36 protein-coding genes are annotated in these 46,007 nt (G+C 62.2%); 21 read left to right on the top strand and 15 right to left on the bottom strand.

Annotated elements, in window-relative coordinates:
* Positions 1 to 226 precede the first annotated feature (226 nt).
* Positions 227 to 1,471 (bottom strand): putative porin, encoded by a 1,245-nt coding sequence (locus HU720_RS11855; protein ID WP_186520118.1) that lies wholly within the window; start codon positions 1,469 to 1,471, stop codon positions 227 to 229.
* Positions 1,472 to 1,711: 240 nt separating this feature from the next.
* Between HU720_RS11855 and HU720_RS11850 the strand changes: the two genes are divergently transcribed.
* Positions 1,712 to 2,839 (top strand): GNAT family N-acetyltransferase, encoded by a 1,128-nt coding sequence (locus HU720_RS11850; RefSeq protein ID WP_186520117.1) that lies wholly within the window; start codon positions 1,712 to 1,714, stop codon positions 2,837 to 2,839.
* A 201-nt stretch (positions 2,840 to 3,040) separates the two neighbouring features.
* On the opposite strand, the gene HU720_RS11845 is transcribed toward HU720_RS11850, so the two are convergent.
* The 5 genes from HU720_RS11845 to HU720_RS11825 form a co-directional block, all read right to left on the bottom strand.
* On the bottom strand, positions 3,041 to 4,666 hold the full coding sequence (locus HU720_RS11845; protein ID WP_186520116.1) for a methyl-accepting chemotaxis protein: 1,626 nt from the start codon (positions 4,664 to 4,666) through the stop codon (positions 3,041 to 3,043).
* Between the two features lie 90 nt (positions 4,667 to 4,756).
* Positions 4,757 to 6,589, bottom strand: coding sequence for an ABC transporter ATP-binding protein (locus HU720_RS11840; protein WP_186520115.1), 1,833 nt, complete (start codon positions 6,587 to 6,589; stop codon positions 4,757 to 4,759).
* A 63-nt stretch (positions 6,590 to 6,652) separates the two neighbouring features.
* Positions 6,653 to 7,210, bottom strand: a complete 558-nt coding sequence (locus HU720_RS11835) for a peptidylprolyl isomerase (RefSeq protein ID WP_186520114.1) — start codon at positions 7,208 to 7,210, stop codon at positions 6,653 to 6,655.
* On the bottom strand, positions 7,204 to 8,016 hold the full coding sequence (locus HU720_RS11830; protein WP_186520113.1) for an alpha/beta hydrolase: 813 nt from the start codon (positions 8,014 to 8,016) through the stop codon (positions 7,204 to 7,206). The genes HU720_RS11835 and HU720_RS11830 overlap by 7 nt, the downstream gene beginning before the upstream one ends.
* A gap of 13 nt (positions 8,017 to 8,029) precedes the next feature.
* Complete coding sequence (locus tag HU720_RS11825) at positions 8,030 to 8,953, bottom strand: LysR family transcriptional regulator (protein WP_186520112.1); 924 nt, start codon at positions 8,951 to 8,953, stop codon at positions 8,030 to 8,032.
* A 49-nt stretch (positions 8,954 to 9,002) separates the two neighbouring features.
* On the opposite strand from HU720_RS11825, the gene HU720_RS11820 reads away from it, so the two are divergent.
* From HU720_RS11820 to HU720_RS11810, 3 genes are all read left to right on the top strand, one after another.
* On the top strand, positions 9,003 to 9,317 hold the full coding sequence (locus tag HU720_RS11820) for a 3-phosphoglycerate kinase (protein ID WP_186520111.1): 315 nt from the start codon (positions 9,003 to 9,005) through the stop codon (positions 9,315 to 9,317).
* A gap of 109 nt (positions 9,318 to 9,426) precedes the next feature.
* On the top strand, positions 9,427 to 10,026 hold the full coding sequence (locus HU720_RS11815; protein WP_186520110.1) for an FMN-dependent NADH-azoreductase: 600 nt from the start codon (positions 9,427 to 9,429) through the stop codon (positions 10,024 to 10,026).
* 342 nt (positions 10,027 to 10,368) lie between these two features.
* The gene (locus HU720_RS11810; RefSeq protein ID WP_186520109.1) at positions 10,369 to 11,241 is read left to right on the top strand and encodes a carboxylate/amino acid/amine transporter; all 873 of its coding nucleotides are present in this window, start codon (positions 10,369 to 10,371) and stop codon (positions 11,239 to 11,241) included.
* 198 nt (positions 11,242 to 11,439) lie between these two features.
* Here the strand turns inward: HU720_RS11810 and HU720_RS11805 are convergent, their stop codons facing one another.
* Positions 11,440 to 12,714: a mechanosensitive ion channel family protein gene (locus HU720_RS11805; protein ID WP_186520108.1), complete on the bottom strand. Its 1,275-nt coding sequence runs from the start codon at positions 12,712 to 12,714 to the stop codon at positions 11,440 to 11,442.
* A gap of 105 nt (positions 12,715 to 12,819) precedes the next feature.
* On the opposite strand from HU720_RS11805, the gene HU720_RS11800 reads away from it, so the two are divergent.
* Positions 12,820 to 14,181 (top strand): DEAD/DEAH box helicase, encoded by a 1,362-nt coding sequence (locus HU720_RS11800; RefSeq protein ID WP_186520107.1) that lies wholly within the window; start codon positions 12,820 to 12,822, stop codon positions 14,179 to 14,181.
* Between the two features lie 93 nt (positions 14,182 to 14,274).
* Here HU720_RS11800 and HU720_RS11795 read toward each other — a convergent pair whose 3' ends face one another.
* Together HU720_RS11795 and HU720_RS11790 are read right to left on the bottom strand one after the other, a co-directional pair.
* The gene (locus HU720_RS11795; RefSeq protein WP_186520106.1) at positions 14,275 to 14,544 is read right to left on the bottom strand and encodes a hypothetical protein; all 270 of its coding nucleotides are present in this window, start codon (positions 14,542 to 14,544) and stop codon (positions 14,275 to 14,277) included.
* Between the two features lie 61 nt (positions 14,545 to 14,605).
* Entirely contained in the window at positions 14,606 to 14,794 is a 189-nt protein-coding gene (locus HU720_RS11790) for a hypothetical protein (RefSeq protein ID WP_186520105.1), read from the bottom strand.
* 210 nt (positions 14,795 to 15,004) lie between these two features.
* Here HU720_RS11790 and HU720_RS11785 point away from each other — a divergent pair, with 210 nt between their 5' ends.
* Positions 15,005 to 15,409 (top strand): transcriptional regulator, encoded by a 405-nt coding sequence (locus tag HU720_RS11785; RefSeq protein ID WP_186520104.1) that lies wholly within the window; start codon positions 15,005 to 15,007, stop codon positions 15,407 to 15,409.
* A 98-nt stretch (positions 15,410 to 15,507) separates the two neighbouring features.
* The gene (locus HU720_RS11780; protein ID WP_186520103.1) at positions 15,508 to 16,434 is read left to right on the top strand and encodes a DMT family transporter; all 927 of its coding nucleotides are present in this window, start codon (positions 15,508 to 15,510) and stop codon (positions 16,432 to 16,434) included.
* On the opposite strand, the gene HU720_RS11775 is transcribed toward HU720_RS11780, so the two are convergent.
* Positions 16,407 to 17,573, bottom strand: coding sequence for a YbfB/YjiJ family MFS transporter (locus HU720_RS11775; RefSeq protein WP_186520102.1), 1,167 nt, complete (start codon positions 17,571 to 17,573; stop codon positions 16,407 to 16,409). The two genes, HU720_RS11780 and HU720_RS11775, sit on opposite strands and share 28 nt — an antisense overlap.
* Positions 17,574 to 17,679: 106 nt before the next feature.
* Between HU720_RS11775 and HU720_RS11770 the strand changes: the two genes are divergently transcribed.
* Both HU720_RS11770 and HU720_RS24510 read left to right on the top strand, forming a co-directional pair.
* Positions 17,680 to 18,573: a LysR substrate-binding domain-containing protein gene (locus tag HU720_RS11770; protein ID WP_186520101.1), complete on the top strand. Its 894-nt coding sequence runs from the start codon at positions 17,680 to 17,682 to the stop codon at positions 18,571 to 18,573.
* A gap of 124 nt (positions 18,574 to 18,697) precedes the next feature.
* Positions 18,698 to 18,826, top strand: coding sequence for a PA1414 family protein (locus tag HU720_RS24510; protein ID WP_264081754.1), 129 nt, complete (start codon positions 18,698 to 18,700; stop codon positions 18,824 to 18,826).
* A 248-nt stretch (positions 18,827 to 19,074) separates the two neighbouring features.
* Here HU720_RS24510 and HU720_RS11765 read toward each other — a convergent pair whose 3' ends face one another.
* Together HU720_RS11765 and speB are read right to left on the bottom strand one after the other, a co-directional pair.
* Entirely contained in the window at positions 19,075 to 20,454 is a 1,380-nt protein-coding gene (locus HU720_RS11765) for a sodium:solute symporter (RefSeq protein WP_186520100.1), read from the bottom strand.
* A 162-nt stretch (positions 20,455 to 20,616) separates the two neighbouring features.
* Positions 20,617 to 21,567 carry an agmatinase gene (gene speB / locus HU720_RS11760; RefSeq protein WP_186520099.1) on the bottom strand — a complete coding sequence of 317 codons (951 nt, stop codon included), beginning with the start codon at positions 21,565 to 21,567 and terminating at the stop codon, positions 20,617 to 20,619.
* Positions 21,568 to 21,793: 226 nt separating this feature from the next.
* On the opposite strand from speB, the gene HU720_RS11755 reads away from it, so the two are divergent.
* The 11 genes from HU720_RS11755 (at position 21,794) to HU720_RS11705 (ending at position 34,996) form a co-directional block, all read left to right on the top strand.
* Positions 21,794 to 22,687: a LysR family transcriptional regulator gene (locus tag HU720_RS11755; RefSeq protein ID WP_186520098.1), complete on the top strand. Its 894-nt coding sequence runs from the start codon at positions 21,794 to 21,796 to the stop codon at positions 22,685 to 22,687.
* A 129-nt stretch (positions 22,688 to 22,816) separates the two neighbouring features.
* Positions 22,817 to 24,382, top strand: coding sequence for a PAS domain-containing methyl-accepting chemotaxis protein (locus tag HU720_RS11750; RefSeq protein WP_186520097.1), 1,566 nt, complete (start codon positions 22,817 to 22,819; stop codon positions 24,380 to 24,382).
* Positions 24,383 to 24,638: 256 nt separating this feature from the next.
* Positions 24,639 to 25,244, top strand: a complete 606-nt coding sequence (locus HU720_RS11745; protein WP_186520096.1) for a DTW domain-containing protein — start codon at positions 24,639 to 24,641, stop codon at positions 25,242 to 25,244.
* 352 nt (positions 25,245 to 25,596) lie between these two features.
* The gene (locus tag HU720_RS11740; RefSeq protein WP_186520095.1) at positions 25,597 to 26,496 is read left to right on the top strand and encodes a glycosyltransferase; all 900 of its coding nucleotides are present in this window, start codon (positions 25,597 to 25,599) and stop codon (positions 26,494 to 26,496) included.
* 4 nt (positions 26,497 to 26,500) lie between these two features.
* Positions 26,501 to 27,538 carry a dTDP-glucose 4,6-dehydratase gene (gene rfbB / locus HU720_RS11735; RefSeq protein ID WP_186520094.1) on the top strand — a complete coding sequence of 346 codons (1,038 nt, stop codon included), beginning with the start codon at positions 26,501 to 26,503 and terminating at the stop codon, positions 27,536 to 27,538.
* Positions 27,535 to 28,437 (top strand): dTDP-4-dehydrorhamnose reductase, encoded by a 903-nt coding sequence (rfbD, locus tag HU720_RS11730; protein ID WP_186520093.1) that lies wholly within the window; start codon positions 27,535 to 27,537, stop codon positions 28,435 to 28,437. The genes rfbB and rfbD overlap by 4 nt, the downstream gene beginning before the upstream one ends.
* Positions 28,434 to 29,318 carry a glucose-1-phosphate thymidylyltransferase RfbA gene (rfbA, locus tag HU720_RS11725; protein WP_186520092.1) on the top strand — a complete coding sequence of 295 codons (885 nt, stop codon included), beginning with the start codon at positions 28,434 to 28,436 and terminating at the stop codon, positions 29,316 to 29,318. The genes rfbD and rfbA overlap by 4 nt, the downstream gene beginning before the upstream one ends.
* A complete protein-coding gene (rfbC, locus tag HU720_RS11720) occupies positions 29,318 to 29,863 on the top strand; it encodes a dTDP-4-dehydrorhamnose 3,5-epimerase (protein WP_186520091.1) in 546 nt (181 codons plus the stop codon). Before rfbA ends, rfbC begins: the two co-directional genes overlap by 1 nt.
* A gap of 60 nt (positions 29,864 to 29,923) precedes the next feature.
* Positions 29,924 to 30,751 (top strand): ABC transporter permease, encoded by an 828-nt coding sequence (locus tag HU720_RS11715; RefSeq protein WP_225917310.1) that lies wholly within the window; start codon positions 29,924 to 29,926, stop codon positions 30,749 to 30,751.
* A complete protein-coding gene (locus HU720_RS11710) occupies positions 30,741 to 32,078 on the top strand; it encodes an ABC transporter ATP-binding protein (RefSeq protein WP_186520089.1) in 1,338 nt (445 codons plus the stop codon). The genes HU720_RS11715 and HU720_RS11710 overlap by 11 nt, the downstream gene beginning before the upstream one ends.
* Before the next feature lie 29 nt (positions 32,079 to 32,107).
* Complete coding sequence (locus HU720_RS11705; RefSeq protein WP_186520088.1) at positions 32,108 to 34,996, top strand: glycoside hydrolase family 99-like domain-containing protein; 2,889 nt, start codon at positions 32,108 to 32,110, stop codon at positions 34,994 to 34,996.
* A gap of 8 nt (positions 34,997 to 35,004) precedes the next feature.
* Here the strand turns inward: HU720_RS11705 and HU720_RS11700 are convergent, their stop codons facing one another.
* From HU720_RS11700 to HU720_RS11690, 3 genes are read right to left on the bottom strand one after another with little or no spacing between them, the layout of a single operon-like run.
* Positions 35,005 to 36,360 carry an HlyD family type I secretion periplasmic adaptor subunit gene (locus tag HU720_RS11700; RefSeq protein WP_186520087.1) on the bottom strand — a complete coding sequence of 452 codons (1,356 nt, stop codon included), beginning with the start codon at positions 36,358 to 36,360 and terminating at the stop codon, positions 35,005 to 35,007.
* A 31-nt stretch (positions 36,361 to 36,391) separates the two neighbouring features.
* Entirely contained in the window at positions 36,392 to 38,527 is a 2,136-nt protein-coding gene (locus HU720_RS11695) for a type I secretion system permease/ATPase (RefSeq protein WP_186520119.1), read from the bottom strand.
* Between the two features lie 31 nt (positions 38,528 to 38,558).
* The gene (locus tag HU720_RS11690) at positions 38,559 to 39,932 is read right to left on the bottom strand and encodes a TolC family outer membrane protein (protein WP_186520086.1); all 1,374 of its coding nucleotides are present in this window, start codon (positions 39,930 to 39,932) and stop codon (positions 38,559 to 38,561) included.
* A 491-nt stretch (positions 39,933 to 40,423) separates the two neighbouring features.
* Here HU720_RS11690 and HU720_RS11685 point away from each other — a divergent pair, with 491 nt between their 5' ends.
* Positions 40,424 to 45,751 (top strand): retention module-containing protein, encoded by a 5,328-nt coding sequence (locus tag HU720_RS11685; RefSeq protein ID WP_186520085.1) that lies wholly within the window; start codon positions 40,424 to 40,426, stop codon positions 45,749 to 45,751.
* The last annotated feature ends 256 nt before the right edge of the window (positions 45,752 to 46,007 follow it).

Genomic DNA, 46,007 nt, shown 5'->3' with positions numbered 1-46,007 from the left:
TCGCTGGGGCTGCTTCGCAGCCCTTTCGCGACACAAGGCCGCTCCTACACAATCAAAAGCGACTTGCCCGAAACCATAGAATCTCCCACGCTGCCCAGTTCTCTGCGCGACAGCGCAGCCCGGAACGGCTGGGTGATCCCCCACGCTGCTTCAGGCAAAAAAAGGCGGAAAACGCTGGATGGGGTCAGCATTTTCCGCCTGAGCGTAAAGCAGAGGGTATTGCCGCTTAGAACTTCGCTTCCAGGTCCAGCTGCATGGTGTCGACGCTGGCATCGCTGTTAGGCAGGTTGGAATAGTCGGTCTTGGCCATCAGGTAGGCCGCGCCCAACGAGAAGTTCTTGTCGATCTCGTAACCCACCTTGAACTTGTGCCCGCGCGAACCGGTGAAGCCGTTGCCGAAGTCCGAGTCGGTAAACAGGCTCACCACTGCGTTGCGCTGCACGTCGCGGTAGTTGTAGTCCAGGCTCCAGGCGCCGAGCTTGGTCTTCAAACCGGCCAGCCAGGCCTTGTCCTTGCCGTCGGTGCTTTCGGTGTTCTTGACCATCTGGCCATAGGCCGACAGCGGGATGGCGAAGCCGGTGAAGTCGACCTGGCCGAAGCCTTCAACCAGGTTGAACTCGTTGGTGGTGTTGCCCAGCGAGCGCAGCAGGGTCGATTCCTTGTCGTTGTCGTAGCCATACAGACTGCCGCCCACGGTGACCTTGACGGTATCGGCAGCGTTGAACTTGGCACCCAACTGGCCGTGGTACAGCTGTGCGTCATGCTTGTACTGCACGCCGTCGCCGTCGACGTTGTCCTGCAGGGTGTACTGGCCGGCGCTGGCGAATACTTCGGCCGGGCCCAGGTTGGTCTTGTAGGTAACCGCCACGCCCTCGGGGTTGATGTCGCTGTCCCAGATGATGTCGCCCATGCTCACCCAGGGCTGCGCGATCTTGCCGCCGATGATGTGCAGGTTCGGCACCGCAGTCGGGTGCCAGTCGAGGTAGGCCATGTCGACCCACAGCGCCTTTTTGTCGAAGTAGTTGTCCAGGCTCTGGTTGGTCGAGCGACGGTCGGCGCCGCTGCCGGTGGCAATACGAATACCTGCATCGACCTGCGGGTTGACCTCGCTGTAGAAGCCAACGCGGGCACGCACACGCTGGCGGTCCTGGTTGTTGCTGCGGGCAATCGGGTCGTCAACGTTGACGTCTTCGTAACGCAGGCGCACATCACCCTTGATCTGGGTCTTGGCGGCCCATGCCACTTTCTGTTCGAAGGAGCTCATGCGGTCGGCCTGAGCTTTTTGCGCTACCTTTTCCTTGGTTTCTGCAGCCAGGTCACCTTGCAGTTCGGTGTACTGCGCCTGGTTGATCGAACCATTGGCGCGGAGCATTTCGAGCAGTTTGGCGTCGACCGCGGCACTGGCCGGAGTACTTAGAGCCAGCATCATGCCGGTGAGGCTCACTCCGGTAAGTGTAGAAACAAGACGCATAAGGTTCTCCCTGTTGGAAAGGTTGCGGGCGGCTAAAACGCGCACCTGCGAGTTGGCATATCTTCGGAAAGGGCCTGAATAGACAGGTTCTGTGGCTTTCGAAAACAGGCGCAAGTATTGCGGGGAGGGATTACAGAATAATGTCTAAACAGTGGCACTGGTGTTAATCGAACACGTCGTCATTTGAGTGTCGGGGGCACTTTGGCAATACTGGCGCTCTTCTTTCAGTGAGTCGGAACCGTGATCAGCCTTCACAGCCTTGCCCACCTGCGTGACCTGCCGGCGACCACCTGGGATGCACTGGTGCCCGACGGCCAGCCGTTTCTGCGCCATGCCTTTCTCAGCGCCATGGAGGACAGCGCAAGCGTCACCCCCAATACCGGCTGGGCTGCCGAGCACCTGGTGCTTGAAGCTGACGGTGTGGTGCGCGCGCTGCTGCCGGCCTATCGCAAATGGCATTCGTTCGGGGAGTACGTGTTCGATCACGGCTGGGCCGACGCCTGTGAGCGGGCGGGTATCGCTTACTACCCCAAGCTGCTCGGCGCGGTGCCGTTCAGCCCGGTGAGCGGGCCGCGCCTGCTGTGCCGGCAACCGGCCGATGGCGTGTTGCTGTTGCAGGCTCTGCCCGAGTACCTGGCCAAGGGCGGGCTGTCGGGGGCGCACATCAACTTTACCGACCCGGCGCTGGACACCGCCCTGGCCGGGCAGCCCGGCTGGATGGAGCGGCTGGGCTGCCAGTTTCACTGGCGCAACCGCGGCTACCGGGATTTTCAGGACTTTCTCGACACCTTGAGCTCACGCAAGCGCAAGCAGATGCGCAAGGAGCGCGAGCAGGTGGCGGGGCAGGGCATCGCCTTCGCCTGGTATCGCGGCGACGAACTGAGCCAGGCGCAATGGGACTTCGTCTACCGCTGCTACACCAACACCTACGCGGTACGCCGCCGCGCGCCGTACCTGACCCGCGAGTTCTTCAGCCTGATCGCCGAGCGTATGCCCGAGGCGCTGCGGGTGGTGATTGCCAGCCAGCACGGGCGCGAGGTGGCCATGGCCTTGAGCCTGGTGGGCGGCGGCAGCCTGTATGGCCGTTACTGGGGCTGCCTGGACGAGTTCGACCGGCTGCACTTCGAGACCTGCTTCTATCAGGGCATGGACTTCGCCATCGCCGAGGGCTTGCAGCGTTTCGATGCCGGGGCACAGGGTGAGCACAAGCTGATTCGCGGCTTTGAGCCGGTGATTACGCGGTCGTGGCATTACCTGCTGCACCCGGGGTTGCGCCGGGCAGTGGATGAGTTTTTGCAGCAGGAGCGGGTGGGGGTGTTGGCGTATGCCGAAGAGGCCAGCGCGGCGTTGCCCTATCGCAAGGATTGAAAAACGCGGGGGGCGGGCTGGGCCGCTACATCGATGCCGTTTTACGCCCGTAGGAGCGGCCTTGTGTCGCGAATGGGCTGCGCAGTAGCCCCAGAATCTCGGCCTCAGGCAAAATCGTCGGGGCCGCTACGCGGCCCTTTCGCGACACAAGGCCGCTCCTACACAGGGCCACGTTGCCCCGGTCTCAAGCCCCCGCGGGCATTACAGGGTAAAGCGCTTCACCAACCCATTGAGCCCATTGGCCAGGCGCGACAGCTCCTGGCTCGACGCATTGGTCTGCTGCGCGCCGGTCGCGCTTTGCACCGACAAATCCCTGATATTGGTCAGGTTACGATCCACCTCACGCGCCACCTGTGCCTGTTCTTCTGCGGCACTGGCGATCACCAGGTTGCGCTCGTACATCTCGCCAATGCCCGAGGTGATCTCCTGTAACGCATGCCCAGCGCTCTGCGCCAACTCTTGGGTATCGCGCGCACGCGCGCTGCTGCTTTGCATGGCCGTCAGCGCCTGGCTTGAGCCATTGCGCATCAAACTCACCATCTGCTCGATTTCCTGGGTGGAATTCTGCGTACGATGCGCCAGCGCCCGCACTTCATCGGCGACCACGGCAAACCCGCGCCCCGACTCGCCTGCGCGGGCGGCCTCGATGGCTGCGTTGAGCGCCAGCAGGTTGGTCTGCTCGGCAATGGCGCGGATCACATCCAGTACCTTGCCGACTTCCTGCGACTGCTCGGCGAGGGTTGCCACCAGCGCAGCCGACGCCGTCACTTCTTCGGTCAGGTCGCTGATCGCCTCGATGGTCTGCGATACCCGCGCCTGGCCCTGTTGCGCCGACTGGGTCGAAACCCGCGAGGCCTCGGAGGTGGACACCGCATTGCGCGCCACTTCCTCGACCGCTGCGCTCATCTGGTTGACGGCGGTGGCGGCCTGCTCGATTTCATCGTGCTGGCGGGTGATGCCACGCCCGGATTCTTCGGTCACTGCATGCAGCTCTTCGGAGGCCGCCGCCAGTTGCGTGGAAGACCCCGAAATTTCGCCCAAGGTGGTGCGCAAGCGCTCACGCATCTGCGCCAACGAATGCTGCAATTGGCTGACTTCATCGTTGCCGCTGGCAACGATCGGGTTGCTCAAGTCACCTTCGGCAACTTGCCTTGCGGCCAACACCGCCTCGCGCAATGGCTGGACAATGCTGCGGGTCAGCAGCCAGGCCAGGGCGATGGTGAACAATGCGGCCAGCGCGATCACGCCAATGACGATGGTGCGCGACTGCTCGAAGCGCTCGGCGGCCTGGCTGCCCTCGCGCTCGATGCTTTTGCCATACAACTCGCCCAGCTCGGCCAACTGCGCGCCGGTGCCATCGACCACAGGCTTCATGTCCACCAGCACCAGTTTGTGCAGGGCCGCGGTGTCGCCGCGACGGGCCAGGGCAAAGGAGTCGGCCATGCCTTTCTGGTACACCGCAAAATCGCGCTGGAACTGTTGGTAGATGCGGGTTTCTTCAGGGGTGTCGACGAATGCCTCGTAGTCCTTGATGTTCTGCAGCAGGACCTTGTTGCGCGCATCGTATTGGCCGACATAGGTGTCGACGTTGGCAGGGTTCGGGTCGAGCGCGACGCGCAGCGAGATGGTGCGTACCCGCAGCATGTTCTCGCGGATGGTGTCGACGGTGCGAATGCTCGGCACCCAGTTGGTTTCCATGGCCGTGGCCGAGTCGCGGATCTCGTCCATCTTGGCCAGGGAAAACATGCCCAGCAGGGCCACCATCAATGCAATGCAGGCAAAACCCGATGTAGCCCGGGGCGCGATATTCCATTGGCGTAACAGCATGACCACCTCGCCGGCCCCACCAGGAGCCTTATAGTTGTTGTACGACAACCTGTATCGGCTTGGTGGGGCTTTGCTTGAGGAGCGCAGCGGTCAATCGACGCCGACGAAGCCGCCAGTCTGGTGCTGCCACAACCGCGCATACAGCCCGCCTTGTGCCAGCAGTTCGCTGTGGCTGCCGATTTCGACGATGCGGCCCTTGTCCAGCACCACCAGGCGGTCCATGCGCGCGATGGTCGAAAGGCGGTGGGCGATGGCAATCACGGTCTTGCCCTGCATGAGGGTTTCGAGGCTTTCCTGGATGGCCGCCTCGACTTCGGAGTCCAGCGCCGAGGTGGCCTCGTCCATGATCAGGATCGGTGCGTTCTTCAACAGCACCCGGGCAATGGCGATGCGCTGGCGTTGGCCACCGGACAGCTTCACCCCGCGCTCACCGACATGGGCATCGAAGCCGCTGCGGCCCTGGGCGTCTGACAGTTCGCCGATAAAATCATCGGCCCGTGCCCGGCGTACCGCTTCCCACACCTGGGCCTCGGTGGCGTCAGGGCGCCCGTACAGCAGGTTGTCCCGGATCGAGCGGTGCAGCAGCGAGGTGTCCTGGGTAATCATGCCGATCTGTGCCCGCAGGCTGGCTTGGTTGACCCCGGCAATGTCCTGCCCATCGATCAGAATGCGCCCGGCCTGCACGTCGTACAGGCGCAGCAGCAGGTTGACCAGGGTCGATTTGCCGGCCCCCGACGGGCCGATCAGGCCGATTTTCTCGCCGGGGCGGATATCCAGGTCCAACCGGTCGATCACCTGGCTGCCTTTGCCGTAGTGAAAGCCCACTTGCTCGAAGCGCACCGCGCCACGGCTGACGGTGAGCGGCGGGGCGTCTGGCTGGTCGCTGACGGTGACCGGCTGGGCGATGGTCTGCAGGCCGTCCTGGACCATGCCGATGTTCTCGAAAATACCGTTGACCACCCACATGATCCAGCCCGACATGTTGACGATGCGGATCACCAGGCCGGTGGCCAAGGCAATGGCGCCTACGCTGATCAGCGACTGGCTCCACAGCCACAGGGCAAGGCCGGTGGTGGTGACCACCAGCAGGCCGTTGAGGCTGGTGATGACCACATCCATGCTGGTGACCACGCGCGAGGCGTGCTGGGTTTTTTCGGTCTGTTCACGGATCGCTTCGCGGGCGTACTGCTGTTCGTAATCGGTATGGGCGAACAGCTTGAGCGTGGCGATGTTGGTGTAGCCATCTACGATGCGCCCCATCAGCTTGGAACGGGCATCGGACGAAATCACCGAGCGCTCCTTCACCTTGGGCACGAAGTAACACAGCGAGGCGATGTAGCAGACAATCCACACCAACAGCGGCAGCATCAGCCGCCAATCGGCCTCGGCGAACAGCACCAGTGAGCTGATGGCGTAGATCAGCACATGCCACAGGGCATCGACTGCCTGCACCGCCGAATCACGCAGCGAGTTGCCGGTTTGCATGATGCGCTGGGCAATACGCCCGGCGAAGTCACTCTGGAAGAAATTCAGGCTCTGTTTGAGCACGTAGCTATGGTTTTGCCAGCGGATCATGCTGGTCATGCCGGGGCTGATGGTCTGGTGCACCAGCAGGTCGTGCAGGGCAAAGAACAGCGGGCGCAGCAACAGCACCACCACCAGCATCCAGATCAGCTCGCCGCTGTGCTCGCTGAAAAAGTTGGCATTCGGCGTGCCTTGGGCCAGGTCGATGATGCGGCTCAGGTAGCTGAACATCGCCACCTCGATCAACGAGGCGAACAGCCCGACCACCAGCAGGGCGAGAAAACTCGGCCACACCTGGCGCAGGTAATAGAGGTAGAAGGGCCAGACTTTGCCGGGAGGCGCCTCGCTGGGCGCCTCGCGGAAGATGTCGATCAACTGCTCGAAACGACGGTACAGCATGGGTAAACACACTCCTGTTGCAGCCGACCCGCAGGCGGATTCACATCCCTGTGCAGCCTGCGGTCAATCGATGCGTTTGGCGGACTTGATGTAGACCGGATCTGCCGGCACATCGCGCATGCCTTTTTTCACGGTGGTGGGCGAATTGACGATCTGGTCAACCACTTCCATGCCTTTGGTGACCTTGCCGAACACGGCATAGCCACGGTCGCGGCCGGGGTTGAGGAAATCGTTGTCGGCCACGTTGATGAAGAACTGGCTGGTGGCCGAGTTCGGGTCGGAGGTACGCGCCATCGACAGGGTGCCGCGGGTGTTCTGCAGCCCGTTGCTGGCCTCGTTTCTGATTGGGTCCTGGGTGCTCTTCTGCACCATCTGGTCGGTAAAGCCGCCGCCCTGGACCATGAAGCCTGGGATCACGCGGTGGAAGATGGTGTTGTTGTAGAAGCCGCTATCCACGTACTGCAGGAAATTCTTGGTGCTGACCGGCGCTTTTTCAGCGTTCAGCTCGATTTCAACCTGGCCGAAGCTGGTGTCCAGCAGTACGTGCGGGGTCTTGTCGGAGGCCATCACAGAGGTGGCGAAGGCGACCGAGCAGGCGGTGAGCAGCAGTTTTTTCAGCATGGGCGCAAAGATCCTTGAGAGGTTGAAGCGGCTGCCAGAAACTGCAGCACGGTGAGGTTGAAGACCTCGGGTTGGTCCAGGGGCGTAGCGTGCCGCGAATCCTCGATGACCGCCAGCTTTGCGTTGGGCATCAGGGCCACGTAAAGCTCCTTGATTTGTACCGGGGTGTAATCCCGGTCGGCGCTGATCACAAGCGTCGGACAGTTGATCTGCCCGATGCGTTCCTGCACGCCCCAGTCGACGATGGCATCGAAGCTTTTCAGGTAGGCGCGTTTGTCGTTGCGTGCCCAGCGTTCGGCCATCGTGCGCCTTAGCTCGGCTTGCTCGGGCTTGGGGAACAGCCGCGCCGCCAGGCCCTTGCCGACGGCCTCGACACTGAGCAGGCGCGCCAGGCTCCAGCGTTTGAACCACCACACCCAGTCGCTGCGGCTGCGCCGCTTGACCTCAGGGGCGCTGTTGACGATGCACAGGCTGCGCAACCAGGCCGGGTGGTCGACAGCGAACTGGAACCCGACCATGCCGCCCATCGACAGCCCGACAAAATGCACGGGGCCGGTGCCCAGGTGTTCGAGCAGGGCCAACAGGTCCTCGCTGAAGGCCTTGATCTGGTAGCCATGGCGCGGTTTCGATGACTGCCCGTGGCCGCGGATATCCATGAGGATGACCCGGTAATCGCGGCTGAATACCTCCAACTGCAGTTCCCAATCCTGGCTGCTCGATCCCAGCCCGTGCAGCAGCACCAAGGGCTCGCCCTGGCCGAGTTGTTGGTAGTGCAGCAGGCATCCGTCGTGTTCGAAACAGGCCATCGGCGCGGTCCTATCAGGCTTGCGGGGGGGCTGCGAAGGGCACGTCCAGCGGGGCAGTGTCGAAGTTGCGCAACAGCTCGATGAGAATCTGCGTGGCCGGGCCCAGGGTCTTTTCCTTGCTCGAATAAAGGTAGAACAGTGGGTGACGGCTGCCACCCTGATCCAGCGGCAGCGGCTTGAGCACGCCTTCGCGCAGCTCGCGCTCGATCATGTGCCGGGGCAGCCAGGCAAAGCCCAGGCCGCTGCTGACAAAGGTGGCCGCGGTGCCCAGGCTGCCGACCGTCCAGCGCTGTTCGGCGCCAAGCCAACCGACATCGCGCGGTTGCGCGCGGCCCGAGTCGCGGATCACCACTTGAAGCTGGCTTTCGAGGTCCTGGAAGGTGATTTCACGGCCGCTGCGGTGCAGGCTGTGCTCCGGGTGGGCGACGGCGACGAATTCCACCGGGCTGAGCTCGGTGCCCAGATAGCCGCCAATGTTGAAACTGCTGATGGCAAGGTCGGCAATGCCTTCGTGGAGCACTTCCTCGACCCCGGACAGCACTTCTTCACGCAGGCGCACCCGGCAGCCGCGGCTTTGCGGCATGAATGCGCTCAACGCGCGCACCAGGCGGGCGCTAGGGTAGGCGGCATCGACCACCAGGCGTACTTCGGCCTCCCAGCCCTGTTCCATGTGGTGGGCCAGGTCTTCAAGCTGGCTGGCTTGCTTGACCAGTTGCCGCGAGCGGCGCAGCAGCACGCTGCCGGCCTCGGTCAGCACCGCCTTGCGCCCGTCGATGCGCAGCAGCGGCACCCCCAGTTGCTCCTGCATGCGTGCCACCGTGTAGCTCACCGACGACTGCGAGCGGTGCAGCACTTCGGCGGCCTGGGCGAACCCGCCATGGTCGACCACTGCCTGCAGGGTTCGCCATTGATCAAGGGTTACGCGCGGCGCTTTCATGGAGGGCTCCTGTTGTCCTAAGCTGCGCTCACCTCAAGGAGAGCGCCCTATGAAGAAAATTTGTCTGGCCTTGTTGCTGTGCATGCCCGCCATGGCCATGGCGTACCCGATCGATGTGGAAAAACAGCTGAGCGGCGTGAAGCTGGACTACGCCACCTACGCCACGGCCTACGACATCGGCGCCATTACCTTGAACAATTACGGTAGCCAGGCGGCAGCGTGCCGGGTGATGTTCCGCAACGGCCCGGAAGCGCCCAGGGTGCGCCGGGTAAACGTACCGGCCGGCAAAAGCGTAGACGTGACCGCCAAGTTCAACCGGCAGATTATCAAGCTGCGTATCAGCCTGGACTGCAACGCCGATTAAACAGATTAGTCGATAGATTGAACCCACTTTTTACGCTTTTTTATCGATAGGTCAACATTTAATCTCACCTCCATCGAATCGCAACCCTTTACCGCCGATGGAGGCATCCATGTCCCGCGTACTGATTATCGAAAGCAGCGCCCGCCAGCAAGATTCCGTTTCCCGTCAGCTGACCCGCGACTTCATCGAACAGTGGCAGGCAGCCCACCCGGCCGACAGCATCAGCGTGCGCGACCTGGCCGTGTCCCCAGTGCCGCACCTGGACGCCAACTTGCTCGGTGGCTGGATGAAGCCTGAAGAGCAGCGCAGCGCCGCCGAGCTTGAAGCGCTGGCCCGTTCCAACCAGCTTACCGATGAGTTGCTGGCTGCCGATGTGCTGGTGATGGCCGCGCCGATGTACAACTTCACCATCCCCAGCACGCTCAAGGCTTGGCTCGACCACGTGTTGCGTGCCGGCATCACCTTCAAGTACACCCCCACCGGCCCGCAAGGCCTGTTGACCGGCAAGCGCGCCATCGTGCTGACCGCACGCGGCGGCATCCACGCCGGTGCCAGCAGTGACCATCAGGAACCCTACCTGCGCCAAGTCATGGCCTTTATCGGTATCCACGATGTCGACTTCATCCACGCCGAAGGCCTGAACATGAGCGGAGAGTTCCACGAGAAAGGCCTGAACCAGGCCAAGGCTCGACTGGCTGCGGTTGCCTGAGGCATAGCGAATCCCTCCTGACACCTTTTGCTCCTTGGGTGTACCTGCCCGGCCTTGATGGCCGGGTTTTTTTTGCCCAGAGACATTGGTGGGAGGTCTCAAGGTTTGTGCAAGCCAGCGCAGGCCTCATCGCAGGCTGTCGCCAGCTCCCACAAGTATTGAGCCAATCATCATTTACGCAGTTGACACGGTCTCTGTGGGAGCTGGCGATAGCCTGCGATGGGGCCAGCACTGGCTTGCATCAGGGCAAGCCCGCGCCTACGGCCTGGCCTTACAGTCTCCATGGTTGAACTCCTCGAACCCAGCGGCTAAGGTCGCCGCCTTGATTCACGAGAGGCAACCATGGGCTACCTGATTATCGTCGCGCTGATCCAGGCGTTCTCCTTCAACCTGATCGGCGAATACCTGGCCGGCCATGTCGACAGCTACTTTGCAGTGCTGGCGCGGGTAGTGCTGGCGGGCCTGATATTCCTGCCACTTACCCGCTGGCGCCAGGTCGAGCCGCGTTTCATGCGCTCGATGCTGCTGATCGGTGCCCTGCAGTACGGCATCACCTATGTCTGCCTGTACCTGAGCTTCCGCGTGCTGACCGTGCCTGAGGTGCTGCTGTTCACCATCCTCACGCCGCTGCACGTGACCTTGATCGAAGATGCCCTCAACCGCCGTTTCAACCCGTGGGCCTTGCTGGCTGCGCTGGTTGCAGTATCAGGCGCGGCGGTGATCCGCTTCGACAGCGTCACCGGTGAGTTCTTCGCAGGTTTCCTGCTGTTGCAACTGGCCAACTTCACCTACGCCGCCGGGCAGGTGATGTATCGCCACCTGGTAGCCCGCCACCCCAGCGACCTGCCGCACTACAAGCGCTTTGGCTACTTCTATGTAGGCGCCTTGTTGGTGGTTTTGCCCGCCTTCTTGCTGTTCGGCAACGCCGGGCGCCTGCCGAGCACCGACACCCAGTGGCTGGTGCTGCTGTTCCTCGGCCTGTGCCCGACAGCGCTGGGGTTGTACTGGTGGAACAAAGGCGCATGCCTGGTCAGTGGCGCCACCTTGGCGGTGATGAACAACCTGCATGTGCCGGTGGGCCTGCTGCTGAACCTGCTGATCTGGAACCAGGACGAGCCGCTGGGGCGGCTGGCGGTGGGTGGCGGGATTATTCTGTTGTCGGTGTGGATGAGCCGGTTGGGCGGGCAGGGTAGGGTGGCGCAGGCGTCACGTTGATGGGTTGGCGGTGAGGGCCTCATCGCGGGGCAAGCCCGCTCCCACGCTGCCCAGTTCTCTGCCCGACAGCGCAGCCCAGAAGGGTTGGGTAATCTCGCACAATTCATTGGGTTTTGGACTGCCTCAGGAAATTGGATGAGTGTCCAACGTCTTGGCGGCAGTCCATTGTGTGGGAGCGGGCTTGCCCCGCGATGCGTTTCAGGCCGTTTCCGAGCGCTCAACCTTGCCCGCCAACCCCGCGCGCATATCGTTGCCACTTGGCTGCTGATACAAGCTCAACCCAAACTCCGGCAGCACCGCCAGCAGGTAATCGAAGATATCCCCTTGGATCGCCTCGTACTCGGCCCATACCGTAGTGCGGGCAAAGCAGTAGATCTCCAGCGGCACGCCTTCGGCGGTGGTCTGCATCTGGCGCACCATGCAGGTCATGCCCTGTTTCACATCCGGGTGGTTTTTCAGGTAGGCCAGGGCAAAGGCGCGGAAGGTGCCGAGGTTGGTCAGCCGCCGGCGGTTGGCCGAAAGCCCGGTGTTTTCACCTTTTGCCTCGTTCCACTGGTGCAGCTCCTGGCGTTTGCTGGCCAGGTAGTCGCTGAGCAGGCGCACCTGGCTCAGGCGCTGGTCCTCTTCCGGGGTGAGGAAGCGTACATCGGCGGCATCGATGAACAGGCTGCGCTTGATCCGTCGCCCGCCTGACTGCTGCATACCGCGGTAGTTGCGAAATGACTCGCTCATCAGGCGCCAGGTGGGGATCGAGACGATGGTCTTGTCAAAGTTCTGCACTTTGACCGTGTGAAGGGTGATATCCACCACATCACCATCGGCGCCGGCCTGGGGCATTTCGATCCAGTCGCCGACGTGCAGCATGTCGTTGCTGGTCAGCTGCACGCTGGCCACGAACGACAGCAGCGTGTCCTTGTACACCAACAGCAGCACCGCCGACATGGCACCCAGGCCCGACAGCAGCAACAGCGGCGAGCGGTCTATCAAGGTGGCGACGATGACGATGGCGGCGAAGATCCACAGCATCATCTTGGCCAACTGCATGTAGCCCTTGATCGAGCGGGTACGGGCATGTTCGGTGCGCGCATAAATGCTGAGCAGGCCGTCGAGCAGGCACGACAAGGCGCGGGTCATGAACAGCAGCGTGACTGCCAGGGCGACGTTGCCGAGAAAATGCTGGGCTGTGTTCGACAGCTCCGGCACCAGTTTCAGCCCCGACTGCACCACTAGCGAGGGGGTGGTTTGCGCCAGGCGGTGGAACACCTTGTTGTGGCGCAGGTCGTCCAGCCAGCGCAGCGCCGGCTGGCGGCCGAGCAGGCGGGTGGCGTGCAGCACCAGAAAGCGCGTCAGCCTGCCGATCAGCAGGGCAACGCACAGCAGCACCAGGGTGCCGAGCGTAGCGTGCAGCATTGGGTGTTGGTCGAGGGTGCCCCAGAGGTCGAAGGCGTCGCGCCAGAATCGTTGCAGGTCCATAGGTATCTAAAGCGGTCTGTGTGGCGGTTCGAAGCGGCATTAGAGCGCGGATCGGCGCAAAGTTGCCAAAAGAAATTCGGTTCTGGCGGCGGAAAACGTTACCCTATGCAACTTGAATTTTTGCACTTGCCCGAGGTTACTCCCGTGTTTTCCCAATTCGCCCTGCACGAACGCCTGCTCAAAGCCGTGGAAGAGCTGAAATTTGTCGAGCCGACTCCGGTGCAGGCAGCGGCCATTCCCCTGGCTCTGCAAGGGCGTGACCTGCGGGTGACGGCGCAAACCGGCAGCGGCAAGACCGCCGCTTTCGTGCTGCCGATGCTCAACCGCTTGGTTGGCCTGAGCGGGCCACGGGTTGAAATCCGTGCGCTGATCCTGCTGCCGACCCGTGAGCTGGCGCAACAAACCCTCAAGCAGGTGCAGTTGTTCTCGCAGTTCACCTACGTCAAGTCTGGCCTGGTCACCGGTGGTGAAGACTTCAAGGAACAGGCCGCCATGCTGCGCAAGGTGCCTGACGTGCTGATCGGCACCCCGGGCCGCCTGCTTGAACAACTGAATGCCGGCAACCTCGACCTGTCCCACGTGCAGGTGCTGGTGCTCGATGAAGCCGACCGCATGCTCGACATGGGCTTCGCCGAAGACATGGAGCGCCTGTGCAAGGAGTGCGAGAACCGCGAGCAAACCCTGCTGTTCTCGGCCACCACCGGTGGCGCCGCGCTGCGTGACATCATCGGCAAGGTGCTGAAAGAGCCTGAGCACCTGATGCTCAACAGCGTCTCGCAGTTGGCCGAAGGCACCCGTCAGCAGGTCATCACCGCTGACCACGACCAGCACAAGGAACAGATCATCCAGTGGCTGTTGGCCAACGAAACGTTTAAAAAGGCCATCATCTTCACCAACTACCGCATCATGGCCGACCGCATTTACGGCCACCTGGTCGCCAAGGACATCAAGGCTTTCGTCCTGCACGGCGACAAGGACCAGAAAGACCGCAAGCTGGCCATCGACCGCTTCAAGGAAGGTGGCTCCAAGGTGCTGGTGGCAACCGATGTCGCCGCCCGCGGCCTGGATATCGACGGCCTGGACCTGGTGATCAACTTCGACATGCCGCGCAGCGGTGACGAGTACGTGCACCGCATTGGCCGTACTGGCCGTGCCGGTGGCGAAGGCTTGGCCATCTCGCTGATCACCCACAATGACTGGAACCTGATGTCCAGCATCGAGCGCTACCTCAAGCAGCAGTTCGAGCGCCGCGTCATCAAGGAAGTCAAAGGCACCTACAGCGGGCCGAAAAAGGTCAAGGCTTCGGGCAAGGCGGTGGGCGCCAAGAAGAAGAAGGTCGACAAGAAGACCGGCGACAAGAAAACCGCCGCCAAGCGCAAGCCAACTGCCAAGCCACGGCCAAACGCGCCGCTGGCGAGCTCCGACGGCCTGGCCCCGCTGAAAAAGCGCAAGCCAGCGGCTGAGTAAGCTTCGCTAAAAGCCCGCTACCGCAACGGTAGCGGGCGTTTCAGTACTGATCTTGGCTCGGTACTGACTCAGTGGCCGTAAAGCCTGATGGCATCAGGTTTTCTTCTCGGCCTCTTTCAATTCGCTGATCCGTTTGTCGATCAACTGGCATTTGTCGGGCAGGTCCTTGCTTGCCGTTCCCAAGTCCATACCCTGCAGCTCTTCGTTGATTTCCTTTGCCTTCTGCGCGTTCTGCTCTGTCAGCTGACTGACCAAACTGGCCAGTTCTTCACGCTTTTGCGTGGCTTGCTCCGGGGTGCAGGCCCAGGCGGGCAGGGCGCAACACAGGGCGGTTGCACAGGCGATACGCAGTAATGGTTTCATCCTTTTTACCTCCGGCGTGGGTTATGCGCGGTGGAGGTGGTTGCTGGGGCAGAAGTTCAGTTCAGGTGATGGGGGACAGTTGGCGGCCGGTAGGACATTTATTCAGACACTTTGCCCTCGCCACTGCTTCTTCAGCCTTGAGGATATACGCCGCATCGCCGGTTTCCAGAGCATCGATCAGGAACTGCGCGCTGGCCTCCATGTTAGTCAGGTAGTCAGCAGCATCGAACTCAAAAAATGTTTCAGTCATTTAGCTTCCGATATTCGGTTGGTAGCCTGAATGTAAGGGGAAAATCAGGCAATGCAACGGTGCAAATGATTTCTCTCTGTTGCTGCTGAAATACGCTGTAAAGCGTTCCCTGAATGCCGTGCATCCAAGGAGGGCAATCTCCTTGAACGCTCAAGCTCACGCACATGTCCCACGCTTGTAACCCCTTCCGTCCACAGCAGGAGGCCGTCTATGAGCACCTACGATTGGGACCTGATCGAGCGTTTGCTGCATGAAGTGCAAAATGGCGCCGGTCAAAGCTTCACCCCGCGCCCGTACGCCGAGCAGCACGCCGCTGCGCTGGCGGCCAAAGGTGAAGCGCCAGGCGATCTGGATCATCTGAAAACCCGCGCGTGCGAGTACGAAAAACTGTTGTTCCAGCGCGGCTTCATCGACAGCCGCCCTGAAGAGGAAGGCGGCAACGGCGAGAATTTCGTGCTCACCGAGCGTGGCTCGCGGTTGCTCAGCCTGATCGACAGCAGCATCCCTGGCTTCGAACACCCGCGCCAAGTGCTCGATGAACAGGCGGATGCGTTGGACGAGGGGACGTTCGAGCAGGTTTCGGCCAAGGCGCAAATTGCTGGCGGGGCTATCTAAGGCTGGCATTGGCAAGGCCGGCGCCGTGATAATCGCGGCTGCACCCCCGTCAACTGCCGAGCCTTGCCAATGACCCAGCACCGACCAGAGGCGCGCCCATGAGCGCGGCCCGCAAGAACCCCGATGCCTTTGCCCTGCAAGTGATGCTGGGGCTGTGCCTGATCTGGGGCTGCCAGCAGGTGCTGATCAAGTCGGCGGCGGTGGATATTGCACCCGTCATGCAGGCCGCATTTCGTAATGGTATTGCCGCTGTACTGGTGGGGCTGCTGGTGTGCTGGCGGGGCGGCTGGGAGCAGGTTGGCAGTACCTGGCGCGCGGGCTTGCTGGCCGGCGGGTTGTTCGGCCTGGAGTTCCTGTTCATTGCCGAAGGGCTGAAGCTGACGTCGGCGGCGCATATGTCAGTGTTCCTTTATACCGCGCCGATTTTCACCGCGCTGGGGCTGCATTTCATGATGCCCAGCGAGCGGCTGCGCGTGCTGCAGTGGCTGGGCATCCTGCTGGCCTTTGGCGGTATTGCCCTGGCCTTTGCTGGCGGGGTTTCGCTGGATCAGCTTGATGGCCGCATGCTGCTGGGCGATGCCCTGGCGATTCTGGCAGGGCTGGCATGGGGCGCGACCACTGTGGTGGTGCGCGGCTCGCGGTTGTCCGAGGCGCCAGCGACCTTGACCCTGTTCTATCAGCTGGCAGTGGGTTTTGCCGGGCTGCTGCTGATCGCGCTGTTAAGCGGGCAGATCGGCGACGTTACCCTGACGCCGCTGGCCGTGGGCAGCGTGTTGTTCCAGGGCATCGTCGTTTCGTTCATCAGTTACCTGACCTGGTTCTGGCTGCTGCGCAAATACCTGGCGTCCAACCTTGCGGTGTTCTCGTTCATCACTCCGCTGTTCGGGGTGACGTTCGGTGTGGTGCTGCTGGGCGAGCCGTTGAGCCTGAACTTTGTGCTGGGCGCGGTGCTGGTGTTAGCCGGGGTGATCATGGTCAGTGCCGAGGCTTGGGTGCGTCAGCAACTGCGCAAGGTGCTTGGGTAACCCGCTCGCACCCCACCGCTCAGCACCAGTACACCGGCCAGCCCCAGCCCGGCAGCGGCCAGCAGCAGGGCCGGTTGCAGCCCGCCGCTGAAGTGGCTGCTGAGTGCGGCCAGCAGCGGGCCGCTCAACTGGCCCAGGGCAAAGCACGCCGTCAACAGCCCGGCATTGCGCTGGGTTGCATGTGGCGCCAGTTCCCGCGAGCGCTGCATCACCAGTTGCATGCAGGCCAGGAAAGGCCCGCCGCACAACAGCACGCCCAGCGCCAAACCGATGCCGCCGCCGAGCAGGCACGCCAGTACGCCCAGGCCTTGCAACCATAGGGTCGCGCTCAGCCAGGCCGAGGTCCGCCCCGGGCCACGCAGGCTGACCAATACCACGCCCAGCGCCGAAGCCAGGCCAAACGCCGGCCAGAACAGGTCGGCGAGCCACTGCCCGTGAAAGTGCTGGCTGGCCATCTGCGACAGGAATGTCGCCGGCAGGATGTAACCCACCCCGTAGAGCGCGTACACCACGCCCAGCCGGCCAATGCCTTGGTTGCCCGGCGCAGGGCTGCAGCGCACGTTTGCGACGGGCGCGGGCTCGGTCGCCTTGGGCAGCCAAGGCAACACTGCAAGCAACATCACCAGAGCCGCCACCGCGTAGATCAGCCACAGCGCCGCTGACCCAAGCCCCAGCAAGTGCGCGGCCAGTGCCAGGATACCGGTCAGTGCAATGCCGACGCCGGGCCCTGCGAACACCAACGCACCGAGGCGTTGGCGGCCATGGGCTGCAGCCAATTGCTGGCTGAGGCTGGCGAGCATCACCAGTACCCAGGCGCTGGCAACGCCGGTGCCCAAGCGCAGCAGCAGATGGCCCCAGAACCCGTCCGCCGCAGCTGATGCCAGGGTCAGTAGCACGCACAGCCACAACCCGGCGTACAGGCGCAGGCGCACCTGAGCGGGCTTGCGGGCGAACATGCCATCTACGGCGCCGATGAAGTAACCGAGGTAATTGGCAGCGGCGATCAGCCCGCCTGCGGTCAAGTCGAGCTGGCCCTCGGCGATCAGCCGGGGCAGTTGCGGGGTCAGGGCGAAACGGCCGATGCCCATGGCCATCATCAGCGCCACGGCGCTGGCCAGCAGTTGTACAAGGGGCGACATGGTGGCTCTCCTGCCGAAAGGGATGCGATGGATGGCAGGTTAGGAGGCTTTTACTTTCAATAAAATTGAATAATGATGATAAAGTTGTTCTGTTTTGGAGAATGCTGTGGAATTCAGCCAGCTACGTATCTTTCAGGCGGTGGCAGAGGAGGGGTCGATTACCCGCGCCGCCGAGCGGCTGCACCGGGTGCCGTCGAACTTGAGCACGCGCCTGCGCCAACTAGAGGAGCAGTTGGGTGTCGAGTTGTTCGTGCGCGAACGTCAGCGCCTGCAGTTGTCGCCGGCCGGCAAGGTGCTGCTGGACTACGCCAATCGTCTGGGTAACCTGCGCGATGAAGCCATGGCGGCAGTCCAGGGCGGCCAGCCGGCGGGCGATTTTGTGCTCGGCACCATGTACAGCACCGCTGCCATTCATCTGCCTGCGCTGCTAGCGCGCTATCACCAGGCATATCCGGCAGTGAACCTGCAAGTGCAAGCCGGGCCGAGTGGCGAGTTACTTGAAGGGCTGCTCAACCATAAGCTCGATGCCGCTTTGGTCGATGGCCCGCTCACGCTGGCAGGGCTGGACGGTGTGCCGCTGTGCGACGAAACGCTGGTGTTGATCACCTGCCTTGAGCACCCGGCCGTGCGCAGTGCCCGGGATGTCGCCGGCAAGGCGGTGTTCACCTTCCGCCAGGGCTGCTCGTACCGCATGCGTCTGGAGGCCTGGTACGCCCACGCCCATACGCCGATGGTAAGGGTCATGGAAATCGAGTCGTACCAGAGTATGTTGGCCTGTGTGATCGCCGGGGCCGGGGTGGCGATGATGGCGCAGTCGATGCTCGACAGCCTGCCGGGGCGTGATCAAGTGCGCGCCCATCGCCTGCAAGCGCCGTTCGATCACGCCGTGACTTGGTTGATGTGGCGCCAAGGCATGTGTGGGGCCAATCTGCAGGCCTGGGTCGATTTGCAACAAAGCGAAACGATTCACCAGCCGTCGGATGCTGTGGCCCGCGCTTGATTCGGGTCACAATCGCACCTATCTGTAGTACCAGATGCAGGCGTAATGTAGGACATCAGGCTATGATCTGTATGACGCATCGCTGGATTGATTACCCGTGAGGCTGACCCGTCAAGGGGGCACTATGAACGACAGACTGTACAACTGGCTCCACGACCTCGCCGTCGCCCTGGGCTTGCTCCCGCCACCGTTGCAACCGGTGCCGATCCCAAGCGACGAAGAACAACGCAAACGCCAGCCAAGGCGGCGCTGATTCACTGAGTGAAAAGGCCGCTGCATCGTGATGGATGCGGCGGCCTTTTGCGTTTTTGCTGGCGTGTTTTTGCAGGCTTTCTCGGTCAATGTAGGAGCGGCCTTGTGTCGCGAAACGGCTGCGTAGCAGCCCCAATACTTGACCTCATGCAAAATCACCGGGGCTGCTGTGCAGCCCTTTCGCGACACAAGGCCGCTCCTACACAGTCCGCGTTGGTTTTGATTTTTGCGATGAGGCGATCACAGGCCTCAAGCCAGATTCACTGCCACAGCCGGTTTGCGCGATGCAAGGCTGACCAGCACGAAGCTCACCAAGCCAATGGCCAGGCTGTAGTAGATCGGCGAGTTGGCATCCAGGCCATCCTTGAACATGAAGAACAGCGCGGTTACGAAACCCAGCGACATGCTGGCGATGGCCCCTGCGGTGGTGGCGCGTTTCCAGAAAATCGCCCCCATCAGCGGTATCAGCATGCCGCCCACCAACAGGTTGTAGGCCAGGGTCAGGGCGCTGATGACGTCGTTTACTGCCAGCGCAATGCCCAATACCACCAGCCCGGTCAGCAGGGTGAACAGCCGGTTGATGCCCAGGCTCGACTGCTTGCCACCGCGCAGCTTGGGCAGCAGGTCTTCGGTCAGCGTTGTGGAGGCCGCCAACAGGCCGGCGCTGGCCGTCGACATCATGGCCGCCAGTGCCGCCGCCATCAGCAGGCCGCGAATACCGTCCGGCAAGGTGCTCTTGATCATCTCGGCGAAGGCGTTGTTGGGGTTGGCAAGGTCTGGCATCAGCACATGGGCGGCCATGCCGATCAGTGCGCAGGCCAGGCCGTAGATCACGCAGTACACCCCGGCAGTGGTGCCGGCGCGCTGGCACACCTTTTCGTCACGGGCAGTGAATACCCGCTGCCAGATATCCTGGCCGATCAGGATGCCGAAGAAGTAGATCAGGAAGTAGGTGATGATGGTGTCCCAGCCGATGGTGGTCCAGCTGAAGCTTGCCGCTGGCAGTTGCGCCACCAACTGGTCCCAGCCGCCCACCTTGTACAGGCACACTGGCAGCAGGATGAACATCAGGCCAACGGTCTTGATGACGAACTGCACGATATCGGTCAGGGTCAGCGACCACATGCCGCCGATGGTCGAGTACACCACCACCACGCCACCCCCGAACAACAGCGCCATCCAGAACGGTACGTCCAGCAGCACCTGCAGCACGGTGCCCATGGCCAGCGTCGAGGTCACGCCAATCATCAATGCGTAAGCCAGCATGATCGCTGCACTGGCCTGGCGAGCCATGGGGTTGTAGCGCCGTTCCAGCACCTGGGTAACGGTGAAGATCTTCAGGCGCAACAACGGTTTGGCCAGAAACAGGTTCAGGGCAATGATGCCCAGGCCCAGGGCTGCACAAAGCCAGAAGCCTGAGATGCCGTGCACGTAGCCCAGGCGTACCGTGCCCACGGTCGAGGCGCCGCCCAGCACGGTGGTGGCCATGGTGCCCATGTACAAGGTCGGGCCGAGGTTGCGCCCGGCGACCAGATAGTCTTCATGGGTCTTTGCGCGGCGCATGCCGTACCAGCCCAGGGCGAGCATGGCGGCGGCGTAGATCAGTACAACGATGATGTCCAAGGCCATTGGGGGTCTCCCGATTATCTTTATTATGGCGAGATCGGCCACGCGGGCTGCACACGGCGCCCGGCGGTCCTTTGTTGTGTTGGCGGGCCTCTATGGCCCTCCCGGATGGCTCCTGCCGGGGTCCAGCAAGGGGGCGTCGTTGTGTAAGCGTGCGTTCCGGGGTTAACGGTGCGCCACACCCGGCAGCACGCAGAGCATTTCGAACAGCAGGTTGGCGCCCAGCAGCGAGGTGTTGCCGGTGGTGTCGTAAGGCGGGGAGACTTCGACCAGGTCACAACCGATCAGGTCCAGGCCCTGGCAGCCGCGGATGATCTCCATCGCCTGAATAGTGGTCAAGCCGCCGATTTCCGGGGTGCCGGTACCGGGCGCCCAGGCCGGGTCGATGCCGTCGATATCAAACGACAGGTAAACCGGGCCGCCACCGACTTTCTCACGCACCTCGACCATCAAGGGCGCCAGCGACTTGTGCCAGCACTCCTCGGCCTGCACCACGCGAAAGCCCTGGCGGCGGCTCCAGTTGAAGTCATCGGCGGTATAGCCCTGGGCGCGCAGGCCAATCTGCACCACGCGATCGCAATCGAGCAGGCCCTCTTCGACCGCACGGCGGAAGGTGGTGCCGTGGGCGATCTTCTCGCCGAACATGTGGTCGTTGACGTCGGCATGGGCGTCGATGTGCACCAGGCCGATCTTGCCGTGCTTTTTGTGCAGCGCACGCAGGATCGGCAGCGTAATGGTGTGGTCGCCACCCAGGGTCATCGGGATCACGTTGTGCTCGACGATCTCGTCGTAGGCCTCTTCGATGATGCGCACGGCGTCGAGCAGGTTGAAGGTATTGATCGCCACGTCACCGATGTCGGCCACCGACAGCGAGTCGAACGGGGCGGCGCCAGTGGCCATGTTGTAGGGGCGGATCATCACCGATTCGGCGCGGATCTGCCGTGGGCCGAAGCGGGTGCCGGAGCGCAACGAGGTGCCGATGTCCAGTGGCACGCCGATAAACGCAGCGTCCAGGCCTTGGGCGGTTTGCAAGTGGGGCAGGCGCAGCATGGTGGCGATGCCGCCGAAACGCGGCATTTCGTTGCCGCCCAGTGGTTGGTGAAGAATCTTGTCCACGGTGGGCCTCATCAGTCGGTCGATTGTTGTGTTTGTTCGAACCTGTTCCGCCCGCGGCGGGTTGCGCTGTAGCGGCCGGCGGGGCAGGGATATTTCGCCGCAGTCTGCGCAAGGTAGTGCGGCTAAAGAATCGCTACCGACAAAAACTTACTTCAGGGTTTTCTGAACTAAAGGCCCGGACGCAGGTTAGACTCTGGCCTTTTCCAGCCTGCGGAGCCCTCGCGCCATGGCCTCATCGCTGCCCGACCTGAAACTGCTACGCATTTTTGCAAGCGTGGTGCGCCACCAAGGGTTTGCCAACGCCCAGCGCGATCTCAACCTGTCCACCTCGGCCATCAGCACCTACATGAGCCAGCTGGAAAGCACCCTGGGCATCGTGCTGTGTCACCGTGGCCGTGGCGGTTTCAGCCTGACCAGCAAGGGCGAGCTGTTTCACCAGGAAACCCTGCGCTTGCTCGGTGAGCTGGACGGTTTCGAGCAGTACGCAGCGGCGCTCAAGGGCGAGTTGCGCGGCACGCTGAACCTGGGGGTGATCGACTCCACGGTTGGCGACCGCGCCTTGCCGCTGGCCGAGGCTATCGGCGCCTATAGCCAGGAGCACCCGGCGGTGCACCTGCACCTGTCGGTCTCAAGCCCCTACGAACTGCAGTTGGGTGTCCAGGACAACCGCCTGGACCTCGCCATCGGCGCGTTTTCATCACGCATGAGCGGCCTGTTGTACCAGCCGCTGTACCGCGAGCAGCACTGGCTGTATTGCAGCAGCCGCCACCCGCTGTTCGCCGAGCGGCGCATCCCGGAACCGGTGATTACCCAGCAGCGCATGGTCGGGCGAGGCTACTGGAGCCAGGCCGAACTTGCCCGGCACGGCTTCAAGCACAGCGCCGCGACCGTCGAAAGCATGGAGGCGCAGCTGATTCTGATTCTGTCCGGCGCGTACATTGGCTACTTGCCCGAGCACTACGCCCAGGCCTGGGCCGACAAGGGCGACCTGCGCGTGCTGTCGCCCGCGACCTTTGGCTACCAGGCGCCGTTTTCGTTGATCATCCGTCGTGGGCGCAGCCGCGAACCCCTGATCCAGACGTTCCGCGACCTGCTCAAGAGCCAGCTCAACGTCGGCTGAAAGCAGGTCTTTGGTCTAACGCCGCAAATATTCCTGCAAAACTCACCGTCGCAGCCGATAGCGTTCTGCTAGAACTCAAGTTGCCTTATTGATTTTCACCCCACCCGGATACACAAGGGACCGCCAACGATGCGCATGAATTTGCCCGTCACTGAACGCGAAAGAACATTTCCAAACGATCAGCGGCTGATTTCAACCACTGACCTGAACAGCCATATCACTTATTGCAACGACGCGTTCGCGGCTATCAGCGGTTTCACCTACGACGAGCTGGTGGGCCAGCCGCACAATCTGGTGCGTCACCCCGACATGCCGCCGTCGGTGTTCGGCCATATGTGGGACACCATCAAGCAGGGCAAACCGTGGATGGGTGTGGTCAAGAACCGCTCCAAAAACGGTGATTTCTACTGGGTCAGTGCCTATGTCACGGCGGTGTACGAAAACGGCCGCATCAGTGGCTACGAGTCGGTACGCTCGGTGCCTACGCGTGAGCAGATCCGCCGCGCCGAGGCGCTGTACGCGCGTCTGCGCGCCGGGCGCTCGCCAGTGCCGTTGACTGCGCGCCTGGGCCACGCCCTTGCGGGTGGCTGGCCGCTGATCGGTGCCGGTGTGCTGTCGGCTGCAGCCCTGGTCTGGTTGCCGCAATACGCGGCCCTGGGCGTTCTGGCTGCGAGCCTGCTGGCGGCCTGGTACCTGAGCGAGCTGCGTCACGACACGCACATTCGCCGAACCCTCGCAGAACACCCCAAGGCGTTCACCAGCCCACTGGTGGCGCTGACCTACAGTGACAGCCCAGGGCTGCGCGGGCAGCTCGACCTGGCCATCCACAGCGAAGAAGCGCGGCTGCAAACCGCACTGACCCGGTTGGTGGATGCAGGCGTCGGGGTCAAGTCGCGGGCCGCGCAATCGGCTGAACTGTCTGATTCGCAGGCCCAGATGCTCGACCGCCAGCGCAGCGAGACCGACCAGTCGGCCACTGCCATTGCAGAAATGGCGGCGACCATCCAGGAAGTGACGCAAAACGTGCAGAGCACTGCCCATGCCGCAGGCGATGCCGACCAGTTGGCCCAGCAGGGCAGCGATCTGGCCCAGCAGAGCCTGCGGGCGATGGGTAGCATGCGTGAGGCGGTGAGTGACATTGGCCAGGCGGTCAATGCCTTGGCTGAGCAGACCCAGTCGATTGGCAGCGTGGTGGATGTGATCACCTCGATTGCCGAACAGACCAACCTGCTGGCGCTCAACGCCGCCATCGAAGCCGCACGTGCCGGCGAGCAGGGCAGGGGCTTTGCGGTGGTGGCCGACGAAGTCCGCTCGCTGGCCCAGCGCACTCGTTCTTCGACCGATGAGATTCACACCATCATCGCCACCCTGCGCTCAGGTGCCGACCGCGCGGTGGCCAGCGCCAGCCGTGGCCAGCAGATCTCCCAGGACAGCGCGCACAGTGTCGAGGCAGTGCAGTCGGCGTTGGCGGGCATCGTCCAGGCGGTCAGCCGCATCACTGGCATGAGCCAGCAGATGGCCACGGCCTCCGAGCAGCAAAGCCACGTTGCCGAGGACATCAACCAGCAGATCGTGCGCATTGCCCATCTGTGTGATGAGAGTGCAGGCCAGGCCAAGCAAGGCGCCGAAATCAGCCAGGACCTGGAACGCATGGCCGATTACCTGCACAGCCTGGCGGAGCGCTTCAACCGCTAGCGGCGGTATAGATGGACAGTTGTGGCGAGCGGGCTTGTCCCGCGTTGGGCTGCGCAGCAGCCCTGAGGGTTACCCTTGGGTTTTCAGGGGCTGCTGCGCAGCCCAACGCGGGGCAAGCCCGCTCGCCACAAGGAGATATGTCTGACGAGAACAGGCTTGTACAAAACCAAGGAATCTCCACGGCGGCTACCGGGCCAGTAAACTCGGGCCCGGCTCCGCGGCCTGTGGCAAAATCCCTCCGCCAACGGAGGACCCCATGCCCAGACCTCGCTGCGAACGCTGCCAGCGCCCGCTCGCCCACTGCCTTTGCCCGCTGATCCCAGACCTTGCCAGCCGCACCCGAGTGGTCCTGCTGCAGCACCCCAGCGAAACGTCCCACGCTCTGAATACCGCGCGCCTGGCGGCCCTTGGCCTGGCCAACGCACAGTTGCAGGTGGGGGAAGTGTTCGATGACCTGCAGGCATTGCTGGCGACGCCTGGTTACCGGCCGGTGGTGCTGTTCCCCGGTGACGATGCGCAGGTATTGCAGCCCTACAACGCCAGCCCGGACCCGCTACCCCTGCTGCTTATCGTGCCTGACGGCACCTGGCGCAAGGCGCGCAAGCTGTTGTACCTGAACCCGTCGCTGGCGGCACTGCCAAGGGTGACGCTTGGCGAGGTGCCACCGTCGCGTTATCGCTTGCGCAAGGCTCCGCAGCCGGGCGCACTGTCGACTATCGAGGCAGTGGTGCAGGCGCTCAATGTGCTGGAAGCCCCGCACAGCTTCGATGAGTTATTGCGCCCGTTCGAGGCGTTGATTGACGGGCAGATCGAGGCCATGGGCGGGCAGACGTATGCACGCAACCATGGGGGCGGGGTTTGACACCACACTTGTGACCTTCGAGGGTACAAAAGAGAAAATTCCTACGCTCTCATCGGAAGCGTCGCCCTAGCTCCCATTTTTTATCGCTGTACCATGGCGCCCTCTACATGCTAATGGCAGGTAATTAAGTTGCCTGGATCTCCAAGGCTATTTAATTAACGCTTAGCCATACTCATGCAACTTACTCGGGTAAGTTTGCTTGTGCCTGTAGTTCATATTGATTTTTCTGGGTGCTGTCTATCGAGATTGGGGTGCTGCGGTGCATTCTGCGTATTCAGGCGCGCGTTCGTCGGACGTTCTTGTTGGCTGTGAAAGCTCTGTAGCGTTAGAGAATGATCATGTTGCCATTCTAATGTGTACCTACAATGGTGGTGCCTTCCTGCGGGCGCAGCTGGACTCCATCTCTAGTCAATCCCATGGGGATTGGTCGCTTCATGTTTCTGATGACGGTTCAACAGATGGTACGCATGAATTACTTCGGTCCTTTCAACATCTGCAAGGTGCGCACCGGGTTCACCTGTATGCCGGGCCGGGTATTGGCTTTGTAGCGAACTTCTTGTCTTTGACCTGTCGCGAAGGCATTCGCGCGCAATTTTTTGCTTGGTCCGACCAAGATGACGTCTGGCACGAGGACAAATTACAGGTGGCGTTGAAGTGGTTGCGCCGTGTGCCTGCCGAGCGGCCGGCGCTGTATTGCGGCCGTACCCAGATAGTTTGTGAAGCCGGGGTGCACCGCACGTTTTCACCCAGGTTCACCTTTGCGCCCCATTTCAGAAATGCGCTGGTACAGAGTATCGCGGGTGGCAACACCATGGTGTTCAACCTTTCCGCCAGAGCCCTCCTCGTCGAGGCCGGTTGGCACGTTGCAGTGCCGTCCCATGACTGGTGGTGTTATCAGTTGGTCTGTGGCGCAGAGGGTGAGGTTCGCTACGATCCGCGTCCTTGGCTCATGTATCGCCAGCATGCCGGCAACATAATAGGTAGTAACACCGGTTTAAATAATCAGTTGAAACGGTGCCGTATGTTGCTGGAGGGGAAATTGCGCGGGTGGAATACACAAAACATCTGTGCGCTGGAAAAAATGCAACATCGGTTTGATGAAAAGCACCGCCGTTCCCTGGCGCTATTCAAAGCTGCACGTCAACAGCGGTTACCGTGGCGCCTACTCAATCTGTTACGGGCGCGTCTCTATCGGCAGACACTCATGGGCAATATCGGTTTGTTTGCTGCGGCCTTATTAAAGAAGATTTGAACGGATGACTATTTTAGTAACCGGCGGTGCAGGGTTTATCGGTGCCAACTTTGTACTCGACTGGCTGGCCTGCTCGGAAGAAACCGTCATCAATCTCGACAAGTTGACCTACGCCGGCAACCTGCAAAGTCTCGCTTCGCTGCGCCCAGGTGCGCAGCATATCTTTGTCCAGGGCGATATCGGCGATGCCGGGCTGGTGCAGCAATTGCTCGAGCACCATCGGCCGCGAGCGGTAATCAACTTTGCGGCCGAGTCCCATGTCGATCGCTCGATCGAAGGGCCCGAGGCGTTCGTGCAGACCAACATCGTTGGCACGTTCCGGCTGTTGCAGTGTGTTACCACTTACTGGCGAGCGTTGCCCACTTCGCAGGGCGGTGCGTTTCGCTTCCTGCATGTCTCAACTGATGAGGTCTATGGCAGCCTGGCCGAGGGCGATGCAGCGTTCACCGAAGCCCATCCGTACCAGCCCAACAGCCCGTACTCAGCAAGCAAGGCAGCAAGCGACCACCTGGTTCGGGCTTATCACCACACCTACGGGCTGCCGGTACTGACCACCAATTGCTCGAACAACTACGGCCCGTGGCAGTTCCCGGAAAAACTGATCCCGCTGATGCTCGCCAATGCGCTGGCTGGCAAGGCGTTGCCGCTCTATGGGGATGGCCTGCAGATCCGCGACTGGTTGTATGTGGGGGATCATTGCGCTGCAATTCGCCGCGTGCTGGAGGCTGGCGCAGTAGGCGAGGTGTACAACATCGGTGGGTGCAACGAGATGTCCAACCTCGAAGTCATCAGCCACATTTGCCGACTGCTCGACGCGTTGCGCCCCCGTGCTGATGGGCAAAGCTACTGCTCGCAGATTATCCATGTGGCAGACCGCCCCGGGCATGACCGGCGTTACGCGATCAACGCTGGCAAGGTCGAGCGGGAGCTGGGTTGGCGGCCTGCTGAAATCTTCGAAAGCGGCATCGCCAAGACCGTTGGCTGGTACCTGGACAATCAAGCCTGGGTGCAGGCGGTACTTGGCGCAGGCCTCGGGCGATGAAAATCCTCTTGCTGGGCAAGCATGGGCAGGTCGGCCACGAGTTGCAACACAGCCTCGCACCGCTGGGCGAGCTTCTTGCGCTGGGTTCGCGCAGTGACCCCCTTTGCGGCGACCTGGCCGACCTCGTCGGCCTTTCCCGTACGCTGCAGCACTACGCACCCGAGGTCATCGTCAATGCGGCAGCCTACACCGCTGTCGACCGCGCCGAGGCTGATGCCGCCGCTGCTTATCGAGTGAATGCCGAAGCCGTGGGCGTGCTGGCTCGATACGCAGCCCAGAGCGGGGCGTTGCTCGTGCACTTCTCCACGGACTACGTCTACCCAGGCCATGGCGTGTTGCCGTGGACGGAGTACGACACCACAGGTCCGTTGAATGTCTACGGCGCCAGCAAGCTGGCCGGCGAAGTCGCCATCCGCCTGTCAGGCTGTCGCTATCTGATTTTCCGTACCAGTTGGGTGCATGCCGCCCACGGCAACAATTTCGCAAAAACCTTGCTCAAACTGGCTGCCCGACGCGGGAGCCTCGGCGTGATCGACGACCAGTTCGGCGCACCAACCGAGGCTCGGCTGCTGGCCGATATCAGCGCCCAGGCAATCCCGCAGGTGCTCCGCGAACCTGCGCTGGCCGGGCTCTACAACGTGGCGGCGGCGGGGGAGACGACCTGGTTCCGCTACGCGGGTTTTGTACTTGCCCATGCCCAGGCTGCAGGTTTGCCGCTGATGCTAGCGCCGTGCGCACTGAATCCCTTGACCACCGAACAATATCCGACACCGGCGCTACGCCCGTTCAATTCCAGGCTTGCGACTACCCGGTTGCAGACCGCCTTCGGCGTGGATTTGCCAGATTGGACCACCGGCGTAGCGCGCACGCTGAACGAACTGATGGAGCAGCAGGCATGAGCAAACGCAAAGGCATCATTCTGGCTGGGGGCTCGGGTACTCGTCTGTATCCGGCAACCCTGGCGATATCCAAACAGCTGCTCCCGGTCTACGACAAACCGATGATCTTCTATCCGCTGACCACGCTGATGCTGGCAGGGATCCAGGACATCCTGATCATCTCCACGCCCCAGGATACGCCGCGCTTCGAACAGCTTTTGGGGGATGGCAGCCATTGGGGGCTGAACCTGTGCTACGCCGTGCAGCACTCTCCGGACGGCCTTGCCCAGGCATTCTTGATTGCTGAAACCTTCATTGCCAACGGCCCGTCCGCACTGGTGTTGGGCGACAACATCTTCTACGGCTACCACTTCCAGGAACTGCTGCGCAATGCCTGCCGCCGTGAGCAGGGCGCTTCAGTGTTCGCCTATCACGTCAGCGACCCTCAACGCTACGGCGTTGTCGCCTTCGACGAGGCGGGTACGGCGGTGAGCCTTGAAGAAAAGCCGCTGCAGCCACGCTCCAACTACGCCGTCACCGGGCTGTATTTCTATGACGCGCAGGTGGTCGATATCGCCCGGCAAATTCGCCCCTCCGCGCGCGGCGAGCTGGAAATTACCGATATCAATCGCATCTACCTCGAACAGGGCAGGTTGTCTGTCGAGAAGATGGGGCGGGGCTACGCATGGCTTGACACCGGCACTCACGATTCGCTGCTCGAGGCTGGGCAGTACATCGCCACCATCGAAAACCGCCAGGGCTTGAAAGTTGCCTGCCCAGAAGAAATTGCCTACCGCCAGGGCTGGATCGGTGCCGAGCAACTTGACGCAATGATTCTGCCATTGGCCAAGACTGGATATGGCCAGTACCTGCAACGCCTGCTCAACGAGGGTATCTGCTGATGAAAGCGACCCCACTGGCCATTGCAGAGGTTGTCCTGCTCGAACCTGCCATTTTCGAGGACGAGCGCGGCGCGTTTTTTGAAAGCTACAACCATCGGCTGTTCGAGGCCGCTGTCGATCAGCGCGTGGCGTTCGTTCAGGACAATCATTCCCGCTCGCACAAAGGCGTGCTGCGTGGCCTGCATTACCAACTCGACAACCCCCAGGGCAAATTGGTGCGCGTGGTTGCAGGTGAGGTGTTCGATGTGGCGGTAGACCTGCGCCAGCGCTCGCCAACGTTTGGCCAGTGGATCGGCGCCCACCTGTCTGCGGCAAACCGGCGCCAGCTCTGGGTGCCGGAAGGCTTTGCCCACGGTTTCTATGTGCTCTCGGAAACCGCGGAGTTCTTGTACAAGACCACCCGCTACTACAGCCCCGCAGATGAGCGCTGCCTGATGTGGAACGACCCGCAGGTCGCGGTTGGCTGGCCATTGCAAGGGGCGCCGCTGGTGTCGGGCAAGGACGCGATGGGGCGGGCGCTGGCCGACGCTGACATCTACCGCTAAATCACCCTCGCCGTGCTGGCGCAAAGCAGCAGGCGGAGTTTGCTATTTATTAGAAGAGGTATGCGAGGCGTGCAAAAGATATCTGCCTCTCCCATGGCCATGTTTTCGGTGCTCTGGCAGCACCGCAAGCTTATCCATGCGTTGAGCAAACGCGAGGTGGCCAGCCGCTATCGCGGTTCCTACCTAGGCATCTGCTGGGCTGTGCTCACGCCGGCGTTCATGCTGGCGGTCTACACATTTGTTTTCAGCGTGGTGTTCAATGCCAAGTGGGGTGACAGCGGCCACTCGAAAACCGAGTTCGCCCTGATTTTGTTCACCGGACTTGTCGTCTTCAGCGTCTTTTCCGAGTGCATCAGCCGGGCGCCTGGCTTGGTGGTGGCCAACGCCAGCTACGTGAAAAAAGTGATCTTCCCTCTGGAAATCCTGGCGCTCGTGACCCTTGTTGGCGCCTTGTTCAACCTGCTGGTCAGCCTGCTGGTGTGGATGCTCTTTTACCTGGTGTGCTTTGGCCTGCCGCCGTTGACCGGGCTGCTGTTGCCCTTGGTACTGTTACCGTTGGTGTTGTTCGTCCTCGGCCTTTCATGGTTGCTGGCCTCGCTGGGTGTGTTCCTGCGGGACGTGGGCCAAATGGTGGGTGTGCTGGTCACTGCGCTGATGTTCATGTCGCCGATCTTCTACCCACTGTCGGCAATCCCTGAGCACTATCGCTATCTGCTCGAACTCAATCCGCTGACCCATGTCATCGAGCAGGCGCGCGCTGTTCTGCTCTGGGGCCAGTTGCCCGCATTCGGTAACTGGGCGCTTTCACTGGGCGCCGGTCTTATCTGCGCCTGGGGCGGTTTTGCCTGGTTCCAGAAGACCAGAAAGGGGTTTGCCGATGTGCTCTGACCTAGCAGTGCGTGTCCGCGGCTTGAACAAGTGCTATCACGTCTATGACAAACCCCACCACCGACTGCTGCAAATGCTGACGGGCAAAGGCCGGCGCTTTTTCCGCGAGTTCTGGGCGCTCAAGGATATCGACCTCGATATCCGCAAGGGTGAAACGGTCGGCATTATCGGGTGCAATGGTTCGGGCAAATCCACACTGCTGCAGATGATCTGCGGCACGCTTACCCCTACCAGCGGTGAACTGCAGGTCAACGGGCGAGTGGCGGCATTGCTTGAGCTTGGCGCCGGCTTCAACCCCGAGTTCAGCGGCCGCGAAAACGTCTACCTGGCCGCTTCGCTGTATGGCCTGAGCCCAGCGCAGATTGATGAGCGTTTCCAGGCCATCGCAGAGTTTGCCGATATTGGCGAATTTCTTGAACAACCCGTTAAAACCTACTCCAGCGGCATGTACGTGCGCCTGGCTTTTGCGGTTGTGGCCCATGTAGACGCCGACATCCTGGTGGTCGATGAAGCGCTGTCGGTGGGTGATGCGTTCTTCACCCAGAAATGCATGCGTTTTATCAGGACGTTCTGCCAGACCAAGTCACTGATTTTCGTGAGCCACGATTCTTCGTCGATCATCAGCCTCTGTGACCGGGTGCTCTGGCTCGACCGTGGCGAGCAGCGTCAGACGGGCCCGGCCAAGGAGGTGTGCGAGCAGTACCTCAATGCGTTGTTCGGCGCGTTGTCCGAACAGCCGGTCGATGCTCAGCCACAGCGCAAGCACATCGCCCGCTTAGGCCAGCCGGAGCTTGTGTGGAAAGACCAACGCACCGATCTGGTCAACGCGAGCGCCTTTCGCAACGACTTGCAGGTGTTGCGTTTTGCGCCTGACGAGGCTGCATTCGGCGGCGAGCAGGCGCGGGTCAGCAGTGTTGTGCTGACCGACTCGCAAGGGGCCAACCTGGCCTGGGTGGTCGGTGGCGAGCAGGTGACGCTGAGCGTTGTGGTGGATGTGGCTTGTGACCTGGCTCGCCCCATCGTCGGCTTTTTCGTCAAAGATCGCCTGGGCCAGACACTGTTCGGTGACAACACCTACTTCAGCTACCAGCATCAGCCACTGCCCGCGCCCGCGGGCAGCCAGCTCACCGCACGTTTCGAGTTCTACATGCCCTGGCTAGCTAAAGGCGACTACGTCGTCCAGGTAGCGGTAGCCGAAGGCTCCCAGCACGAGCACCGCCAGCTCCACTGGTTGCACGAAGCGCTGGTCATCCGCTCCCATCATGATCCGGTGGCCACCGGCATCATCGGTATTCCTCTGTCCGCTATCAGTCTTAGCGTTGCTTGAACAAAGGTTGGTGTATGCATCCTAGTGCTATGAATCTCGGTGCCCTGTTCTTTCAAAACTACCTCGCCGATGCCGCTGGCAAAACCGTGGTGGACATCGGCTCGCGGGATGTTAACGGTTCGCTGCGACAGGTGTGCCCGACTGCAGCCAACTATATCGGCGTCGACTTCGACCCAGGCGACGGCGTCGATGTGGTGCTCGACGACCCTTACCAGATGCCCTTCGCCGACGCTTCGGTAGATGTCGTGGTGTGCAGCTCGGTGTTCGAGCACTCGCAGCTATTCTGGCTGGTGTACCTGGAGCTGTTGCGCATCCTCAAGCCTGACGGTGTGCTGTACCTGAACATGCCTAGCAACGGCTATATCCACCGCTATCCGGTGGACTGCTGGCGCTTTTACCCCGATGCAGGCAGCGCTTTGGTCGCCTGGGCTCAGCGCAGCGGCTATAACCCAGTATTGTTCGAATCCTTCATTGCCAACAAAGGCGGCGACCTGGAAAGCGACCCGGCCAGGGCCTGGAACGATTTCGTCGCGGTGTTTGGCAAGGATGCCGAGTACCAGCCCCGTCATCGCCAGCGAATTCTCGGCGTCTACCCGGACTACACCAACGCGACCTGCGATATACACAGCATCGACCAGAAATACAGCAGTGCTACCGAAGACCTCGACATGATCACTGCCCGCGGGGCGTTGTTGGGTGAGCAACAAACGTCGCTGGTCGAGGCCCGCCAGTGCATTGCGCAAGCCGAAGCGGAACGTGCCGAGCTGTCACGCCTGCTCGACGAGGCGCGCGAAAGCCTGCAGCAGCAAACCCACATCGTTGCGGCTCTACGCCATTCCAACAGTTGGCGGCTGACGCAGCCATTACGCGTGGCGAAACGGCAAGCGGAACCAGTCCGTCAGCTTGCACTGCGCGTGAGCGGCCGTGTACGCGCACACGGCGGCGTGCCAGCGATCCTGTCCGGTAGTCTTCGGCTACTACGCCGTGAAGGTGCCTTGGCCGTGTTGCGCCGCATTCGCTCGGCCTGGGCGTTGCCGGTGCCTGTGCAAAGCGGCGCACAAGCAACGGCTGCGGACATTCCGGTCATTGCCTTTGATAGCATCAGCGAAGGCTTCACCGAACATATCGCCCAGCCGCCAATAGACCCAAGCGTGAAACTCATCGCGTTTTATCTACCGCAGTTTCACCCGTTCGCCGAAAACGACAAATGGTGGGGCAAAGGCTTTACCGAATGGAGCAACGTGGCCAAGGCCCGCCCCAACTACCAGGGCCACTACCAGCCGCACTTGCCAATCCACTGCGGCTACTACGACCTGCGTGTGCCGCAGGTCATGCGCGAGCAGGCCCGGCTTGCCAAAGCCTATGGCGTGCATGGCTTCAACTATTACTTCTACTGGTTCGCCGGCAAGATCCTCATGGACACGCCATTGCAGATGATGCTGCGCGACCCGCAGGTGGACATGCCGTTCTGCCTGACCTGGGCCAATGAAAACTGGACTCGCCGTTGGGACGGCCAGGAAAATGACGTGCTGATCGCCCAGGAGCACAGCGCCGAGGACTCCTTGGCATTCATTCGCCATCTGCTGCAGTATTTCGCCGATCCGCGCTATATCAAGGTGGACGGCAAGCCGCTGCTGATCATCTATCGCGCCAGTATCATCCCGGACATGGCCGGCACCGCCCGGCTGTGGCGCGAAGAGGTGGTCAAGCATGGTTTGCCAGGGTTGTACCTGATGTGCGCGCAGACCTTCGGCATTCTGGCCCCCGACGAATTCGGCTTTGATGCCTCTCTGGAGTTCCCGCCCCACACCACGTTGAGCCATCGCATCAACGAGCAGCTCGATATCACCAACCCGGACTACGCCGGCAACCTGTTCAGTTACGACCAAGTGGTGGATAACGTTGTGCGCATGCCCGAGCCGGCCTACAAGCTCTACAGGACCGCGATGCTGTCCTGGGACAATACCGCGCGCAAGCAGAACAACAGCCATACCTTTCATGGCTTCAGCCTGCTGCGCTACAAGCAGTGGCTGGCATTCCTCTGCAACCGCGTGCAGGATAACCCCAAGTACGCAAGCGACGAGAAGCTGGTATTCGTCAATGCCTGGAACGAGTGGGCCGAAGGCACCCATCTGGAGCCGGATCGCAAGTTCGGCTATGGCTATCTGCAGGCCACGTACGATGTGCTGAGCGACTACGACCAACAGCCTCAGAGCATTGCGACGGCGGTGGTTGAGCAGCGCAATCCACTGGCCGCCATCGTGCACCTGCATTACCCGGAGGTGCTCGCTGACCTGCAGGCGCAACTTGAAAACCTGCAAGCGGTGGGCTGCGACCTGTATTTCACCGCTACCAGCGCTTCGGCAGCCGCGCAACTGCGCAGCAGCTACCCGGAGGCGGCGGTTTACCTTGTCGAGAACCGCGGGCGCGATATCCTGCCGTTCATCAAGGTGCTGGCCCAGCTTGAAGGCCTGAACTATCAGGCCATCTGCAAGCTGCATGGCAAGAAAACCGTCTACCGGGCTGATGGCGCGCAGATCAGGCAGGAGCTGTTCTCATCGCTGGCGGGCAGCGCGGAGCAGGTGGCCACAGTTGCTCGGCGCTTCGCCGAGGACCCCACGCTGGGGCTGGTGGTGCCGAGCAAGTACCTGATTGAACACAGTGACCACAACATGACCTACAACCACCAGCCAGTGGCTGACGCCTGCCGGCTGATGGGGCTGGAGTTCGTGCGTGATCGCTTCCCCGCAGGCTCGATGTACTGGTTCAGGCCTGAGGCGCTGGCGCGGCTCAGGGCGATCGAACCTGAAGCGTTCGATCTGGAGCGTGGGCTCTGTGATGGCACCATGCCCCATGCGATCGAACGCGTGATTGCACTGTTGGTCAGGCAGGAGGGCTACAGTGTCGAACGCTGCTAGCGCCAGCTTCAACGCTCGCGCAACGCTTCGGTCCGCGCCTTGAGCACCGGCTTCAACAGGTAGTCCAACACGCTTTTCTGCCCGGTAATAATGTCCACCGTGGCGACCATGCCGGGGATGATCAGCAATGGCTTGTTGTCCCCGCCCAGGTGGTTCTTGTCGGTGCGCACCTGGATCAGGTAGAACGCGTTGCCCTTGTCGTCAGTGACGGTATCGGCGCCGATCAGCTCCAGCTTTGCCTTCAAACCGCCGTAAATGGTGTAGTCGTAGGCGCTGAACTTGACCATAGCAGTCTGCCCGGGGTGCAAAAACGCCACGTCCTGGGGCCGCACCTTGGCTTCGATCAGCAAGTTGTCTTCAATGGGCACGATCTCCACCAAATCGCTGCCGGGCTGGACCACGCCGCCTATGGTGTTGACCTTCAGCAGCTTGACGATGCCGCGCACGGGCGACACCACGGTGGTGCGGTTGACGCGGTCGTCGATGGCGATGCTGGTGGCGGTGATCTTGGAAAGCTCGGTGCGTTTGTCGTTGAGTTCCTTGGCTGCCTCCGAGCGGAAGGTGGCATCGGATTCCTGGATCTTGCTGCGGATTTCCGCCACAGCAGCTTCGGCGCGGGGTATCGCCAGGCTGGTGGCGCTGAGCTGACCGCGGGCTTCGACGCTGCGCTGTTTGAGGCGCAGGATTTCAACCGGCGAGATGGCGCCCTTGCTGACCAGTGGCGAGGACATATCCAGCTCCTGTTGCAGCAGGCCTACGGCTGAACGGTACTGGTCGACCTTGGAGCGAAACTCGGCAAGTTCCTGGGTTTTCTGCCGCAGTTGCTCGTTAAGCGTCTGTTTTTCGCTAGCCAGGCGGCGTTGGCGCGACTCGTACAACCCTGCTTCATCCGTGGCTACCTGTGGCGCCTTGGCGCGCACTTCAGCGGACAGCACGAAAGGCTTGCCATCGGCTTCGGCCTGCAGCCGCTCCACCTGGGCGCTGAGGGCGTAGCGGTCGGCTTCGCTCTCGCCTTTGTTGGACTTGAACCGGGTGTCGTCCAGGCGCAGCAGGGTGGCGCCTTTGTCGACCATCTGGCCTTCGCGGACGAAGATCTCGGTCACGATGCCACCTTCGAGGTTTTGCACCACTTGGATCTTGCTCGACGGAATGGCCTTGCCCTCGCCGACGGTGACCTCATCGAGCACTGCAAAATTGGCCCACACCAGTGCCACCAGTAGCAGCACCGCCGCCAGCCATACCGTCAGGCGTGACAGCCCCGGCGACTCTTGCTGGGTGGCGCCGGCCAACTCCGGCATATAGTCGCGCTCGGCGCGAGCGTCGCTGCCGTGCAGGTAACTGCGCACGCTATGGCTGATGGACATGTTCTACCTCGCCGAGGAATGGGGTTGCTCACTACAGCGCCGAACCAATGCGCCCTTTGCGCAGCGCATCGATCACCGCGTCCTTAGGCCCATCGGCGACGATCTTGCCGTTATCCAGCACCAGCAGCCGGTCGACCAGGCCTAGCATCGAGGTACGGTGAGTGACCAGCAGCAGCGTCTTGCCCGGCACCCAGGCCAGCAGGCGCTGGCGCAGTTGGTCTTCGCTGCTGTTGTCCATGTGGCTGGTGGGTTCGTCGAGGATCAGCAGCGGCGGCTCCAGCAGCAGCGCGCGGGCCAGCAGCACTGCCTGGCGCTGGCCGCCGGAGAGCAACTGGCCGCGCTCACCCACCGGGCGGTCGAAACCTTGTGGGTGCTGGCGGGCCAGCTCGCTGACGCCGGTCAGTTCGGCCACTTCGAGCATGCGCGCATCGCTGACATGGCGGGCGCCCAGGGTGAGGTTGTCGCGCAGGCTGCCGGCCAGCAGCGGCAGGTCGTGGGCCACATAGCCGATCTGGCTGCGCAGGTCGGCGATATCCAGTTGCCGCAGGTCAAGGTTGTCCAACAGCACCTGGCCCTCGTCGGGGTGGTGAAAGCCCATCAACAAACGGCCCAGGGTGCTCTTGCCCGAGCCGCTACGGCCAATGATGCCGATACGCTCGCCGGGGCTCAGGCTGAAGCTCACATCGCTAAGTGCTGCTGCCGTCTGGCCGGGGTAGCGGAAGGTGGCATGGCTGATGCTCACCGCGCCCTGCAGTGCGGTGTGTTCCAGGCCCTGATGGTCAGGTTGGCGCTCTTGCGGCAGGCTCATCAGTGCATCGGTGCTGCGCATGGTCAGCTGAGCTTGCTGGTAGCGGGTGATCAGCCCGGCAATCTGCCCGAGCGGGGCGAGCACGCGGCTGCCGAGCATGTAGCTGGCCACCAGTGCGCCGACGCTGAGGTTACCGGCGATGATGCTGTACACCCCGGCGACGATGGTGGCCATGCCGCAGAACTGCTGGATGAACAGCGTGCCGTTGGTGGCCAGTGATGACAGGTTGCGGGCGTGAGCATCGAGCCGGGCGATGGCGCCGTTGGTGTGTTCCCACTGGTATTGGCGCTCGCTTTCGGCGCCGCAGGCCTTGAGGGTTTCCAGGCCGCCAAGGGTCTCGATCAGCAGCGCCTGGCGGACTGCGCCCAGGCTCAGGCTCTTTTGTACGGTGTCGCGCAGGCGCAGCTGGATGAACAACGCCAGGGCCACCGCCACCGGGAACGCAACCAGTGGGATGACCACCAGCCAGCCGCCAAGCAGGCCGATCACCAGTAACATCAGCGCCACGAAGGGCAGGTCGATGATGCTGGTCAGGGTCACGGCGGTGAGGAATTCCCGCAGGCCCTGGAAGTCGTGGATGCTCTGGGCGAAGCCGCCGATGGTGGCCGGGCGCGCCTTCATGCTCATGCCGGTGATGCGTTCGAACAGCGTGGCCGAAAGTATCAGGTCGGTTTTTTTCCCGGCTTGGTCGAGCAGATGCGCGCGGACCATGCGCAGCACCAGTTCAAAGGCGGTGCCAATGAACAAGCCGGCTACCAGCACCCACAGCGTCGATAGCGCCTGGTTAGGCACTACGCGGTCGTAGGTCTGCATGACGAACAGCGGCACCATCAGCCCCAGCAGGTTGATCAGCAGGCTGGCCAGCAGTGCGTCGCCGTACAGCCAGCGCGAATGGCGCAGGGTGTCGCGAAACCAGGCGTTGACCCGCGGCAGCAGCGGCGAGCGTACGTCTTCCAGCGTGTGCCGGGGGCGGGCAAACAACGCTTGGCCGCTGTAGGCCTCTGCCAGCGCCTGCGCCTCGACCCACTGCTCGCCGCCTTCGGCTTCGCAGGGCAGCAGCAGCGCCCGGCCGTTTTCGCCGAAGCGCTGCAGCACAGCGCTGCGGCCGTCGTTGAGAATCAACAGCAGCGGCAGGTTGAGCGCCGAGATGGCGCCCAGCTCGCGACGCAGCACCCGCGCCTGCAAGCCAGCCCGGGCGGCTGCACGCGGCAGCAGCGCCAGGCTCATGCGCTGGCCGGCCAGCGGCAAGCCGCTGCACAGGCTGGCGCGGCTGGCGTTGCAGCCGTGCAGGCGACATAGTATGAGCAGGCCATCGAGCAACGGGTCGTCCACATCCAGGCGCGGTTGCGCGCTTTGCATACTGGTCACGATGGCCTACTCCTGGCTTGTGCTAGCGCATGTCGGGCAACCGCGCCTCGTTACGCACCTCGGATTTTGCAATGGCTTCGGCCGGCAGCGTGATGCGCTGTTTGCTCAGCAGTTCGCCCATGGTCGCCAGCACGCGGTACATCGAGTATTCCTCGGTGTAGCGCACCTCGGCGTAGCGCCGGTTGGCGTTGTACAGCTCGTTCTCGCTGTCGAGCACATCGAGCAGGGTGCGTTGGCCCAGGCCGAACTGGTCTTGGTAGGCGGCGCGCACGCGCTGTGTGGTTTCGGCGTATTCACGGGCGCTTGGGGTCTGCTTGCGCGCGTTGTTCATGGCGTTCCACGACAGGCTGAGGTTTTCGTTCAGCTCGCGCAGGGCGTTGTTGCGGATGTCCATGGCCTGGTTGATCTTGTGCGCATCGGACTGCAGGCGCGCTTTGTCGCTGCCCCCGCGGAACAGGTTGTAGCTGAGCTCCACGCCCGCTTGCCAGTCGTTGTTGCTGTGCCCGCGCTCGCCGCCCTGGTTGTTGTTGGCGCCGGTCGCCAGCACCGCGTCCAGGCGCGGGTAGAACGGCGACTTGGCCACTTCGTACTGTTTCTCGGCGGCGTTCACGTCGGCCTGGGCCGAACGCAGATACGGGTTGTTTTCCTGCATGCTCTTGCGCGCGTCGGCCAGGGTTGGCGGCACTTCTATCTTGATCGTGCTCGGGGCCTCCAGCTCATCGGCAGGGCGCCCGACCACACTGAAGAAGTTGGCCTCGGCATCCGCCAGGTCCACCTCGGCGGTGTCCAGGTTGTTTTCTGCCAGGGCGCGGCGGGCGCGGGACTGGTCAAGGTCGGCGGTGCTGCCAACGCCGCGTTCGCTGCGCAGGCCGATCTGGTCGTTGACCCGCAGGTGCGCCTGCAGGTTGTTGCGGGCCAGGGTGACCAGTTCACGGCGTTTCAGGACTTCGAGGTACACCTCGACGGTGCGCAGTGCCACGTCCTGGGCGATGGCCTGGGTGTAGTAGGCCCGCGAGTTGGACACCGCTTCAGTTCTACCCACTTCATTGGAGGTGTTGAAGCCGTCGAAGATCATCTGCCGCAGGCGCAGCTCCGACTGGGTGTAGTTGAGGGTGGCCTTGTCGTGGTTGCGGGTGCCGTCGGCATTGAGTCCGCGGGTGTTGAGGTTGTCCGAGCGCTGGCGCCCGTAGCCTGCGACCAGGTCGACCGTGGGAAAGTACCCGCCGCGAGCGAACTTCACATCCTCATCAGCCGAGAGCCTGCTGTTGCGATACGAACTGATCTGCGGGTGGTAATCCACCGCGCTCTGTACGGCCTCGTTAAGTGACATCGCCTGGGTATTGGCGCACGTCATAGCCAATAAAATCGCACCGGTGATGGGGGTTAAAACGCGCATGGGGTACTTCTCCCTGGTCTCAAAATGGTCCTGCAATCGCCAAAAAAATGACGAAAAATAAGAGTCAAACCGTTTCAGGCTTGTAACAACCTAGCTAAGAACATTTATGGGCCTAGCTAAGAAGATTTCTTCATAAGGTATATGCGAAAAAAAACTTATGCGGTCTAAGCAAAGCACGACATTGTTGCTCTCAGGTGGCTCGCTCAACCGGCTGCAACGCTCAGGTTGTCGGGCTTCGATGAAAGTTCCAGTTTTTTTGCAGCAGAGGACACGGGGAGAAAAGCGCTGGCGGTAATTGGCGACAATAAATTGGCACTTTGAGCTTGCCATTACCCATTACTGCTATTGCCGTAATCGTCACTAAAAACGGGTGATTCTTGCCTGGGTGACAGCGACGTTCCGCTTGCCAGCCATGCTGGCCGGTCGTCTGGAATCTCTGCCCGCCACGCCTTGAACTGTAAAAAGTCCAGCGGCAGGGGAGGCATGCACTCATGGCCAAATTAGTTGGCGTGGTCAGCAAGGTGGTCGGGCAGGTAATGGCGATTGGCGATGACGGCCAGCGTCGGTTACTGGTCGAAGGCGACCGGCTATATGCCGGCGAGCAGCTTGAAACCGGTGCGACCGGTGCGGTAGCCGTGCATCTGCAAAATGGTGCCGAGCTGACCCTTGGCCGCGACAGCAGCCTGGAGATGACGCCGCAGTTGCTGGCCAACCGCGCGCCCCATGTCGATACCCCGGATGCGGTGCCCAGCGAGGCGCAACTGACCGATGTCGAGCAACTGCAGCGGGCCATCGCTGCTGGTGGTGACCCGACCCAGGATGCCGAAGCCACCGCTGCCGGTGGCAACCCTGGCAGCGTCGGCGCATTGGGCGGCGGGCACAGTTTCGTGCTGCTGACCGAAGTTGCTGGGCGGGTTGACCCCACCATCGGCTTCCCTACCGCAGGCTTCAACAACCTCCCCGAGCTTGCCCTGAATTACCTGGGGGACCGCGACAACGACGATGGCGCCGGCACCGGCACTCCCGGCCCAACGCCAGATCACCCGGTAAGCCTTGAAGGGCTGAGCGTGGAACCTGCCGAACTGACCCTCAACGAAGCCAACCTGCCGTTGGGCTCGGTCAATGCGCCAGGGCAACTCACCCAGAGCGGCAGCTTCACCGTGGTCGCGCCGGATGGGGTGTTCAACCTCAGTGTCGGCGGCATCAACGTGGTCACTGCCGGCAACGTGACCGGCGTCGGCCAGTTTATCGTTACCGAGCTTGGCAACATCCTCACCATCACCGGCTACAACCCGACCACTGGCGTGGTGAGCTACAGCTACACCCTCACCGGCGCCGAGCAGCACCCCGACGGCGCCGGCACCAACGTACTTGGCGAACACTTCCCGGTGCTGGTCAGCGACACCGACGGTGATGTGGCCAGCGGCTCGCTGGATGTGAACATCATCGATGACGTGCCCCACGCCGTGGATGACCACAACCCGACCCCGGCCACCGAGCTGAACACCCAGCTCACCGGCAATGTGCTGGACAACGACATCCAGGGCGCCGACCGGGTCGAAGGCGGCATGGTGCAGGGCGGCACCTTCACCGGTACTTACGGCACCTTGGTGCTCAACGCCGATGGCACGTATACCTACACCCTCGACACCAGCGACCCGGACTTCAAGAACCTGCTCGGCGGCGGCGTCGGCGTGGAGCATTTTGCCTACACCATCAAGGACGCCGACGGCGACACCAGCAGCGCGACCCTGACGCTGGATATCAACAACCTCGACGACCCGGTAAAACTCTGTGGCCTGGATGTCGAGGGCGGTGAGGTGAAGGTCTTCGAGAAGAACCTGGACGACGGCAGCGCGCCCAACCCTGGCGCCCTGACCCAAGGCGGCACCTTCACCGTCAACGCCCCGGATGGCCTGAAAACCCTGACCGTAGCGGGCTTGACCCTGGTTGCCGACGGCGCCCCGGCAGGTTTCCCGCAGTCGGTGACCACGCCGCTTGGCAACACCCTGACCATTACCGGCTACAACCCCGACACCGGCGTCGTCAGCTACACCTACCAGCTGCTCGACAACGAAACCCACCCCAACGCCGACGGCACCAACAGCCTGCAAGAGCATTTCACTGTCACCGCGACCGACAGTGACGGCGACACCGCCACCGGCTCGTTGGACGTCACCATCGTCGATGATGTGCCCAAGGACCATTGCGACTTTGCCGATGTCAGCGAAGGCGGCAGCGTGACCGGCAACGTGCTGGACAACGACACCACCGGGGCGGATGTGCGAGCCGACGGGCAGTACGTGGTAGGCGTGCGCGCCGGTAACGACACCTCGTCCTCGGCCATCGGCAACCTGGGCGACCCGATCGCCGGCCAGTATGGCTATCTGACCCTCGATGCCAATGGCGTGGGCACTTATCACGCCAACGCCAACCAGGACCTGCCGCAGTGGGCCACTGACACATTCGTCTACACCATCCGCGATGCCGATGGCGACGAAAGCACCACGACCATCACCATCAATGTGCAGGACTGCAAACTGGTGGCGGGCCAGGATGACGTGACTGTCTACGAAAAAGCCCTGGACCTGTGCCAGACCGGCGACGATCTGGCGCCTGGCAATGTGGTCGGCAGCGACCCGCATTCACCCGCCGAAACGGCCTCTGGCTCGCTGGCCGGTGTGGTGCAAGGGGGCGTGGGGGCACTGACCTTCACCTTGGTAGGCAATGCTGTCGGCCAGTACGGGCAGATTCTGCTCAACCCCGACGGCAGCTATACCTACACATTGACCTCAGCGCCCAACTCGCCGAACCACGTCAACGACGGGCCAAATATCATTACCGAAAGTTTCACCTACCAGGTGAAGGACTCGCTCGGCAATACCACCAGCAGCACCATCGTGATCAACATCGTCGACGACGTGCCCAAGGCCCATTGCGACTACGCCGATGTCAGCGAGGGCGGCAGCGTGACCGGCAATGTGCTGGCCAACGATGTGGTCGGCGCCGACGTGCGAGCAGACGGCCAGTATGTGGTAGGCGTGCGCGCAGGTAACGACACTTCGTCCTCGGCCATCGGCAACCTGGGCGACCCGATCGCCGGCCATTATGGCTACCTGGTACTCGATGCCAACGGCGTCGGCACCTACCACGCCAATGCCAACCAGGACCTGCCGCAGTGGGCGAGCGACACGTTCGTCTACACCATCCGCGATGCCGATGGCGACGAAAGCACCACGACCATCACCATCAATGTTCAGGACTGCAAGCTGGTGGCGGGCCAGGATGACGTAACCGTCTACGAAAAAGCCCTGGACCTGTGCAAGACCGGCGACGACCTGGCGCCCGGTAATGTGCTCGGCAGCGACCCGCATTCGCCCGCCGAAACCGCATCCGGCTCGCTGGCCAACGTGGTGCACGGCGGTGTAGGCGCACTGAGCTTCACCTTGGTGGGCAACGCTGTCGGCCAGTACGGGCAGATTCTGCTCAACCCCGACGGCAGCTATACCTACACATTGACCTCAGCGCCCAACTCGCCGAACCACGTCAACGACGGGCCAAATGTGATCACCGAAAGCTTCACCTACCAGGTGAAGGATTCGCTGGGTAATACCACTAGCAGCACCATCGTCATCAACATCGTCGATGACGTACCCAAAGCCCATTGCGACTATGCCGATGTCACCCAAGGTGCGGCGGTGAGCGGCAATGTGCTGGCCAATGATGTGATCGGCGCGGATATGCGCGCAGATGGCCAGTATGTGGTTGGCGTGCGCGCCGGCCACGACACCTCAAGTGCGGCCACGGGCCATGTCGGTGACCAGATCGACGGCCTGTACGGCTACCTGACGCTCGATGCGCAAGGCAACGCCACTTACCACGCCAACGCCAACAGCGTGCTGCCGCCCTGGGCGTATGACAGCTTCGTCTACACCATTCGCGATGCCGACGGTGACGAGAGCACCACGGTGCTGCAGATCAACGTGCAGGAAAGCAAACTGATCGCCGGTGTCGACAGTGAAGTCACGGTGTACGAAAAAGCCTTGGATATGTGCAAGACCGGTGACGACCTGGCGCCCGGCACGGTGCTCGGCAGTGACCCGCATTCCAGTGCCGAAACCGCTTCGGGCTCGCTTGCCAATGCAGTGACGGGCGGCGTTGGCGCGCTGACGTTCAGCCTGGTGGGCAATGCCGCCGGCCAATATGGGCAGATTCTGCTGAACCCCGATGGCAGCTATACCTACACCTTGACCTCGGCGCCGAACTCGCCCAATCACATCAACGATGGCCCGAACGTACTGACCGAAAGCTTCACCTACCAGGTGAGGGACGCGGCGGGGCACACCACCAGCAGCACGATTGTCATCAGCATCGTCGACGATGTGCCCAAGGCGCATTGCGACTTTGCCGACGTCAATCAGGGCAGCAGCGTGACTGGCAATGTGCTGGCCAATGATGTTGTCGGCGCCGATGTGCGTGCAGACAGCCAGTATGTGGTGGGGGTGCGGGCGGGCAACGACACATCGACTTCGGCCATTGGCCATGTCGGCGACAAGATCCTCGGCCAGTACGGCTACCTGACCCTCGACTCCCAGGGCAACGGCACCTATCACGCCACCAACGGTGGCCATCACCAGCCGGAGTGGGCCAGCGACACCTTCGTCTACACCATCCGTGATGCCGACGGCGACGAGAGCACCACTACCATCACCGTCAATGTGCACAGCGGTAAACCCGTGGATTGCGCCGACGATGAGCGTGGCCAAGGGGTTGGCCATGGGGGCAGGGCCGATGAGTCCGGGGGCGCGCAACTGATCCGTTTCGATGCCAGCGACAAGGCCGCCAGCCCGCAGCGGGACCTCGCCCGCAGCGAGTTCAGCAACCTGTCCGGCAGCATGACCGCCGCGCTGGTGGTCGCCGGCTACCTGGGCGCAGTGGGCACGGCATCGGGCGAGGAGCACTTCAGCGTGGCCCTGCACAAAGGCGAAACCCTGACCCTTGACCATGATCGCCCGGCCGCCAACCTGGCGCTGGCCTGGAAGGACGCCAATGGCGTCTACCAGCCGCTAGCCGACGGCGGCAGCTTCACGGCAGGCCATGACGGGGTGTACAGCATCCGTGTGGTCAATAGCGAGAATGGCGCGGGCACGGGGGCCGAACCCTACAAGCTGAGCTTGGCGCTGGAGCACAGCCCTGCCAGCCAGGCGCCTGTCGAGCCGAGCCATGCCGTGCGCCATGACGACACACCGGCTGACCGCGGTGCGGGCGGCCAGCACCATCAGCAGCCCGCTGCCGCCCACGATCAACCCGATGCGCACAGCCAGGCCAAGGCTCCGGCAGGTGCCGGGCAGGGGCACGGCGAACCGGCGCCTGCCATTGGTAACCTGATCGGGCCTGACGACCACGACACGCTAGCGGGTATCGCGGCTGACAACGGGCAGGCTGGCGGCGCTGGCAGCGATACGTTCGTCTGGCACAAGGGTGATAGCGGGCATGACACCATTACCGCCTTTGCCCCGGGTAGTGATCATCTGGACCTGTCGCAGCTGCTGCAGGGTGAGCAGGCCAGCGGTGCGTCGCTGGATGATTTCCTGCAGTTCAAGGTCAGTGGCAGCGGGGCTGCGGTGGTTTCGACCATCGAGGTCAGCAGTGTCGCAGGGGCGTCGCCGACCCAGACCATCGAGCTTGCCGGGGTGGACCTGGCGCAGCATTACGGGGTGACGGCGGGAGCGGGCGGGGTGATTGCGGCAGGGCATGACACCGCGACCATCATCAACGGGATGCTCGATGACCATTCGTTGAAGGTAGATACGGTGTAGATGAGGGCTGGAAGACAGCGTAGATTTTAGGGCAGGTCGGGCCGTGAGATCGGTGGCCGTGGCACAGGTCTTATGGGGGATTTATGGTTTTGCGCCAGCCTGTGCTGGCCTCATCGCAGGCTGGCGCCAGCTCCCACAGGTTCCAGGCAAGGCCTCAATATTGCGGCTGTGCGCGGTCTCTGTGGGAGATTCTATGGTTTCGGGCAAGTCGCTTTTGATTGTGTAGGAGCGGCCTTGTGTCGCGAAGGGCTGCGAA

It is taken from the genome of Pseudomonas sp. SWRI51 (assembly GCF_014268825.1).
GTDB lineage: Bacteria > Pseudomonadota > Gammaproteobacteria > Pseudomonadales > Pseudomonadaceae > Aquipseudomonas > Aquipseudomonas farsensis.
Note: the sequence above shows the minus strand (reverse complement) of the source record. Positions and strands in the feature narration are given on the sequence as shown.

Bases quoted from the DNA above. Each gene is read 5' to 3' on its own strand.
- HU720_RS11740 (WP_186520095.1), top strand. From the start codon at position 25,597: ATGTGTACCTACAATGGTGGTGCCTTCCTGCGGGCGCAGCTGGACTCC.
- HU720_RS11700 (WP_186520087.1), bottom strand. From the start codon at position 36,360: ATGTCCATCAGCCATAGCGTGCGCAGTTACCTGCACGGCAGCGACGCT.
- rfbC (WP_186520091.1), top strand. From the start codon at position 29,318: ATGAAAGCGACCCCACTGGCCATTGCAGAGGTTGTCCTGCTCGAACCT.
- HU720_RS11830 (WP_186520113.1), bottom strand. From the start codon at position 8,016: ATGGCCTGTTTCGAACACGACGGATGCCTGCTGCACTACCAACAACTC.
- HU720_RS11810 (WP_186520109.1), top strand. From the start codon at position 10,369: ATGGGCTACCTGATTATCGTCGCGCTGATCCAGGCGTTCTCCTTCAAC.
- HU720_RS11785 (WP_186520104.1), top strand. From the start codon at position 15,005: ATGAGCACCTACGATTGGGACCTGATCGAGCGTTTGCTGCATGAAGTG.
- rfbB (WP_186520094.1), top strand. From the start codon at position 26,501: ATGACTATTTTAGTAACCGGCGGTGCAGGGTTTATCGGTGCCAACTTT.
- HU720_RS11795 (WP_186520106.1), bottom strand. From the start codon at position 14,544: ATGAAACCATTACTGCGTATCGCCTGTGCAACCGCCCTGTGTTGCGCC.
- HU720_RS11685 (WP_186520085.1), top strand. From the start codon at position 40,424: ATGGCCAAATTAGTTGGCGTGGTCAGCAAGGTGGTCGGGCAGGTAATG.
- rfbD (WP_186520093.1), top strand. From the start codon at position 27,535: ATGAAAATCCTCTTGCTGGGCAAGCATGGGCAGGTCGGCCACGAGTTG.
- HU720_RS11820 (WP_186520111.1), top strand. From the start codon at position 9,003: ATGAAGAAAATTTGTCTGGCCTTGTTGCTGTGCATGCCCGCCATGGCC.
- HU720_RS11690 (WP_186520086.1), bottom strand. From the start codon at position 39,932: ATGCGCGTTTTAACCCCCATCACCGGTGCGATTTTATTGGCTATGACG.
- HU720_RS11835 (WP_186520114.1), bottom strand. From the start codon at position 7,210: ATGCTGAAAAAACTGCTGCTCACCGCCTGCTCGGTCGCCTTCGCCACC.
- HU720_RS11815 (WP_186520110.1), top strand. From the start codon at position 9,427: ATGTCCCGCGTACTGATTATCGAAAGCAGCGCCCGCCAGCAAGATTCC.
- HU720_RS11825 (WP_186520112.1), bottom strand. From the start codon at position 8,953: ATGAAAGCGCCGCGCGTAACCCTTGATCAATGGCGAACCCTGCAGGCA.
- HU720_RS11745 (WP_186520096.1), top strand. From the start codon at position 24,639: ATGCCCAGACCTCGCTGCGAACGCTGCCAGCGCCCGCTCGCCCACTGC.
- HU720_RS11840 (WP_186520115.1), bottom strand. From the start codon at position 6,589: ATGCTGTACCGTCGTTTCGAGCAGTTGATCGACATCTTCCGCGAGGCG.
- HU720_RS11755 (WP_186520098.1), top strand. From the start codon at position 21,794: ATGGCCTCATCGCTGCCCGACCTGAAACTGCTACGCATTTTTGCAAGC.
- HU720_RS11790 (WP_186520105.1), bottom strand. From the start codon at position 14,794: ATGACTGAAACATTTTTTGAGTTCGATGCTGCTGACTACCTGACTAAC.
- HU720_RS11705 (WP_186520088.1), top strand. From the start codon at position 32,108: ATGAATCTCGGTGCCCTGTTCTTTCAAAACTACCTCGCCGATGCCGCT.
- HU720_RS11695 (WP_186520119.1), bottom strand. From the start codon at position 38,527: ATGCAAAGCGCGCAACCGCGCCTGGATGTGGACGACCCGTTGCTCGAT.
- HU720_RS11845 (WP_186520116.1), bottom strand. From the start codon at position 4,666: ATGCTGTTACGCCAATGGAATATCGCGCCCCGGGCTACATCGGGTTTT.
- HU720_RS24510 (WP_264081754.1), top strand. From the start codon at position 18,698: ATGAACGACAGACTGTACAACTGGCTCCACGACCTCGCCGTCGCCCTG.
- HU720_RS11780 (WP_186520103.1), top strand. From the start codon at position 15,508: ATGAGCGCGGCCCGCAAGAACCCCGATGCCTTTGCCCTGCAAGTGATG.
- HU720_RS11765 (WP_186520100.1), bottom strand. From the start codon at position 20,454: ATGGCCTTGGACATCATCGTTGTACTGATCTACGCCGCCGCCATGCTC.
- HU720_RS11750 (WP_186520097.1), top strand. From the start codon at position 22,817: ATGCGCATGAATTTGCCCGTCACTGAACGCGAAAGAACATTTCCAAAC.
- HU720_RS11775 (WP_186520102.1), bottom strand. From the start codon at position 17,573: ATGTCGCCCCTTGTACAACTGCTGGCCAGCGCCGTGGCGCTGATGATG.
- HU720_RS11715 (WP_225917310.1), top strand. From the start codon at position 29,924: ATGCGAGGCGTGCAAAAGATATCTGCCTCTCCCATGGCCATGTTTTCG.
- HU720_RS11710 (WP_186520089.1), top strand. From the start codon at position 30,741: ATGTGCTCTGACCTAGCAGTGCGTGTCCGCGGCTTGAACAAGTGCTAT.
- HU720_RS11805 (WP_186520108.1), bottom strand. From the start codon at position 12,714: ATGGACCTGCAACGATTCTGGCGCGACGCCTTCGACCTCTGGGGCACC.
- HU720_RS11800 (WP_186520107.1), top strand. From the start codon at position 12,820: ATGCAACTTGAATTTTTGCACTTGCCCGAGGTTACTCCCGTGTTTTCC.
- rfbA (WP_186520092.1), top strand. From the start codon at position 28,434: ATGAGCAAACGCAAAGGCATCATTCTGGCTGGGGGCTCGGGTACTCGT.
- HU720_RS11855 (WP_186520118.1), bottom strand. From the start codon at position 1,471: ATGCGTCTTGTTTCTACACTTACCGGAGTGAGCCTCACCGGCATGATG.